We start from the raw sequence: 53,348 nt of genomic DNA, 5'->3' as shown, positions 1-53,348 counted from the left end.
GGAAGCACGATGAAGGTGAGACATACAAAGATGTCTGTTATCTTTTCATCTGTAAATACAAGATTGAATCAATTGATCCGGATAGCCTTGCAAAGAATTATTACCGGTGGAAAATCGCTATCCGGGAAAGCCGGAAGAAAAAAGCCTATATAACCCGCTAAAACAATATTAAATAAAGTTAAATTACTCCGCCCAACCTCATGTTCCTGTCCATTTTTTCGGAGATTTTCCGGAGATTTTTGGATATCACTGAATTTTAAATACTTAGACTATGAACAAAGTAATATGCAACCATATCAAAATCATCCACAGGGATAACGTCATATCCATCGACGACGACAATATAATCCTGCACCCCGGTAAAGAGTTTATATCCCTGCGACTCGAAAGCCCGGCTATATACACCGGACAATGCCTGGATACCGATGCGGGAGTCGTATTCAACGAAACCCTGTCTGCCAATATAAGGTATAATCAGGATGCCGGATTTCTGAATATCCCGCTTATTTATTATATCCTCCGTATTTATTCCGATTCCGGGTCCTTTATCATGGGATTGACTGACTACCCTGCCGTACTTACATACTCAACAGACAAAATATTCGCCGACCTCACATTCAAATCTTCAAGACCAATGTGATAATGTGCCAATGAAAAGTCATATTGTCGCTTCGCGCCATTGGCACATCGGCACATCAGATAATTGGCATATTATCACATTTGCTCATTAATTAAGTCCTTTACCACACATATATATAGTTCTAACATTGCATAAAATCATATGTAATGTTAGAACTTCTTTTACAGGAAATATTATCATCCAGGCTACTGATACATCCGGCGTCACTCAGTAGCCTGGAAATCCTCATTCAAAAATTAAGGAAAGGGGAAGAACCACAGCAAAAAGACATTAAAACTTTCTTCCATAGCCTGGGCATCGAAAGTAAGATCAAAAACTCCGCTTTTATTCTTCCTGAAGAAGATTACCCGGAAAATCCCTTCGATAGCTTCGAGGAAAATTCCATTGCCGTGATTCCCATCATCGGCACTATGATGAAGTACAGAACCTACTGGAGTTATGGCATGGACGATATGGCAAACATTATCCGTCTGGCCGATTCATCATCCAAAATCATCGGTACTATTCTTCTGGGCAATACCCCCGGAGGCTCTTCCCAGTCTGTCATCCAGTTGGAAGATGCGCTCCGGAACAGGACAAAACCAAGCGTAGGACTTATAGACGGCATGTGCATGTCCGGCGGAATATACGCCTTTTCATTCTGCGACCGTATCCTGGCGACTAACCCGATGTGCCAGGTCGGGAATATAGGCGTGTATGCCAAGATCCTTAACGATGATAAATATTATGAAGATAACGGCTTCAGGTTCATTACGGTAGTTCCCCCGGAATCCAAGTATAAAAACCTGGCTATTAAACAAGCGAAAGAAGGGGATGAGAAAATGCTGATAGAGGAAGACCTCACTCCTTATGCCATCCATTTCCAGAACCTGATCAAAGCGAACCGCCCAAATCTGGACCTTTCGGTTGAAGGAATTATCGAAGGGAAAGACTTCTATGCCATTGATGCTGAAAAAAACGGCCTGATCGACGGTATCACCAATTTTGAGGGCGCAGTACAGGTACTGCAATCCCTGCACAACGAAAAACAATCAATTTATTCATTCTTTAAATAATAATTTTATGAAGAAATGGCAAAAACAACTGATGAACCTTGCTATCAAGCTGGGTTTCGGTGATAAAATGAAAGCCGGTTCCCTGACAGCTGACGAACAAAAGCAGTTGTTCGCAGAATATGAATCGGAGTATGGAGTCGCGTTCCGGACAGACAGGGAGGCCGACGAAGACGATGACGAAGAAAGCGACGAAATAGAAATGCTTTCTTCCGAAGATCAGATAGCCCTGGCTTCTGTTTTCGGCGAAGACATGCCTAAAAAGAAAAAGGAAATTATCCCTGCTATGACAAAAAAAATAAAAAAGCAGGAAGAAACAATTGAAAAGCTTTCCAAAGAATCAGAAGGTGATAATCCTGCCGGAAAGACCAGGGTAGAACAATCCGCAGTCAAGGTAAGAGCTATAACACTGGGCATAGCTTCTCACACCGAGTCCCATCTGTTCGGTATTGAAGATACCGTCTTTGCACGTGGCCGCTGGGATACCGAGCTGATGATTACCCGCACGCCTGTAGTATCCAAACTCAAACTGTCTCAGAAAAAGGAGTTTAAAAACATATTGAACGACTATTCTGAGAGGTTGATGGAACGCGCCGGAGAGTTGGAGAAGGCTAACTTGCTGGGTTCCCTGAATTTCAACAAAATGGTTGCCGGCGAAACCGAGATCGATTATTCCGACCTGTTCGGCAAGGCCGGTGAATATGTTGTCAGGAGGACCGATATGATACTGGCGTACCTGCGTACCCTTCCTTCGGTTGATCATATCTTTCCTATGCGTTCCAACATCCAGAACAAGGAAGTTGCTCCCGGAGCTAACTTTGGGGAACTTTCCCAGGGTTACCGTGCCGGCAAGATATTCAAGGGAGGTGTTGCCTTCACTGCCGAAATATACAGTGTAGTGGACGTGATGTTTAAATTCCTGTTCAAAGACCTGATAAAGCTCGAAAAACAGTATATCGGGGAGATGAACCGGAATGACGGCTCCAATGTAATTAAATGGACGTTCATCGAATGGATCATGGTGCATTTCGGAACCATCCTGCGCAACGAGCAGAATATGCGCCGTGTTATCGGTGTGCGCGTACCGCAACAGGACGTCGTGTCAAACCCTGCCATGCTTGCCGCCGATGGGGTATATCGCGCGCTCGATCGCGTAGAGAAAGAACTGAAGGTTTATCCGAACCATGATTATAAGGTATACGCCGAAACCACTATCGTCGATTACTTCGAATCTATATGGGATTTCTATACCATGGTACTTCCATCGATGGACGGATATAAGATGTACGCAAACCTCAAACACCGCCCGTGGTATATTCGTAATTACCGCGAAAAATATGGTAAGGAAACTGATTTCAAAGGCGTAACTCCTCAATCGATCAACGATGTGGACGCCAATATTATCTGGGTGCCGAATATGCAGCCGAATAATTACAAAGTCATGATCACCATACCGGGCAATGGTGAAAACCACGAAGACAAGCCGTTCGAAATGCTGGCGTTCTATTTCGAGCGCGACTGGGAAGAGATAGGGGTTATGTCCCGCTGGAAAGAAGGTGCAGGCTTCCAACAGGCAGGCATACAGTATAAAACCTTAGCGGAACTTATCTCATCCGGATATGCGAACCAATGGATCTTCACCAATTTCCCTGCAACGGTATTAGCTGCAGGTGCAACAGTTGTTAACGCGAAACAGAATATTCTGTTCGAAACCGGGGCGAATGCTGCAGCAACAGTAATAACCGATATCCAGAATATGAATATCAATAATGTGATCCGTATAGTATGCGGAAACATGACGAATGCGACTACCATTGCTAAATCAGGCAAATTCGCGAATATAGAATCGGATTGGACTCCTGCGGCTGTAGGCGATTATATCGAACTGTACGCCGAACTGGAAGATTATGTTGTTGTCGTGGAAGGTGAAAACGTAACCATGACAAGGCCTACAGGTAACTATCTGGAACTGGAACGCACCGCCTGACATAATTAATTAATGAGATAATGTGCCAATATGCCAATTTAAAAAAGCTATTAGCTAAAAACATTGGCACATCGGCATATTATCTCATTAGTACATTAGAGTTTATTATTAATTCTTAATTTTTAAATTATGCTATTCGATTTACCAAAACAAAATAAGAATTCAAAGCTGGACGCGCTGAAGTACCGGCTTTGGCTGGCTAAGATGACGGATGTCGATATCGATAACTATCCGAAGTCTGTGATGGCCACGATATCGACTAACGTCTTGCTACCGGGTGCGGTCTATAAATATCTTGATGCCAGGGTAGATACCATCAATCCGAACGCAGTACCGGGCGCGGCTCCTCTGAACGGCGTGCTTACGTTATCCCCTATCATAGACGGTATGTCCGCGGCCACACTGGCATGGGTTTATGAAAATATCGGTGAAGATTTTGTCACCATCTGGGAAAGATGTTCCGACGGGCAGAAATTCATAGCCGGAAGCCCTTGCAACGGCGGAATGAAATTCGCCTATACATCGATAGGACGCCAGGAAGACGGTACAGCCGGTATTGCAACAACTTTCACGGGAGGACAATGTCCTGAACCTATTCTGCTCTATGACGGGCCTGTTCCTGTAGCGCCTCCGGTACAGGTTGCAGCCGATGCCACAACATTCGCCCTGACTCCGGCGCCTCAATACCAGCTGTCCGAAAATGCCGCTGATACGGTATTAACCGATATCACCAATGTAACAGTTACTGATGTTGGCCGGATCATAGAGATTATCGGTGGTGGATCCGCTCATCCGACGACAATCACATCTTCGGATAAATTCATCTTGAACCAGGGGCTGGACTTCGTCGCTTCTTCCGGCAGCCGGATCAGTTTCGAGATAACGAAGACAGGCACAGGATTTGCTTTCTTCGAAGTGTACAGGGTTTAAGTAATAATTATGAAAAAGCCGCGTAACTGTGGCTTTTTCTCTAATCCACAAAATTATGACAAAATTTACCACGCGAAACGACCAGATAGTAAGGCTGAAAAATCCTGCTTTCTTCGATAAGGATTTGGAACTGTTCAAAAAAACATTCCGGACACATCCTTTATTTAATCAGCTGGCCAATGTGAACCAGTTCAATAAGGCTAAGCTCGACTGCCTGATGGTAACGGTATTGCTGGATGAAGTGACGGAAGAAGAAATTCTGGAAAACAGGACTCAGGAAAAGCAACCCGAACCGGAACCAAAGACAATAGAATCAATCCGGGATCTTTTAATAGAAAAATTCGAACTGGATCAGGCAGATATAGAAGCATTGTCCGAAATCATCCCACTATGGCTCGATAAAACAGATGAAGAAATTATATCAGCTGTAAAAAAACTATTGGGATATAAAACCAACCAGGGAGAAAACACAGGTAGTGAAGATCCGGGAACTGATGATACCGATGCGACAGGCAAACAGCAGGATATTACCCGGACGGTAACCGGTACAGGTACAGCATCCGGAGATAATAATCAGGATGAAGGTTCAGGTATAGGCAACGGAGCTACAGGAAACCCTGCGCCGGCTGGAACAACTTCTACCCAACCGGTTGAACGTGATAATAGCAAAACATTTATACGGCGTATAAATGAAGCGGAAACCATTGAAGCCGTGGAAGCTATTCTAAAGGAAGACAGGGAAGGCGGTGAAAGGATTACCGTTCAGCAAGCCGGACAAAAACGCATCGAAATATTAAAACAGGCTTTTAAGGAACCTGACCCCGGCAAAAAAAAAGACTAAAGCACGAGGAATTTCCTGGAATAAACTGGATTAATAATATAAATCCGGATATACAGCTTTGCATTCTCCTGTACGACGAACGTGTAAGTATTTACCGTCGCCTGCAGGAGATTGATGCTGTATTGGACGACCATACGGAACTCGCATTCGAACTCGTTACATTGGATATCCGCGCACAGCAGGCACACAGGGAATTGCAATCATACAATGATACCGGTAAATTTCAATACGTGCACCGGCTGACGGTACAGAATAAATATAAAAGCGACCAGCTGGCCGAACTCCGGAAGCTCAAATCGGAGAACCCCGCTGACTTCATGAACGAAGTAACCAACGTAATACAGAATATAAGACGCATAGAAAGCCAGCTACACAAAAAAAAGTATAAGGACGAAGAAGAACGCCAGTCATGGGAAAACAATCTCGAAAAGGCCCGTATAAAGCAAAAAGCCATACAGGATATATTAAGCTAGTAAATACAATTTTCCAACCGGAATAATAAACCTCCGAAAGAGGTTTATTTTTTTTGCTAAATCCATTCTTTTTCATTCAAAAACTATCCGATTTTAGTTAAATCACATAGCAAAATCACATAACTACTACATATTCAACACTATAATATTTTTGATAAAAAGAATTGAAAATGTGAATGCTTTCTAACTTCGTGCCGCTGTGTCAAGGCCTTGTAATGCAAAAAAAGCGATTTTTCATGAAATATGACTCAATATGTTAAATATCACAATATTAAGTGTTAAAAAGAGGTGAAAATTTGCATATTTCATTCCCTCAATCCGGCCATGCCAAAAACCATCGGATTGAATTCATTAACCCCTCGTTTAGTTTGTCCTTTAATACCTCCCTATCCTCCCATAGCTTTGTGATATACCATAAGATGCAGACATATGGATCAATTAAAATGGAGAACAGAGCAGCGAAGGGTAAGAGATCTTATCCCTTCGGGCTATAATCCCAGAGAAAGGGATGAAAAGGGACAATCAGTCCTGGAAGAAAGCCTGGATAAGTTCGGACTGGTAGATACACCGGTGATCAACATGGACGGGCAATTGATATCGGGCCATCGACGGCTGGAGTATTACATCGCCCGTAGTTTGCTGGATGAAATGATAGACGTTCGTGTGCCTTCGCGTATGCTGACAATGGATGAAGTGAAGCAATACATGCTGCTGGCCAACTCCCATGCCGGCAAGTGGGACCTTATAAAACTTGAAGAAGAGTTCGGAGATATCTATAAGAACATACTGGTTAATGAACTGCCGTCGATAGAAGACATTGCCCTCCCATCGGCAGAACAGGTGACACAACGAAAGGATGCAGAGCGCCAGATTATAGAGGACGAATTCAATGACCTGCCCCCTGAGAATCCCGTTACACAAACAGATGACCTGTACGAGCTGGGAACACACAGGCTCATATGCGGGGATAGCAGAGATAAGAACGTAATAGGACGGTTAATGGCCGGGCTACTTGCACATATGGTATTCACCGATCCTCCATACAATCTACCCACAGAACAATTTTCAGGATTCGGTAAAAACAAGGCTCTGACATTCGAAATGGGTGTAGGTGAAATGTCGGAGGAAGAATTTATTGCCTTTCTCAAAAAAGCATTCCAGATACTGATCTATTATTCGGTAAAAGGCTCTATCCATTATATATGCATGGACTGGAAACATATACTGGAAATAAAGATCGCCGGAAAAGTTTATACCGAACAAAAGAACCTGATCGTCTGGAATAAGAACAACGGCGGGATGGGAACATTCTACCGTTCCAAACATGAGCTTATTTTCCAATACCAGAATAATGAAGACATCCCTGAAAAACTACTCGAACAAAGACTCGATATAATCGAACAGCACGGATATGAATCCGGACACGAACTGATCTTCGCCTTCAAAAGCGGACGTGAACGCAATATAAACAATTTTATGCTTGGCCAGACAGGAAGATACCGCACAAACGTATGGGATTATCCGGGAGCCAATTCATTCAATAAAGCCGCAGATGTAAGTACAAAAGACCATCCGACGCCAAAGCCTGTAAAACTCGTAGCTGATGCAATAATGGATTGCAGCCTGATAGGGCATATTATATTGGATACCTTCTCCGGATCCGGAACAACGATAATCGCCGCTGATCAAACCGAACGAATAGCTTATGTTGCGGATATCGCTCCCGGCTATTGCGACCTGAATGTCCGGAGATACATCCGCTATTGCCGGAATGCAGGAAAACCAATCCTAGTAAAGAAAAACGGCAAAGTATTAACCAAAGAACAACTGAAGGAATATGAACTACGATAGCGCATTAATAGAAAAAGTCCGGGCTTTCGGTGTTCTTGGTTATCCGGCGCATGAGATCGTGTACCTGGTGGAACCGGAAGATCCTGAGCAGTTCGTCCAGGACATACAGGATCCTGAGAGTGAAATATACAAGGCCTATCATAAAGGAAAGACCACGGGTCAATATACGATGGACAAAGCCCTCTTTGACGCAGGCAAGGCAAATGATACGGATGCGAATGAGAAACTGAATCAGCGCCAGCAGCGGAAAAAGGTTGAAACGGCTATACATGAAAGGTTTAATATATGAAAATCAATGTACTAATGAGCAGATATGCCAATGTGCCAATATTTTTTGTCGCTTCGCACCAATTGGCATATTTACACATTGGCATATTGGCTAATTGAATTAAAATTATGCTCGAGCACCTCCAGCGACTACCCGTAGACATATTAGAGCGGTTCCTCGAACTCCGCGATCATAAAAAGGTCGGGATATCCGAGGCTCTGGGGAATTTCATCCTGGAGCTGAACGCCGCGTCCAACCTGTTCAGGAAATACCGTAATGTAGGCGAATGCGCACGGCAGCTACAGAAGCAGTTTCCAAAGGTATCTATCCCTGAATGCCGCCAACGGGTATGCGATGCGATAAACTTCTTCAATACCGACTGCACCGTCACAGCTGCTGCCTGGGATAACTATTTCGCAGACTATATGATGAACCTTGCCGATGTGAACCTTGTAGCTCAGGACAGGAAAGAAGCCCGGCTTTGTGCTATCCAGGCCCACAAATACAGGCTGTCGGCGGCAGCTAATATCATCTCTCCGGAGCGTATCAGGTTCAGGCATCAAATCGTATCTGCGGATGTGAAGCTGGATCGGATGATGGATACTTCTCCCGTCGGGTTACTGGCCGCATGGAAAGATATTGAAGAAATGATCGATAAGGATTTTAAGGATATCTCCCAAAACGATAAAGACCGGTTAAAACTCGAAGCCGGACGGGAGCTGGATATCGACAAGTATACGGATTTTGAAGATATAGAAGATGAAGGTTAAAAAATACAGCCAGATCGTATTCCTGTCAGTTTACCTGTCGATCGTCCAGATAATGGTAAAACTGATAGATTCGACTTTCCTGTTCGGGGAGGTAGGCCGCGGTTCCGGTAAGACTACACATATGCTCGCTCCCCGGATCGACCGTGTCCAGAATGGCATGGCCGGCTCGCTGCTGGTACTCGCGGCAGCCACTTATAAAAGTATTATCGATAACATCCTGCCGGGAGTATTGGAGTATTTCCTCGAAAATTACGAGCGCGGTGTTTATTTCGAATACGCAAAGCAGCCTCCGGCCCATTTCGGCATACCCACCCTCGAAAATCCGCACTGGAGCCGGACGGAGATAGAAAAAATCACCGATTTTAAACATACCATCACCTTTGTCACCGGTACCGTGATAAAATTCGTATCCTGCGACCGCCCCGAGTCGATGCTTGGTCTTAATGCCGCCCATTTGTTCATCGATGAGATGATACGGATTCCGGAAGATAAATTCATTGAGCGTATTATCCCGGCATTACGCGCCGACAGGTCTAAATTCGGCCACTCCCATTACTTTATGGGAATAACAGGATTCAGTTCCACACCTAACTTTGAAACCGACGAAGACTGGTGGACGAAGTACGAAAGCGATATGAATCCGAAGCTGATGAAACGCATACTCGAAGTATCTTACCACGTGGATATGCGTATGGCCGCGCAAATCGAAGCCAATGCAAACGCCGATTTTGAAGAAGAAAAGAAACACCAGCGATTTCTGAACAGGTGGCTGCCGCGCCTGAATGCCGCCCGCCGCGGGCAAACGTTATATATGCGGGCTTCGTCATTCTCCAATATCAAGATCCTGGGCATAGACTATATCCGTAACCAGATAAAGTCGATAAAAGACACTGATAAACTGAATACTTCTATTTTAGCAGTGCGAAAGACCAAGGTAAAGGATATGTTTTTCGGGAGGTTCGGTAAGCAGCATCTGTTTGAAGACGGTTACGATTACCGGAGAACCGACAAGTTACGCATCGATAATGAAATAGAATGGCTCAGCTCCGACCTGAAATACTGCAACCCGAACATGCCGCTGATTGCCGGTTATGATCCGGGACCATTCTCCAGCATCATATTCGCCCAGGAAGAAAAATTGAAAAAGATTTTCCGGGTAATTAAAAATATGTGGGTATATCACCCGGATCAGCATGACGAGCTGGCCGAAAAGATCGATACCTATTTCCGGAACCACAAGAGGAAAGAAATATTCCTGTATTACGACCGGGCGGCCAACCAGAAGGATCCTGAGTACCGGAAGTATTATCCCGTATCCGGCGGCCTGAACGATACGGATGCTAACCTGCTGGCAGCTGCGCTCAAATCTCGCAGATGGACGGTGCACCTGATGAGCAAGGGACAGGAAACTATCTATTACGGACAACATTATACGCTGCTGAATATGCTCTTCGGGCCTCGCGAGGCTTCCGATTGGCAGGTACTTATAGACCGGAACGAATGCGAAGCCCTCGTCAGTTCTATCAATCATTCGCCACTTAAAAGGAATGAGAAGCGTGTAGAACTGGACAAAAGCAGCGAGCGCCTCGATTTCGAAGACCAGGCATATTACTCCACACAGCTGTCTTCCGCGTTTATGTATCTGCTATGGGGTAAATTCAACCATCTGCTCCCGGCTTCCGCCCGGAAAAAAGAGGTGTATATTGGGACGGGAACGTATACGAGCGACTGACCAGCTAATCATTAACCATTCATGATAAGTATCAGTTCAGTAATACGCTTGTCAATGGCTCTCAAAGTCGCCATTGCTTCGTCCGGAGTCTGGGATTTTACCATATCCCGTACTTTAGCTTTAAAGACATCCTCCTGTTCCTGATTGGTAACCTGGGCATATTCTTCTCTGAGCGCAGTTAAATTTATTTCAGCCATATTTTTAAGAAAAAAAATCCCCTGTACTGGCTCAGTACAGAGGATTGGTGTTAAATATTAAACAATCATAATGAAATGACAGTTGAGCCTAATTGTTTGCTTATATCCTGTAATGCATTATTGAGTGTCTCCACTTCTTCCGGCGTGAATTTTACAGGCTTGCCGTTCTTGGTATTCCCATTAATTTTCTGATACAGCCAGCCGCGTGTCTTTTTGAAATATTTTTTAGCGATGTATGATAATGATACAATTTCGGAAACCTCCATCAATTGCAACTTAACTGTAGTTTCTTTTATCAGGCTATCGGCATCTTGTGTCAATTTATCCAATCCGGAAGATATAAATTCATCTATTCTGTCAATATCTTCCTGCGAAGTAAAGTTATTACGGATGTATTCCGCCTGTTCATTTGCCTTATCATACTCTCCACTATTCATTAGCGTTCTGAGCTTTATTAATTCTTCCTGAAGTTTCATACTTTTTATTTTTAGCCCCTCCCGGAGGAAGGGCGCGTTTTACAATTTTTTTCTTAACTCTTTTTCCAATTTATCCAAATCATTCAATTTGTCCAATAATTCATTAATCTTACTTTCATTACTTTTTTTCTTTTCTGCACTTAAAAAATTATAGACATTCAATTCAGCTTTAATTTTCATTCTCGTCTGAACTATTAACGAGAGCATTTTTCTAATTTCTTCTTCCATTATCGCATCATTTAATATTTAACTATACAAATATAGTAATCTTTTGGTTACCGTGCAACTATTTATCCATTTATTTTCAATAAAATATCATTTTTTTATCATCACTATTTAACTAATAATCAGCTCGCATTTGCGGGCTTTTTGCATGATCCTCAAATAATATGTTATTTTTTAACATATTTTTCGGCACTATTTTATATTTTTTATATAAAAATTTTTTTCTTTGTAAGACAAATAACAACAAGCTTAAAAACAATGAGATGAGTGGAACTGTAAACGTGCATAGCGAATACGCTCAGGAAATTGCAAGAATGGCAAGAAATAAAGAAAACAAGGTATTTCTAAACTCTTCTGTATACCACGCTCTTATCATCCTTAAAGAATTGATCCGGAATGCAGAAAGTTCAGTAATGATTCTTTGTGGCAGCATGTGCGATCCTATTATATACCAAGATGAAGAATACTTATCTGTTGTAGAAGGTTTCTTAAATAAAATGAAAGATGTAGCATGTGTAGAAGAGCCTGTATTACGTGTCTTATTCGATAGTTATAATCCAGTATTTGAACAATCCAGAATTGCGCAAATACTAAAAAAGCCTGAATATAGCGGTCTCGTAGAAATAAGAAAACTAAAATCCGCTTATAAGCATATATATCTGGATAGTAAACCGGTACATTTGGCTGTTGCTGATAATACTGCCTATAGAATCGAGACTGATTTAGTAAATAGAATGGCATGGGGTAACTTTAACGATGTCGAAAAAGCCAGGAGATATGCATTTGGACTTCTTACATATTTTAATAATCACAAGTACACTGAAAGCGTAGCCTGATTGTAAATCTTAAACACAAACTATTCATTGAAAACAGAACTCATCGGATTTGTTAATCTCATTGCCGTTGGAATAACGCTGAATGCAGGTAGTGTCGGATTTATTTATCTGGATAAAACAAGGTCAGACGAAAGGGGATTCCTCGATTTTTTCGCTGAAAATACTGTAAATTACATTCATGAATGGACAAGGCGGTATTTAGTGCTTAGATATACAATATTATATATATTTCTGATTCTCCTAGAAAGGTTAAAGATAAAACAGATTAATAAAAAATATTGCATCGAATCTTCTTATCTAAGGAATACCCTTGAAACAGAACAGATCGCTTTAAGAAATAAAATAGATGAAAATATAAAAAATATTAGTCGGTATAAAACCAATTTAATTGAATCATGCCGATTCAGACATTTCTGGAAAATATCGTTATTAATCACGTTTTTTGGCGTTTATCTTCTTATGTTGGCAGGTATCGAGTATAATGATCCTGATTATTCTTATCATAAAGCCTTGATTTTTTGTGAAGTTTTTATTACATGTTCAATACTTACCAGCATGATTTCAGAATGCGATAAAAGTAAGTTTGGATATGCTACAGAGTGCAAAGGTAAACATCGTAAATGTTGGAATTTTTTTATTTCTGTTACTAAATTTTTTCTACATCCTGGGAAAATAAAATGGCTTGTGTGGTTAATAATATTCGTTATTACCTTAAACATTTTAAACAACCAATATATTTATACCTATTTTTTTGAGACTTATGACGAAGAAAAGGTTGAAACATGGATACTTCATTATTCAATATTCTTATTGTTTTTTGGACTTACAGCCTATATAGTATTAATCATTATGAAAGTCATCTATCATTCATATGTTAATATGTCAAAGGATCTTCATGATGTTTATTTATTTCGATCTAATATTAAAAAGACAATCAGAGAAAAAATAGAGAGATATGAGAAATTAGTACAAGAGGAACAAAAAAATGCAGCAAAAATAGTAGATGAGAAGATACTTAACAATAATAATCCTTTTGAGATAGAATAAAATCCTCTCTCTTTTTTGTCCTTTACCAGCTCGCATTTGCGGGCTTTTTTTGTACCTGTATGGAAAGGATAATAACAGGCCCTGAAGCTGTCGAGCGCATGCGCCGGCAGAAGCTGGTACTGGGAGCGACATTCGGCATTAGGTTCATCACCTGCGACCTGAACCGTCCGGAGAAAACAGGACAGGTGCGGGTTTATTCCTCCTGCCGGATACGTCCGGCACGACGGAGCGAAGGCCTGAGCGTCAACAGTGATCACTACCTGTACTTCACAGACGAAGATACGGATGAACCGCGCCAGTGCTTTAAGAAATTGATACGGGCTGTCTGTTTTTCTCCTTCCAACGAATGGTATACAGTAAAATGGTTCTTATGAGTAAAAAAGTTAGAGAGCGCAAATCAGCAACCAAGGTAGAAATATTCGGGGGCAACCGCGGATACGCCGTCGTCGAGGATGTCGGAGTAATGACATTCGAAGTGCAAGGACTTGCCGACCGGGAAGAAATGTTCTTTGAGCAAACGCGCACGATACACTCCCGCTACATCAGCGACCGGATGACGCTGAACCTAGCCGGCGGCTATATAGTTCCCGTCTGGGGCGAAGGGCATAACCTCTATCCGCAGGAAGTATTTGCCGGTATAAGTGAAAATAAATTGCTGCCGACGCTGATAAGCAAGCAGATCCGCTTCCTGTTCGGGCGCGGGCCAAGACTCTACCGGGAAGTAACCACCGGAGAGGGTGAGAACCTGAAGCGCATCCGCGTACCTGTCGATGACAGCCTGTCGAAAGCCATTACCGATTGGGTTGATAGCTGGGAAGAAAAAGGATATCCCCATGCCTGGGAGTACCTGAAAAATATCATGAACGACTATTACCATGTCAAAACATGCGTCTCGCAGTATTGCTTTGCCAAGTCCCGGCGCATTAACGGAAGTATGCCCGTCGATGCGCTAAAATATGTAGGTTCGGACGAAGCACGCCTTGCAGCTCAGAATATCCCGCTGAACAGACGAATCAAAAACGAAGACTGTCACCACATCATTGTCGGCGACTGGATGAACATCACCGGCACGGATTATGACATCTTCCACCGTTTCTCCGCGAAAGAACCCTTCAGGTATCCGACAGCCATAGCATTCAATTCGGATAAGACCTTCACTAAGTGGACCTACGCTTATAACGACTGGTTCGCCGGCATCAGGGAGTATTTGAAGGCATGTAAGCTGGCCCCGAAATACCGGAACAGCTACCTGCGAAATGCGCTCAATAACCATGTGCACGCTACCATACCAAGTGCCTGGTATGCACATCACAGGGAGATATTACAGGGTATCTGTGCGGAAAATATCGCGCCTTCCGATATTGACAACAATATTCTTCAGACCGAGTATAAAGGGGTGATACTGGTGGATAAGAAAGGGCGTCCGCTTGCATTCTATGAAGGTATGATGGACCAACTGATCAAGGCCGAACTAACCCACATCACGGAGGTAATGACCGGCGAGGGTAAAAACCAGGGTAAACTCTACGCTACGCTCAAATGGGACGAGGAAGAATGGGAGTTTAAGGAGTTTCCCGGAAAATTCAAGGAGTTTTTCGATACGGTGGACAAATACGACGAAAGCAGTATCAAAAGCATCCTGATGAGTCTTGGTATCTCCGGATCCATCACCAACGTCGATCACTCCGGGCTGACCAACCGTTCGGGTAATGAAGCCTGGTACAACTACCTGATGTATGTGCTGCAGCTGACGCTCGACGAATACTTTATCCTGAAGGAATACAACAGGGCGATGCATCTCAATTTCCCGCAAGCGAAAGCTCTAGGCATCAAATGGGGCTTCTGGATCGATATCCCGTCCAAGCTCCAAGAGACGACACAGAGCGAACGCCCGGCAGGGAACGCGACACCGGAAGCTAATTAGCCAATGTGAAAATATGCCAATGTGCCAATTGGCGCGAAGCGACAACATCATTTGCTAATATGCTAATTTTCAAATTTACAAATTAAAAACATGATCAAACTACCCTTCAATACATCCGATCAGCAGGCTTTCGCCGCTGAATTCAAGAAAGTGATATCCGGAGTAAATATATCTCTGGACCCACGCAATATCGAGAGCTCCATGTGCAAGGCGGCTGTGTCCCTGTACGGTATATTCACCCGTTCGTTTTTCGACGCGCTATGCGACGGCACGGCATCCGCCGATACGGATAAAGGCGCGGCGGCGCTCGATTACCTGCGGCGCGCTGTGGCTCACTTTACCATATACCAACACCTGATATTCCTGATCACCCGTATTGGGAATGATGGCGTGACTGTCAAGAAAAACGATGACGAAACCACTGTATTCAAATACCAGCAGGACCAACTGTCGGAGAACCTGATCACCACGGGCTGGTTCTGGATAAACCTGCTTATCGGATACCTGAACGAAAACAAGGATGACTTCCCCGGCTGGAACCAGGATACGGACAGCGATATCCCTATCGATGTTACAGACTTCGAGAAATGGGTGGGCGTATCCGATTTATATTTTGTTATCACCGTTCGCTCACTGATCCGCGAGGTATGGATGGAGTGTGTCGAATCACGGCAGCCGACACCCGTGGCAAAGGATAACCAGAACGCCCGCGCCCTGTGCTACGATGTGATGGCCCGCGCCTGCACACGGCTGGCTTATATGGAACTTCCGGAGCCTATCCGCAGGGATATCAGCAACGAGATGGGTAAGAACCATAACGCGCAGGCAGATACCTACATCCGTGAGAAGGTAGCCGGCATATATGCCCGAAAAGCAGCCTCCTACTGGACAGACTGGGACGTGAAGCTTAAGAAAGATGCCATCAAAAACAACCAGAAGGACGCTGCCGATGCTCCCCGCTTCACACAGCCGGATATTAGCGATAAGGATAAATTTTATTTTAGCTGATGAAAAAAATCGAATTAAACAAAGGAGCGCTCCAGCTTCCGGAATCGTGGGATGAACTGACATATAAGCAGCGTCTGTATGCATTCAGGCTGTTGCATGATGTTATCGGGCATCGCCTGTCACCGGAAACATTCAGAATACGGATGCTTATCTGCCTGACGGGGTATAAGCCTTCACATCACTTTTTTTCGTTATCGTTACGCTACATTTTGTTTTTTGCTGCTGTTCCGTTCGTTGCCCTGTGGTGCCTGGCCAATCATGGACGCATACGGTTCCCGGCATACTGGAGCGTATGGTATGGCCGCTACAAGCCGAAACGCTACGACCGTGATATTATCAACTACAACCTGTACAAGTTATCCGAACAGCTCGACTTTGCTTTCCGGATAGAAGACAGGACTATACAGATAAATACTTTTTTTCGTAGCAATCCGTTTCCCTATATCCGTATCGGCAGAAAAAAATATGCCGGCAAGAAGTTCATCCGTGATATCTCCCCTTTCACGAATATCACAGGCCACGAGTTCTCCGACTGCTTCGATATCTATTCACTTTATAGTTCCGATACCGATGCAACAGTAAAATGCAGGTGCGTGGATAAAATTATCTCCATCCTGTACCCTGCATCCGCGGATTACAACGAAAATATGGTAACCGAACGCCCCGGCATTCAAAAACTGCCTGCCGGAATAAAAACAGGCATTATGTGCTGGTTCGCCGGCATCGTGGAGTATTACGTTACGCACCCGTATTATTCCATCCTGTTCGGTTCATCCGACAGTAATGATAGCGATACCAAGAGTACTATTCGCATCGGCATGAATGAAACGGTACTTATGATCTCCAGCCAGGGATATAACGAAAACGATACGGTAAATAATTTCTTCGATGCCCAGCTGGTCATCCTGAAGAAAAACCTGTCATCCGCTCTGACCTCCGGCGTCAAAATAGAAGAGTTGGCCGGGAAAACAAATATGAGCATCCAGAATATAAATAAATTAATTGGAAAATGAAATCATGGAACTACAACTGACATTATTCAAATATTTTGCAAAATTCGTCCCGAAGGATGCCCTGCGGAAGATACTGTCCAACCCGGACTATTCGCAAAGGCCCGGATATGCAGAAGTCGCGGCCGATATACTGAATGCGCCGGATACCAGCATAATAGATAAGATATCCAGCTATATCTTCTCAATGAATGAAAAATTTGTATCCGATAAAATCCGGAATAATAAGGATATCATCCTGTTTGTCGAATACGGCGCTGCGTCGTATAATCCTGTCGTTCCGCTAGGCATCCGGCAAAAACTTGCCGTGTATGTCGTTTTTCCGCTCACAATTGCGAACAACGACAATCTGAACGAAACGCTCCTGATGACGGAAACATTCGATATCCTGACTTCCATACTCGATAAGATGGAGGCTGATCAGGAAGAACTCGACTTTTGCGGCAATACCCGGCTGATTAATTTCCCTGCAGAAATATTCCCTATCGAATCTGCCTTATTTTACGATCACTCCGGATGGATGGCTATTTTTGACTATTCGGAAACTAACCTTGACTGATATGAGCCGGCAGCAACAATTCATCGAAATGTTCAACGCAATGTGTTCCTGGCAGGAACGGTTCCAGTATCTGATCGATCTGGAATCCCGGATAGAGTTTCCTACATTGCCAGAACGTCTTAGGATCCCGGCTACACGGATTATGTCATGTGCCAGCAGGACCTACTTTTACCCGTTTGTCAGCGAGGGGAAGATCCGGGTTTACGGGTGGAGCAACGCTTCCATCCCGTCAGGACTTATCGCCGTATTCTTTCAACTATTCGATGGTATGGATATAGAAGAGTTCCGGAAGCAAGAAATCGTTTTTCATACGGCTACAGGATTGGTAGATAACCTGACCGGATCGCGTAGGGAAGGATTGATGGAAATGTTAAAGAAACTATCAGTTCTTAGTTCTTAATTTTTCATTCTTAATTCAGACGATCATGATTATAAGGAGTGATGGCATAGCTCAGGACGAATTTATCCGGCAGGTTCTGGAACGTGATGTCCGGAATATATTCAAGGCACAGCAGCTGATAGTTTCCCAGCGGATATATCTGTCGGGGAAAGACTTGAAAGCCTCCAGGCGAAAGAAAGGATTGCAGAGAAGAACCGGGCGGCTCGAAGACTCGCTGTCCAGCCCCGAATATTATCTGCAGTCTCAAGGCGAACAGTTCAATATGGCTGCCGTATATCCTATCTATATCCGATTTCTGGATATGAAACGCCTGGGTAATTGGAAACTCTATAACCGGCAGATCTGGGGTATACTCTATAATAATGCACTCCGGGATATACGATACGGTTATGGAAAAGAGATAGCCGACCTTATGGGAGATAAATTACGGGATGCATTCGGCGCAGGGTCAGGAAACTCAAGTGAGAAAAAAGAACCAGCATTTAAAGATTATGCAAGTAAAAAAGGGAGGGAATAATTCATGGCAAAATTAAAAGACGACGAAATAAGATGGATCCTGTCGCTGGACGCGAAAGGGGTACAGTCGGAACTGACAAGTATATCTTCGGTGATACAGCGGCTGACCGACGACAATAAGAAACTGGAAGCTGAACTAAAACTCGCAACCAGACAGATGTCCGAAGCTGAAAAGGAAATGAAAAAACTGGCCGCTGCCGGCAAGGAGGATAGCGACGCCTTCAGGGAGGCAAAAGCGACTTATGAATCGGCAGCCAATGAATCGGCTGACTATACAAAGCGTATCCGTGACAATAAGAAAGCCATTGAGGAGAACGATGCCAAGGCTAAAGAAATGGTCAAAACCCTCAAGCTGGAGGATATGACCATGAACCAGCTGAAATACCGGGCTTATGACCTTCAAAAGCAACTGGACAATACATCCAAGTCTACTCATCCGGAAGCGTATAAGGCTCTTGAAAAAGAATTGACACAGGTCAATAAACGTATGGGTGAACTAAAAAACGGAGCGGACGAGACATCGTCCGTATTCTCCGGCAAGCTGGCCAAAGGATCCGTAGCCGTTACGGCAGCTATTGCGGCAGCCAAAGAAGCGTTCAATCTGCTGGAAGATGTCATGATGTCGAACAGGGCGACCGGTATAGAATTCGCTGCTATGATGGATGGCGTAGCTAATTCCATAGGATATGTGAAAACAGCCTTGGCGAACTGGGATTTCACAAACTTTGTGGCAGGACTAAAAAGCGCTTATAAAGTTGGACATCAAGTCTCCATAATGCTGGAAGATGCATACGACCTGGAAAATTCTTTCAAGATGACTTCCGCCCGTGAAATAGCGGAACTGGAAGAATTGAAAACACAACTACGGGATGTGAACTTATCGAATAAAGAGAGGCTCAGAATCGGTGATGAAATCATTGTCAGGACTCGAAAAATGGCTGAAGATGAGAAAAAATTCACCGACATCAGACACCAGGCCGCTAAAGACGTGCTGGTAGATCAAACAAAGCTAACTGACGCAGAACTGGAATATATCACTGTTAACAGGATTAGGAATGATCAGCAGATCAAAGACATTAAAAAAATACAAGAACTTGAAGGGGATCTTTTTTCGCTCCAGGAAAAAGCGAATACTTATCAAATATATGCTACCGGCGGTCCTAAGGTGAATAACTATTACGCTCAACAGTTACATGAGACGAATAAGGAAATAGAAGATCATGTCAATCTGATCGATAAGCTCAAGGTTAAATATAAATTAACCGATCCAAAACAATATGAAATAGCTGTGAATGCCATTAAAAAATTCACTTTAGCAAGTACGGAGGCCATTGATGCTTATGTCAATTCGGGCCGGGCTATAGATCAAATAGATATAAAAACCACCCAGTCATTGAAAATGACACAAAGGACAATAGCCGGCATTCGGAAAAAGAATAGTGACACAACCAAAGAAGAGAATAAAATACTGGTAGCCGAGCGTAAATCGCTGAGTCAATTAATCCAGTCATTAGATACTACATATAATAATAAGCTAACAAAAATAAACCAGGATTACCTGGATGGTAAGATCAAAACCGAATCCGGATATAACCAACAGGTATATGCACTCGAACAGGCTTCCTATATTATCCGAGAACAGGCGCTAACTGAATTTAAAGACAAAGTGACCCGTCAAGAGGTCAAAGACGATGTCAGTAAAAGGATATCGGAAATACAGAAACAGCGCCTGCAGCAGGAAATTAATTTCCGGGCAAAGCTGGAGCAGATTATCCTAAATGCCAATCCGGAGGCAAAGGAGAAAAAAGAATATGAGGACCGTCTGCGCGATTTAGGTATTTTCGGTAAGTCACGCCAGGAACTCCAGATGCTCCTGATGTCGGCCGAAACAGAACAGGACAAAAAATTACTGCAGCAGAAACTCGATGCCCTGGAACTACTCGAGAAACAACATCAGGACAATCTCCTCAAAATCCGGAACGATGCCAAGGCAAAAGAAAAGGCACGGGGAGAAGAAAAATTCCAGGAGAGCTTCGGAAAAGACAAAGCCGTTAAGCAGAAAGAAATTGAAGATGAATCCAACAGCCTTTCCCTGCAAAAAGAAATCGGTGCGCTCACTCCTACGGAAGCCTTTGATGCGGAAGTCGAACTTCAGAAAAAACGTCTCGCCCTGATACAGGAGGAACTCGATGCAAGGAAAGCGTCAGGGAAAGAATATTCAAATGTTCTGAAAGAACAAGCCTCGGAAGAAGCCGCCCTCACAAAGTTGTACACCGGTGAGTTGAACAGGCGCAAGCAGGAATACCAGCAATACGGCACAGCCATCGGCACGGTACTTGGCAATGTGATCACTGGACAGGAAGATGCATTAGAAGACTTTGCCGATGTAATGCTCGACATCCTGTTCGATACCCTCACGCAGATGATCAACGCCGAAATCGTGAAAGTAGTCGCTACCGGTACCGGTGCTATATTCAGAGCGACAGCTAACGAAATCGGATCAAAAGGATTTGTCGGTATAGGAACAGCGGCCATACTTACAGGGATTCTCACAGTAGGAATGGCAACAGCTAAATCTGTATTAAAAGGCTTGATTAACGGGGGAAAGAAAAATGTATCTACAGAAAGTAAAACCGGACAACGTGTTGATAATCCAGGCTTAGCCGACGGTGGATACAATGATTCCGGAATTGATGGCGGTTATACTGGCGCCGGCGGACGCTATCAGGTAAAAGGCACTTTCCCCAACGGTGTAACGTATCATGCCGGGGAATATGTAATTGCGCAGCCTGAAATGAAAATACCGGTAGTTAGTAAGATGGTACATGCCATCGAGGGTATTCGCCGGCAACGTACCAATAGTAATCCAATGCCTGCAGGTCTGGCCGACGGTGGATTCAATGATCCGGATATGCCTTCCTCCCGTTCAGAATATTCCGGTGGCAGCCGTGACATATCCGCTTTAGATTCCACCCTGAACCGATTCATCGCGCTGATGGAAAAAATAGAAGAGAGCGGGCTTGGAGTCAATTATTACGCATTCGAAGAAGGAAAAAAAGTAGTGGACCGATCCAGAAATGGAGCATCAAAATACTAATATGAAAATAGAAAATGCCAAGGGAATATTCGATATGGATCCGGAATCCTATATAAATATAGAGCGGACAAATCCTTTGCTTAGCGAACAGGGAAGCATGTCGCTTCCTTTTAGTATTAAACGCACAATCAGGAATGATTTATTGCTGAATTTTCCTCAAAAATACGAACGTAAATTTCAATATGAGATTAAGCAAACAGTAAACTTACGCGCCGGTATCTTAAATGAAAATGCTACACTGGAATTGTTATCCGTCAATAAAGATACTGTAGAAAGTGTATTTTATCTCTATGAGTCATCATTTTATAATCAGATAAAAGAAATAAAGCTAACACAAGTATTCGAAGGTATCGAGAGATGGTTTCAGCCTGAAACTGTTTCCCAGGAAGAACGGGTAGGCCATATCCTGGATATGTTTGAAACTATGATTTTTTCAGAACCTGATTATTCGCAGGATTTTACAGTTTTTCCTGTAGCCGTAAATTGTGAACTTAGACCTAAGTTAGATAAAATATTTCAAGCAAATGCCGGGGCAAACAGCAAATATTGGGAAATGATTAATCAGGTGTATTATAGCGTCATGTATAATGAAAACAGGCTACAAGCCAAGTATCCATACCAATATACAGACGATGACGGTAATGAAATATCTATTCCTGCCGGATATGGTGCATCTCCCTTTCTAAGATTTGGTTATATTCTCCGGAAAATATTCGAATACTTCGGGCTAACCATTGAGCCTACGATCTTCGAAACAAATCCGTCTTACCAAAAATGGTGTGTGATAAATAATACAATGGATGCCATTATGCCCGGATATTTTATCGAAAGCCAACTGGTTCCCGACTGCACCGTAAATGACTTCCTGGAAATTGTCCGGAGTTTGTGTGGTGATTTCTTTATTGATGTTCCCGCGAAGACGGCAAAACTTGTATTCTTTAATGATGTTTTGGATGCCGAACCGGATATGGATCTGACCGGATATCTTACTTCCGGATTTTCGAAAATAGAACTTAGTAAGCCAAAACAAGTGAGGCTTACGGTTGACAGAAGTACACCTTTGGCCGATGTTGCCACGCCTACATTTGAAGAGTTTAAAAAGAAATATTCCGAGTATAATCCACTCCCCCATACGTTTGATTCTCCACAAGGGATATATCCGTATTATGAGCAAAATTCAATCTGGAAATGGTCGGAGCCAAAGGCAGAATTGTTATGGAATTCTTATAAGACAGACTGGTTAAGTTCCATGAATTTTGATTATGACAGCGCGGGCGAATTGGAAAGGGAAGAACATAAGTTTGCCGGAGGAGCCTTAGGAGCCTCTCTTGTAAAGGCCGGAAGTGATATTATTGGTCACATAATGCCTGTTATCGGCTCTATGCGGAATCTGAATTCTAATGTTATTGTCGATGGAACAACTATAACGGAAGACACTCCCAAATGCCCGATTATGCTAAGGATAGAAGAATTCCTGATGGATAGTAAAGCGTCCGACCCGGCATTTAACCGGACCGGACTCCATTCCAATGCAAGTGGGTTCCTTATCCCGGGCACGGTACTCCCTCCTGATTATCCATATAGTAGCTTGTTGCTCTGGGACGAGAAAGGCCTGTATAATACGTTTTGGAAAAGATATGATCAATTGCTGAGAACATCGTTTCATTCCATTACATATCATGCCAGAATACCGACATATATTCTTCAGAAATTCAGATTTGATCGCCTTAAGATAATCAATGGACAACCTTTGATTACCGAATCATTGAAGTATCGAATGAGCGATGAACATATGGTTGATGTGGAAATGAAATTTCGAACTGTAAAAGTTTATGAATAATTTATTTTAATTGAATCTGCTAATTATTTACGAAAATAATCCATCAAAAACTTGTATAGTACGAATATTCGTACTATATTTACAATGTAATCATAAAAGTACCGGATATGAAAGAAAAGAAAGTATTAACAGAAGAGGAATGGGAGCTGATAGAAGCTATCCGCAATTTCAGGAACTCAAAGCATAACCCGTCGGAACAATTGGAATGGTATGCGCTTAAGTTATTCGAAAATCTCCTGTACAGCGAAAAAGATTGACAAACCAAAGCCCTGCCGATGCAGGCAGGGCTTTATAAAAACGGATATGGTATGGAAACATGTATTAAAAAAGCAAGCGTAAAACAGCAGCTCTCCGATGTCCTGCTGGATATATCGTGGGCCAAGATATCGCAAAAATATTTCGGGAAATCCAGTTCGTGGATGTACCACAAGCTGGACGGTATAGACGGCAACGGCAAGCCCATAGAGTTTACACATGAAGAAAAGGAGCAGCTCAGGGGCGGTCTTCTCGATATGTCGGAAAGGATACGCCGTGCTGCCGAGAGTATTAAATAACAGGCTCCGGTTCTTTTATTATTGATTACAACTATTCCCCGCACCGGAGCCGTGCGGGGATTTTTTTATTTTTTCTTTGTAATCTCAAAAATTCTCTCCATCTTTGCCCTTGACTTCTACATACATCTTGGGCAAAAAATCAGATATTTTTTTTGACAAGATAAAAGGCAACGCCCCTATGGTGGTCGGAACGAAAGAACCGGCTGCAAACGCCCTGCGTATGTGGAAGTCACACCTACGGGGGCGTTGCTGTTTATCGCAATTCTTATAATATGACTTCCAATAAGAATTCCCTATGCAAACTCTCCGGGCATCCGGAGATAGAAGCCATGCTGGAACGCTGGCTGGAACCGTCTACACCGGTAACGCCGTCGATTCCCGAATCGTACATATCCTGGTTGTCCTTAATACAGGAATACCTTACCCAGCAGCTGGCCGATCTGAACTATAATGAAGTGGACGAGATAAATATGTTTAAGTCTATGCTTGGCCGTATTTTGTGTATTAAATCCGACTTGAAGGTATTTATAATCAAGGAAGGAGGCGAACAATGAAAAAATCAAAGAAACGCACCTGCCGTCTGAAAGCTGTTACCAAAGCAGTAACTTTGCCCTTGTCTTACCTCCTTGCCAGTGAAGAAGGATTGACCGATTACCAGTTGTTCACTCTGTTGCAGAAAGGAGGCGGGCGATGACAGCCGCTGAATCTGCTGAATCCATCCTGGAGGATTTCCGTCGGGCGGTACTGGCCGAGCTGGACAAGGATGAAGGCGAAGCAGCCGACCTGCACTTTATAGCCGACGGCTTTGAGCTGCATTTAATTATAAAATAAAAAACAAAATAATGACTAACGAAAACAATACCCCCGACACTCCTCAGAGGAAATCACTCCCGGATATGACTATACTGGAAGTAATTAATGAATGCGGACGCCTGAAGTATCCGCTAAGTAAAATATTAAGCATCCTGCAGGCGAAAGACCAGGATCTGGATATGGAGGATATAAAGTCCCGGCTGACTACTCCCGGAACTGAAGAATACCAGGCTTACCGGTCAGGTATCGACGCCGGTGATTTTGAAGTAGACGCAGCGCTCTATTCCGATGTAATATCCGGAACAAAGACCAGCGTAGATTCTCAGAAGGCGCTGCACGATATCCAACGGGAAAGAAACATAAACGATGCTATCCGGGATAAGTTCTTTCCGGAAGATGGTGACAGTTAACAGTTAGCAGTTAACAGTTAACAGTAAAATCCTGCTTGTGAAAGTGGGATTTTTTTTATTTACAAAGTATTTCATCGACACATTTACACATTGGCATATCAGTATATTTTTTGTCCTTTCCTTTTCCCCTCCAAATCCTGACTTTTGAAATAAAAAAGTCATGCAACAACTAAATCTTAATCATTCGGAAATAGCCGTCGGCCTGATTTGCCTGGCCTGTTTCCTGCTCTCCACATTTTTTGTCGGCAAGTGGTGGACTAAGTTCCGGAGCCGTCGATGGATCGTTACCGTATTCTGGGGCATACTGGCCGCCTGGTGTGTAATTGTCGACGGCGAACGGATAAGGGAGACGGCAACGATTATCGTTGTAGCCTGTGCAGCTGCGCAAAGTATAATCTTCCAGCTGATGAGTACCTATGAACGCCTGAAGATAAATATTGGCAACAATATATCATTAGAAGCAGATAATAAAACTGATAAGCCAATTAATCAATTAGTAAATTCGTAAATGACTAGTCGCTTGCACTCCATTTGCTAATATGCTAATTTACAAATATTCAAATTGAAAAAACATGGCAAAAATTGAATTACTGATCCCCATCATATTCCGCTGGGAAGGCGGCTGGGCCGATCACAAAAACGACAAGGGCGGCAAAACGAATATGGGCGTCACTCTGGCAACGTGGAAACAAGTCGGATATGATAAGGATGGTGACGGCGACATCGACGCCGATGACCTGAAGCTGATCACCCGTCAGGACGTGGTGGACGTGCTTCGGAAGTATTACTGGAACAGATGGAAAGCCGACCAGATCCGGAACCAGTCGATAGCGAATATCCTGGTGGATTGGGTGTGGGGTTCCGGCGCATGGGGAATCAAAATCCCACAACAGATATTAGGTGTAACAGCAGACGGGGTCGTCGGGCCTAAGACATTATCTGCATTGAACGGCTATCCCGATCAGGAACTATTGTTTGTAAAAATCTATGAAGCCCGGCTACAGTTTATCAAAGACCTGGTAAAGAAGGACCCGTCACAGATGGTATTTTACCAAGGTTGGATCAATAGGTTGAATGATTACAAATATCAATTAGCAAATTAGCAGATTTGAATATTAGCAAATGAAAAAAAATGAAAATATCTCATCGCTTTGCGCCATTTGCATATTGGCATATTTGCTCATTGGCACATTGGCATTCGCTTCCTGCCGGAGTAACCGGGACTTTAATAGCACTGCTGAAACGCATACAGAAGGCGCTTCAACAGCATCATCGGTACAAAAAGACAGTACGTCCGCACAGGCCCATCGCCGCGACAGTACGTCGGATATCTCCTCCGAGAAACAATATCTTCGAACAACCTGGTACCGACCTGACGGAACAATACGAAAAATACAGGAATCAGGGCGGGAAGCTGAGCGAGCTCGCGTGGCTGTTCATGATACAGGATCATCTGATGTACACGTAAGCGAGGCAAAGGTAGACAGTACCGCCGCCATCAGCACGCAGGCCAAAGAAATCATTCACGAGGATGTGAATAACGATTCCCGCCCCGTCCAGGGTTCCGAATGGGGCTGGTTCGCCGCGGCATTCGTGCTGGTTGTTATTGTTTTCGGATACTGGGAATACAGGAAAAGAATTAATAATTAAGAATTAAGAATGAAAAATGAAATACAAGTGTACTAGTTTCTAGTATACTAGAATTCTAAAAAACTTATCACTTATCACTTTTAGTTTTTCACTTATTACTGCTAACTGCTAACTGCTAACTATTTACTGATATGATCACCGTTACCAAAATACCGCGTCAAAACGTTTTCTCCGGAAATCCGGTAGTGTTCGGGCTGGAGACAGATACGGACGAAGCAGTCGTTGTGGAAGTCATCACCGGCGGACGCAGTTATTTTACGTCTTACTTCCCATTCCAGGATGATGGTGTCTACAGGGTGAAGATGGAACTCTCCGGATACCTGCAACCGCCGGACGTTCCTCTGGCTGTTCCTTCGGGAAACATTGTGGCGTCTCTCGACGGCTTTATCATTCCCTATACAGTTAAGATCGGCGACAGTTACGAGTTTACGGGCAACGCGTTCCGGGGCGGCATAAGCAACAAAGTATATACGCGCCTGGCAGATAATGGCTATGATATCTTCTCTTATCGCCTTACATCGTCTCGCCGCCAGTTCCTGTTTACCACACGCACTCACGACAGCGAGGTACGCCTCCGGGACACGGAACTATATCCCTTTGTCTTCCTGAACCGTAATATACCGCTTAGTTTTGTTTCTCCATCCGGCAATACTATAGATATCAATACGGCAGGCTTCGGCCCTGTCTGTGTGATGGATCTGGTGGCTTTGCGTTCAGCCTTTAATGAACAGTACGGTGAAATCCCGGACGTAATAAAGGTGTATGCCTCCGGAAACCTTGCCTTCAGCTTTATTATTTCGCCCGGAAAGTTGGCGGAAGAAAAGTACAGGTTGCGCTTCCTGAACTCGCTGGGAGCATACGAGTTGCTCGAGGTCACCGCCCGCGCCTCGCATACCTCCGAGTTCGGCGAGGAAGACCTGTACAACGTGATGAACGGCTATGACTTTTTCGAGGAACGCAAAACACGCACACCGGGCAGGGAGAAGATCGAGGTGGAGACAGGACGCAGGCTCCGGCACGAAATGCCGTTTATACTGGATATGATTAAGAGCGAGGAAGTGTATTTCATCTGGCCGTCCGGGCAGGAGTTCCGCTGCCGGGTAAGTACCGACGCATTTAAATACCGCGAGCGGATCACGGAACCGACCAGCATTCCGCTCACAATTACAGAGCTCACAGACGAACGCTTTGCCCTGCCGCCGATAGATTCATTCCCGGCATGGATACAGGTGATACCGGTAGCGTCGGCGTGGGACGCGGAAGGAAACCTGATCAGTTAACAGTTAGCAGTTAACAGTAAACAGTGGCGCGAAGCGACAAAATCATTTGCTAATATGCTAATTTACAAACAACGTTCGCCGAAGCGTAGGCGAGGCAAATATTCAAATTGAAAAATTATGATCTACCAGGTAAAAAAATCAGATATCATCCTCGAAATAGACGACAATATCTTTTTCGACAAACAGCCAAAGGAATTCAGGCAATTATATGATAACGCCCGGATTGTGGAAACTAAAGATGAAAAGGGCAATGTAACCGGTACAACTCAAACCAATAACGCCGAATTCGACAACTGCTATGTAGAAGTATATGAGAACGGACGGGTAATTATCACTTTAAAACAGGACGAAGATGAGATATATATTTAAGGATAAATACACGAACCAAAACGGGCAAATTTTGGAACAAAATTATACCACCCAGTTTTATTCCAATAGCTTTGCCGGCGGCAACGGCACAAGGACAGCGCCTTACAGGTCTAATGTCCTTACGGGATTAGCTGCTGCAGGTACAACAGCATTAGTGTTAAGTTCAGGCGTACATAGCGGCACAACTACCACTATGCAGGGAACAGCATCATATTCAAAATATGTAAATGGCCAGGGGATAAATAAAACCATATGGAAAAATTTCGTAATAAATATACCATCTGCGAGTACAGTTAATCCCAATTTGTACATTAAAGACCTGACATTGGATGGAGATATCGCCTTCAACTTAACAGCTCCCAATAATGCTTTCAGGCTAAATGTATATTTATATTTCTGCGTAATAAACAGTGCTATTGTACGGACTATTAGTGGTTATCCGGGTGCTCCTGTCACGATTAACCGCTGCCTTGTTAAAAAGTTAATAGCAGCAGCTACAAATAGTGCCACAACTTACGGTAATAACAATTCATTCGTTGGTATAACTTCCACCATTGGCTCCATACCCGGAAACCTGCATACTTTCGAAAAATGCAACTTAATAGTCAACCAGGCATCGCTCGATAGCTACAAGAACAATTACTACGCGTTCGACAATTGCAACTTCCGTATCGGTACGGAAACGGACTATACCCCGCTGACCGGCACGACTGCCGAAGAACTCCGGACAGACTTTGTCGCACGCTGTACGGCTGCCGGGCTTACCGTTCCCCCCGACATTACGGATTACGGCATAACATTAACTTTGGGACGATGGATTTTTACAAAGAACCAACTGTTCGAGGGCATTACCTGGACGGGTTCGGAAATTAACCTGTTCGAAGTACCAAGGTTTATATCGTTCGGTTATTCGGCCAGCCTGGAGCGCATCGGCGTCACCACACAGCCTAACGTGCCGGGCACGTTCTCCCCCGCTTTCCCCAATACCGGGAACATGGACTACCAGCCCCTGGGCATGTACCTGCCCAATACGGACGACGTTACAGACCTGCATAATTACAGCGCGGCAAGCAATATTATCTCCTTCGGCACAAAAAAACAGCTTAACCGCCTGATGCTGGTGGATAGCCTTGAATCTATCTACGGGGTGAAAGCAGACACTACGCCGGATCTTTTCTCCAATACGCCCATCCCTCCCGATAACGGAACCATCTCTGCCGGGGTACACTACATTGTACGCTCCACGGATAAGCAGCCGGCAACCATTAGTTACAACGGGGCTACATACAGCACATCACTAAATACACGAAATAATCTCGTGCGCGGAGTAACAGCCGCAAGCACTTACTCGGCTACCTCCGGCAATCCGGTACTGTATCAGGTAAACGACGAGCTACAATATAAGACTATACAGGTGCGTGTCGCAAACAAAATACCCGCCGATATCATCAAGGCCGGGGCATTGCTTACAGGCTATTGGTACTTTGTGGAGCATGATACTGATCAGGGTAATACTACCGATTATGTAACGTATAATGGTAATAATTACCCTGTGGGTTCCTCGTTCCTTGTGACCGGCGTAACAGCCTTCTCCATCACAGGTGATATCCACCTGCGCCGTTGCTGGAAGGATACCTTCGACTTTGCCTCGGAAACGGTGGACAAGGACTTCTGGACATACCAGCAAAAACCGAAGTGGTTCGATGTTGTCGACGATGATCCGCGCTGCCTGCTGAAGAACAACCACGACATGGCCCATGAGATGGAAACGGACGCCCTCGGCAATTACATCGCTTCCGGACATCCCGATTTTTACAAAATCATCACCGGAGAGGCCGGTATCCTGATGAAGCCCATGCCGATAAAAGGAGCGTTTATGCAGGTAAGGGTGGTAGTGAGTACTTTGAATATTATGTAGATCAATTAATAATGAAGAATTAATAATTAATAATGGCGCAAAGCGATAAAAATATCAGCACATTATATTTCATTCTTCATTCTTAATTATTAATTATTAATTATTATGGCTGATTACGACAACGGCCTCCCACCGGAGGGAACAGATATATCGGACGATCGCGTCGGGAGTGTGGCTTTCGGCTCTACCGCTGACAGTCCCGAAGATACATCCCACATCGGGAGTGTGGCCTTCGGCTCCGAGGAAGATAATCCCGAAGATACATCCCATATCGGGAGCGTAGCTTATGATGTGGAAGAAAGCGGCGATACACCCCTTACAATTCAGGTGATCTGCGACGACGCCTGGGAAGTGGCTTCATTCCCGGAATGGGTATGGCCGGACACACTCTCAGGTAACGGCAACGGCACGATAGATATTGCCGTATACAAGAATACCGGGCACGAGCGCACGGGAAAGATAGTCGTTCAAACCATCGACGGTCTGGCCAAGGCAGAACATACAGTCACCCAGGAGGCAGGAGGTACGGTGTACATTGCCGATATCAACACGACAATGCCTGCAAATCCGGCTTTCACCTCCGGACGGCTGCTGCTCGAAAATGTACGGGTAAACCGCCATGACAGTGAGCTTATAGACGAAATAGGGCCATTCAGCATCCCTTCAGGACAATCGGTAAGACAGCAGATCTCTTACTCGTCGCTGGAGCCAAAACCCGACGCGATTACCTGTACGGTATGGGTAGCAAATATAGTTCCTGTGCCGGCGAACCGGCAAGTAAATATATTGTCCGCAGGCGTGCCGGTAGGCGTTATCATCACCGATGTAAATGGCCTCGGCTCCATGGAGATGACCATCCCGGTTGTGAATACAGGTATGGATAATTATACATTGGAGCTGGAAGTTAGCAGCTAATAAAAACAGGGCACAAGCCTCACGGCTATGCCCTGCTACCTAACACACAAATTATTTTTTAGAACTACTTCTAAAAATTATCTATACGATGTAAAAGTAAAATAAATTAGTTTAAAATATGACTATAAACCGGATAATTCAGAGCAAAAAAATGAGACTATCATCACGACAGCCTCATAATTAACCTAAAAAACGTGGACTAAAAGCCCTACACTATACATATTGTATAAAAGAATAGAATGTTAATTGTCTAAAAGTAATTATTTTTTGCTTTTAATTATTCGTTTTTCATTTTTAATTCTTAATTCTTAAATTATATTATTATGCTACTAATCACAACAGACAACAACACGGTAAAGCTCGAAAGGAACGGCCAGGTCCTTTGCGTCTCGGCCAAGTCGACAATCTCCTATTCGTTCGACAATGTGCGGGTGTTCCTGAATCCTCCGGATATTGTGCGGATCAGCGCGGCATTCTCCGACGGGATAGAAATCGACGGCACGCCCATAACCCCGGATAATATAGAGACGGAGTTTAAGGAACTTTTTTTTTTAGGTAGCGGAGGAGGCGGGACAGACGATCATACGCAGCTAAGCAATAGGAATGTTGCCGATCAACACCCGATATCTGCGATAACCAACCTCGGGGATATGCTCGACACGATACAGGAAGACATCAACGGCCTTGCTACCATGCAAGGCAACTGGCTGGGGCAGAATTTTGCGGCATACGCGGACTTAGCGGCATATGACGCGGGATTAGCTGTTAAGCCGGCAGATAAGACCTGGACGCGCGTATTTGATGACGAAAATCATGATAACAACCTGACAGTTTACGCATGGTTTTCGGGAGCACTCGCTTATCAATATACAATGGTTATCGATCCGCGTAATTTCTATACAGATCCGATACAGACAGGAGAGATAACCGACGATGCTGTAACGGATACTAAGATAGGCTATCGCACTCTCGACGATAACAACGCAGATGCAACATTAGTTACTTATAAAGCCAAATTTCTAATAGACTGGCTTCAGGGGATAAGGGACAATTTAAAATATCTGTTTTCGCTTTTCACCAACGGAAAGGCAAACAGTGCTGCGCAGGCGGATGAACTTGCTACTGCGAGAACTATCTCTTTATCCGGAGACGCGACAGGTTCGGTAAGCTTCGACGGCTCGGCGGATGCAGATATTCCTGTAATACTTAACTCGCTGGGAATAGTAAAGAACGGCGTGGTGAGAATATCGGGCAACGGAGGTGATTACGCTTCTACAGTAGGTCCATACCAAGCCCGGAGATACTTTAAACTAGCCGATATTCAATATCAGACACAGGGCTGGGACAGTAAGTTGCTATTCGATATATTTTACACGCAGGCTTCTAATGGTGCAGGTTCCGGAGAGGTATCCGACAAGGTTGTATTGCAACTTGAGTTTGCGGATAACACTTTTAATATCATACAACGAACTAACGGGGTCAATGGCAACGGTATAGTAATAATACACGATTCGGCAAGGCAAATATTTGAGGTGTACGGCTGCGCTTCTCCGGGTGTAGTAGACAGTAACAGGCTGTATATAGACGTGCGGAATATGTTCTTTTACATCGTTAATAACGATGATAATAACGCTCCGGCCATTAACTTCTTCGCAAATCAGGGAAGCTATTCGAATAATACAGGTTTGACACAGCAGGAATTTAATGCCCTGTCAAAAACGAGCATGAAATGGCTTTGGGATAGCGCTTTTACCGAACTGAATCCGTCTCAGGTACAGGTAGGTGATAATGTATCTGCATTCGACTTTCTCACCGAACCTGACCCAACCGTCATTATAACAAGCGTATATACTATGTTTTCGCTAAACAGTAATGCGTTGAGACTAGCGGAGGTATCGCAGGATTGGCTGGAAGGAAATGGAAACTTAGCAGCAGGGGCACTTGGGATATTTGATTATAGCGGCACATTCACTCCAATATGGACGTATAACAATGGCTGGGAGCCTTCGTTTGAATTTGAATATCTTAATGATGGTAGTTCTCATACAGTAAGATGGAATACAGATATAAAACGAATAGGGTTAACTGTTCCGGAACCTGTCACTTCCAATAATACTGGTGATGGTTATGACGATGGTCTATTTATTGTTGAGATGGCATAAAAGAAGAAGCCTGTCTCTCGACAGGCCTGTTACTTAAAACAATCGTTACATTTCTAAACTTACACGAATTACATTGCAAATATAATTTAAAAATTTAATTCTTAATTAATTATGACTGATTTAAGTAAACAAAATTTGACCTTCGGGCAGGCGCTGGAGGAAGTAAAGAAAGGGAACGGTATGCGTTTGCCCGTATGGAAAGAAGATGTAGTAATACGATGCGCGAAAGCACCGGAGTATTCGGATAGTACGGGTTTATCCGGAATACTGTGTAATATCTGTACGGATGTAACCACAGTGATCGGGCGAGACCTGACAGATAATGAGGAAGATGATTTGAAAGCAATAGTAACCAAGAGGCTGCACGAGCAAATGACGGCGCCTTTTCTTTATGTAGAATCACGCTTCGGGCGCGTTCCATGGAAGGAGACAATGATTGAGTTGTTCGCTGAAAACTGGGAAGTGGTAGAGTGAAGGAATAAGGCTGCTTTACAGCAGCCTTGAAGCTTATCACAAACTATAAAACAAACTTATGGAGCGAGATTGTAAAGGTAGTGAAAAATAGGAATAGTTTATTCTTTTTTTTGCATAATATGCCCTCGATTAAATAAGCTTATCAAAATTTGATAAGGTAGAAAAATGAGAATAAAAAACTCCCGGCGGATGGGGCGAGAGTTTATGAAATTATGATGATTATTGATCTGTATTATTTTTTTCAAGTAATGGTTGCAAAGAGTATAATATAACATCGTTGTTTTCTGGATGTGACCAGAAATCAATCATACCTCTTTTCTTTAATCCATTTCTAGCTTTTTTTAAAGTATCATATGACATATGTAGGAAATCTTGTATCTCATCATTGCTTACGGTAATTTGATCATTCCAGTTTTCTCTGTTAAATTCTTTTAGTAAAAAGGTGTATAAGCATAATTCTTCAACCCTAAAACTCATATTAATATGAGTTTGATGCCAGAAATCTTCTAAAAGCTTTAAATAAAGTAAATCAAAATTACTTTTTTTATCTCCTGTTAGACCATAAATTGCATCTTTGCCATTTTGTTGTGGCTCGAAATATAGCATCCCTCTTTCCATAAGACTTCTGCGGGCTTCATTCATGGCATTATAACTTAACCCTGATTCGCTTTGTATATGTAGATTACTACGATTAATATTTTCCGGCCAGCCTGATTCGTTAAATGTCGCTAGAATCGAATAATATAAAACGATTTCATTTTTTGTAAAACCAGAATACTTTATGCTTCTATGAAAATCATTTAAAAGTTTTATATAAAGTAGGTTAAGATTATTTTGGTTATTCATAATTATTAAAATTGTATTTAAATAGTCCAAGGACCACTACATTTAGGATATTTAGACTTGTTATGTTTATCCATTATTTCTTTTGTTTCGTCTAAAATTTTTTCAGCTAATTCTACTGTTACTTCTTCATCCTTATACTTATTTATAAGGAGTTTGATGATAATTTCTTTTTCATTCATAATTGTTTAATTTTTATTTATTTAAAATTTCTAAATTATTTTCTCCAAAAACGAGCTTTAAGACTTGCTCCTTTTTTTCCTTTTTTAACTCAATTTGAAGTGTTACTTTTTCTTCAAATGATAGAGCATTCTCTAATATCGTGTCAGGATCAACATATTTTTTGGGATAGGTGATAATATCAATTACACGAACTCCTAATGCATCAGCAATCTGTGATAATCGATTGTAATATATATCACTGTTTCTTGTGATATAATTTGAATAGGCTGATTGTGATACTCCAAGTATAGAGCCTACAACTGCCTGTTTTAGACCTTTTTCCTTTCTAATTTCTTCGATATTTTTTAAAATATTTATCATAATTAAATGTATTTAATTGATCTGTAGCTAATTGTGATATTTTTTAAAAAATTATCACAATTTCATATCATGTATATCACAAATATGTGATATATTTGTATTATGTATCAATCAAAAATAAACATAATGGAACAAACAATAGAAAGAATAAATGTCAGAGGCAGCGTGCAAAAACTGGATGTAGATGAAAAAATAGAACTGCCGAGGAAAGATTATAAGCCTTCCAGTATACGCTCGAATGTAAATATTATAGCTACCGATACGGGCAAGAAATTCACCGTGTCGGTGATAGGCAGTAAAATAGTAATAACCAGAATCATTTAACAACTAAAAATATATCATTATGAATTATCTAACATTAATCAATATTTTTTGGCAAATGCATGCGGTAAACAAGTTCAGTAAAAATGAGATCGCTCTATATTTTTATCTTCTGCATGTTTTTAATGTAAGTAATTGGAATAATACTATAAGCAAGAAAAATGATTGGATACGAGGTGAATTATGTATATCTCAGGATTTATTAAAAAAGTCTCGAAAAACATTATCAGAGCGTGGTCTTATTCATTTCGAACAAAAAGGTATAGTGACATTTTATCAATTGGCTATTCCTAACAAAAATGTGAATAAGATATAACCGTGTAAGCTATGGAAGTCGATCTATTCAAATTAAAACAATTATACATAGAAGCCGGCGAGATTGCTGCCCTATCGGTAGTTAAGAGGCTTTTTCCTGCCCTGGATGAAATAAAATTCAAGGAAGCTGCAAAAATTGCGGGCAGTGAACGCTGGCTGGAGCATCACATTCAGGAAGGTAATCTCACCAGAATACGGCACGGGACGAAAAAAAATTCCCCATTTTATTATAGCCGCCAGGAAATAGTTGCCTTAAAACAGGCAGAAGCAAAAATGGCAAAACTGAAGTAATTACTCTAAAAAAAGCCTATGAGCTATATAAATCTTATAAATGATTTTTGGGATCAGAATGAGATACAAATATTCAAAGCCGGGGAACAGCGCCTATACTTCTACATCCTCAAAGTATTAAACAAAAGTGGGTGGAGAAAACAGGTGAACAGGACAAACGCATTCATCCAGGGGGAACTGGGTATGTCGTACAACTCGCTGAAAAGAGCCAGGGAAGGCCTGAGAGCAAGAGGCATGATCCACTTTAAGTCGAAAAACGGAGTAGCAAATGTTATCTACAGCCTGGAACCGTTCGCCGATGAGAATCCTGCATCCGGTACTCCTGCAGATTCCGATTCCGGCACAGATACCACACCTCCACCTTCCCCCGACAGACCTATAAAAAAAGCGCTTTCCACCCTTCTCTCCGATTCCCCACCGTCGGAAACCTACTCCCCCGACAAAGACAACCCACCTGATGACGGCATAGACCGGAACTGGCCAGACCTGAAGCGGAACCTGAACGAACTGAAAGTTCTGCCGGGCGACTATCAGAAGATCGTGCAGCTGTCGAATTACGGACGGATAAGCCATCCGGTATGGAAGGCATTCCACGAAATAAGCAGGAGGAAAGGGAGTAAAGATGCTGTAAAGAATCCGGGATCATGGATCCTGTGGTATATAAAAGAGAATCCGCCGGTTGCCGCTGCTCCGGCAGTACCTGCTCCATCAACGCCGCCTCCGGAACCACCCGCGCCTGATATCGATGATTTCATTCCGCCTGATGACGGCGCGGAACGCGACTGGGAGAAGCTCAAAAGTCGTCTGAAGGAACTGCAATGCCCTTGGCGCGGGATACAGATTATAGGCGAGTTATCCGGTTATGGAAAAACAGACAGCCCCGTGTGGGATGCTCTTGAAAAGTCCTGTAACAGGAGCAAACCGAATATTAAGAGTCTTCCACATGGCGCATGGATAATTGATTATATACGGAAAAATTCATCGTGAATTTTATGAATCCAAAAGAACTCCAACATGATAAGAAGTACCTGTATACCGGCGGCGCCGAACCTGTCGAGGTAACGTACCGGTATGAGACAATTAACAGGTATATGTTCCGGATGAATGACAATGATTTTTCGCTATCTGTGGTATCGGTAAGATTTAATATCGAGGAGTTACAATGTGCCGATTAGCAGATATGCCAATGTGCCAATGGCGCAAGCGACTAATAATTTGCTAATCTGCTAATATACTAATTTACTAATTGAGAAATCTATGACAGAAACAATTATCAAAACAGCATCCGTAAAAGTGATGCTTAGCTACGACTATTCGCACTTCGAGGCGTCGCTGTCGATCGAAAATGAGAACGGCCTGACAATGCAGGAAATCGACGAGGCCCGCAAAAAGTGCCAGCGCCTGGCAGATAAGGCAGTCGGCCAGTACAAGGTAGCCAAAGAAGTGGCGGCCAAACGGAAGAACCGGGAATACGATATTTGGAGATTTGAGGACACATGTCAGCGTATCCAGGCTAAAGATGAACAGGACCGCACGGTGGAAGAATCCGCTATGCTGAAACAGTATGAGGATGAGAACTGGCAGGCACAGTTCGATTACGACTATGATTATGACGATGACGACGAGTATGTCTTGTAATGTACCGGTAATAAATCACTCCGCAGATTTGCGAAGTGAAAATTAAACTTATGGAAACAAAATACAGAGTATTCAAAACAGATAAAGACGGAAATGTAACCCTTTACGGCTACGAACGTTTAACCGGAGTCTCCGGGACAGTATGGGAGCGTAAGTCCCATCCGAACGGGCTATGGGTAAAAGGTGTGTTCGGGAAAGGATTGAGAAGCCGGTTCTCCGGACATTTTGACAAAAGCAGGAATGAGATATACGAGGGGGATATACTGGAACTTATTAATGAGGTTTCTATAAAGATACAGGTTACATGCCGTTTTGGTCATGCACACCGGGAAGTTTATGGAACAAATGTAGATATAATTGGATTCTACTTTGAACTACCCAACGGAAAGAAATCTTTTCCAGTCATAGATAATTATGTAGGAAAACATGATTGCCAGATAATGGAAATCGTTGGGAATATTTATGAAAATAAGGAATACCTGAAAGAATAATAACCCACTCCGCAAAATTGCGATATGAAAAAAAGGAAATTACAAATAGATGTTATGGGTCTTGAACCCGATTTTGAACATATCCGTCAGGATGAATTGATAAGATGCAAAATTTATATCGATGGACGCGCCTGTATGTTCTGGACTACTAAAGCGAATTATGAAAGCCTGACATATGATAAGTTCTTTGTCCGTGACGGTAAAACTCAGGATTGCGCCGGAGTTATTAATACCACCAATATGTTTATTGAAGAAGAATAACCCACATCGCAGATTTGCGATGTGCCAAAAAAGGAGGAAAAAACAAATGCTAAAAGAATTACAAAAGAAATACCCGGATGCTGTAAAATCAAAAATAACAGTAGAAAAACGGGTTTATAAAACTGTTAACCTGTACAAGGATACAGAGCTCAGGAAATACCTGCAGCCGTTCTTTCCCGAAAGCAGTATTCTGCAGTGCGATTGCTCCGGCAGGGTTGTCACGGCGATAACATCAGAGCAGGCATACCCTGAAGAGCAACGGCAGTTATCGATGGTTCCCGGAACCAAAGTTATCATGACAGGTGCGGAAGCGGAAATAGAGAACCTTAAGGACAAAGTTTTCGAAATTAAAGCAGGACCGCAAATGATGTGTGGCGAATTGGTCGTATGGCTGGACGGATACTCGGGAGCATATTGTTGTGAATATTTAAAAATTGTAGAATCCAGCCATGAAGATTAACCGTCTTAAATCCTTCCGCGGCATATCATTTTGCCCGTTCGCTCTGAACCTGAATATATTTAACGGCTTCAGCATTACCATCCTGGAATTCGGCTGGAATTACATGGGTAAGGTTTGCCTGATTGGCAACAGTTGGAGCCTGTTCCATATCGGCTTTCACAACAGCATCGATGACTCCTTTATCTTTTGCATAAATATATTCGGCTGCCGTTGGAAAGTATTCCTGAAGCCCAGAATTGTATATCTGTGCCCGAATTGCAAATCTAAAATGAACAGATCTACTCCTGTCGATGGAGAAGTGATCTGTGATGAATGTAGCGCATGGATTCCCCTGGAGGAAATTACAGTAACTAAACTTTATAAAGAATAAATCAATTAAACTTATGGAAACAAACGAAGAAGAAATTATCATTCCGGCACACATCACAGACCCGGAAGAGCGGGAAGTATATGTACTGCTCAGAAAAGCCCAAATTTTAATGAGTAAAAAACACATGGGTTATGCACTCATAACCTTATCCGGTGACTCGGCCGTAGCCTTATTATTTCTTGGAGGTTGCCAGAACTGTTTAGAATTAGCATTGAGAAAAGTCTTTGAATCGGATAATAAATTTTTACCTATCGTTACTAAAGCCCTTGCCATGCATTTTTTTGATAAAGGCCGTAACTCTACAGATAATACCGATTCAGACGACGCTAAAGAATAAGAACTGATCCGCCATGCCCAAAAGAACGCTCCAGGAGGTAATTGACGCTGCCAAATCCGGGGAAGCAGTCTCTCCGGACGAATGCCTTAAATCCATGCTGGCCCTGCACTCGATGCTATCCTATTCACGGATGCAGCTGGAGGTAATTTCCGATAAGGCTGGCAATGCTGAAAAGCTGTATTATACGGTAAATGCTCTCATCAGCGCCGACCAGGTACGCCGTGAGCGCGAACGATGGATGAATACTGTACCGGCGGAATACTTGGAATATATTGAAACTACGCAGAAAAAGCTGGAAGAATTAAAATCGAACAAACCGACATGAAAAAGCCCGACTTATCCTATAACAACTATTTTCCCTTCTATACCCGGAATATCACCGGGGAGAAGAAATATTATTATTGCGTTGAAACGGTCATGCATATCTCCCGCGAACGGGGTATCATTATCTCCCTGAAATACGAGCGAAAGGAAATAAAAGAGATTTGTATCGAAAGGCTGAATGATAGTAGTAAGCTATATAATGCTGCAACGAATCATATCCATATTTCATACATTGATTTTGCGAAAGAAGTATCGACCGCCTACCGGTATATTTCGGCTGCCGTCAAAAAGTTGTCACCGGAGCCTGCTTACCACGTGACATTGGTTTTCTCCACTTATTTTAAATTCAATACCGCCATTGAGCTGACAGTCGATCCCTGGAGACGGAGAATAAAATTGTCATACGGTAAATTCGATTACAGGATAGTGGATGGCAAAAAGGTAGATAATAAAGAACCGCGCGCCTACACTGATTCGGAAGAAGATGCCATTATTAAAAGGATAGATGCCACCCTACGCGCCTACGATGATGCGACAACCTACCAGGAGATCGCCGGAAGCGATTTCGAAAAAAGATTCGATGACGAATGGGATTATTTTATTCAATATTTCACGGCGCCTAAGTGTATACGGAAAAACGAGTATAGAATATGATTAAAGTAGAATTAGATAAAGAAGATTTGATATGCCTTGTTAACGGAGTCGATTTTGACTATATAATACCGGATTTAGCAAGGAAATACGGGACATGGACCGGCGGATTTGTCGATAAATGGGACTGGGACAAACAGAAGCTCAGGAAACTTACTGAAGAACAACTATTGGAAGTATATGATGAATGTAAAAAGGTAATTAGGAAATGATAAGAAAAGCTGTACAGAAGATACCAGGAGCAACAGAAGATACTCTGGTATATGTTCATGAAATAGGAAATCCTTTTTGTTTGTGTGAGATGCAGGATGGTAGCCTTGTGTTATTGCCGGCAGTGTCTCTCCGGTTTATTGAACCTCCAAAACCGGAGATGGATGTACGTACAACAATAGCAGCTATGGCAATGCAGGGATATTTATCTTCCGGATATCAGTCAAAGAATATAGTTTCATCAGATGCTGTTAAACTGGCTGATTATTTGATAGAGACTATAAAAAATAAAACATAATACCGGCATGCAAAAAATAACAACCTATGGACCCTCAGACCTCACGCACGGCAAATGCAAATGCTGCGGGGAAATCTCCTCCGAGATCGTGATCGGCGAGGATATGTGCGCCGATTGCGTGCAGGATATCGAATTTGAAGAAATGTGTATGAAAATGATGGAAGGAGGCAAATATGAACAGGATAAAAGCAGATACTAGTACGTTGCAGGTAATCGTCCAAATGTGCGATGGCAATCCCGGTGCAATGAATGTAGTGATAGAACTGCTGCAACCGGCGATAAAGGATATCGATCCGGAGATACAGAATCCTGAATGGTTCTATGTATTGCTACTGGATACATATGGTATTTACGGAACAGATATATATGTCCTATACAGCGATATCTGTGGTAAGGACCTGGCTAAAATGGTAGCAGTATTAAAAGCGAGCTGCCATGGCATAATCGGTATGGATGTTATAAAAGACGCGTGTTCCCGTCAGGATTATTCCGGACGGAAACTAATCCCTGTAGATGAATTATACAAGAAAGTACGGGATTTATGCCCGAAATTTAATTCTAAATACGATAAGCCATGAAATACGAAAAACCAAAATACCTGGCAGGTAGTACAAATGTCACACCGCAAAATTGCGGAATGAGTACAGAAAAGCTAAAATCCAATCAGGCGACGCCTGTAACCTTTACCAAGGTGGCCGCCAGACAAGAGAAGCCTTGCGTGTACAATCCGAAACGCCGTACATTAGAAGAGATCGAGAACGATATCGCTGCAGTAGAAGCACGCATTGCCAAGGGCATAGATATCGGTCCCGAATGGAACCAGTTAATAAACCGGTACAATTGCCTGCAGGTAGAATATGATAGGGTGTCGGCGGCCAATAATGAGGTTTCGGATAAGAAGAAGTACCTGGCCGCACAGTGCGAAAAGACCAGAAGGAAATAATTAGCCAATTATCTAATATGCCAATGTGCCAATGTTTTCAGCTAATAGCTGTTAGCTAATGGCCAATAGCTTTTTTTAATTGGCACATTAAAAAATTGATTTTATGAAAAAATTCAATACAGAAATAATAATCGATGCCACGGCAGACGAACTGCAGGAGACCGGCATCACCATACCCGATTATTGCGGACAGGCCATGATAGGCTGGGACTTCAATACGATCACGTCCTCCGGGCCTTGCGCCAAGGTATATCCTTACTACAGCGAGGACGATTACTATGAGATACCGATGCGTTATATCCATTTTGTGGATCTTACGATCGAAGAAGCAAACTTTATTTATCCCGACGCCTGGGAAGCGAATATCACCATGATGCTGGGCCTTTCAGTCGATCAGCATATCTACTATGCCGAGCAAAAATATATGCTGAACATGATTGCCAAGGTAGTTTATTACGAAGTGGACGGCTTAAAGCTTCACGCGATCCTCTCCGGAACAGCGCATAAATACCGGCTGATGGAAAACCTCCTGCAGGAACTCCGGGCTATGGGCCTGAATCCCGTTTGCTGTGATGAATATATCAGCCTGGTATACTACATGCCTGCAGTGGATCAAAAGTGGGTAATACAGATACTGAACAGGTACGTCGGTTTCTGGCGCAGCATTGCTATAAAAACGGACCATGACCGGAACAACCGCATGGCCCGGTACTACATAAACTACAACCTGATCACCGGCAATGACCTGACGTATGAGCAGCTGATGGAGGCTATAGAGTATGTGCAAAAGAAGATATAATAAGTCATATCGTAAATTTGCGGAGTGAAAACAAACAAACGAAATAACTATGGAATTTGAAGAATTTGTACGGAAAATGACAAAGTCGGCCAAAGACAGCGGTGTCCACATAATGGCCTTTATATCGGATGGGGAAAGGGTTATTTTGACGTATCAGGGAAACCCTAAAGTCATCACATCGACTGTCGCTGTTGCCATGGCTGATTGTCCGTCCGCCTGGAATACAATTAAGGATGCTGTAGACTTAATTGATTCGCAGGACATGAAAGTCACAGAGATCAATAATGAGGACCAGATGAACGATTACCTGATCGATCTGCATTTAAATAATAAGGACCTAAATAACGGTGAGGAGGGCTTATGAAAAATTTTGAAGTAAAAATGCTTTTTGTGATGACCATATTCGCCGGCATAGCTATAGCCTTGAAATGGTGCACGGCGGAATTCGGAATATTGGTTGTTATAATGCAACTATTAGTTTCAATCGTAACAATATTATCAAGGATATACCGGTTATTAGTATTAATGGCGGCGATGTTGCCTGAAATGCATGACATAATTAGTCACATCGCAAATTTGCGGAATGTAAAAAGCAAAGAATTATGAAAAAGATAAAGGATTTAACTGTACAAGTAACTTATAGAATGGGTTTGGTAGACTTAGAAGTTTCGGATGATATCTACAATGGATTGATAAAAATAGCTCATAAGGTAACTATATCAGACGATGAAGCGAATATGACCAAGGATAAGGATATACAGGCTGCATTTGAGTGGCTTACCGACAATATCAATGAAGATGATGCTATGAGTTGGGAATATGAAATTGAAGATTTAACCGAAGAATAATCCATATCGCAAATTTGCGAAGTGAGGAAAACAGATATAGTAAAAATGAGTAAAAATATACTGATACGCGATTTGACGGAGGAGCAGAACAAACGTTTGCTCCAGCTTCAGGAAAAATTCGGCGTCAAAACTAATTCACAAGCATTGCTGTTGCTCCTTCAATTCTGCGTCATTACCGATGACGAGATAACCTCCCTGATAGAGATGTATGAGTCGTTCGGTATTACGGCGTTCGAGGGGTTCAAGATACTGGAACAGGTTCCTGGAACGAAAGACCAGGTTGATAGGTTAAAGACCCTGACGGAAATGTCAATAAATATAACCCGTAAGTTAAAATACCTGATGAATCTCCGTAAAAAATGATAACATTTTTAGAAAAGTATTGAAATGATAACAAAAATAATCACTCCTCAAATTTGCGAAGTGAAGAATGAACAAAATATGGCATTACGAGAAACTCAAAAGAAAAGGGGTACTGCAATAAGGAGCTTGCAAAAGGAGCTATGGAAAATACGAAGGAAAGAAACAAAAGTACCCAGGAAGTTGAAGAAAAAGCTCAAAAGGATATATGGACAGAATGATTATCTACGGATGAAACGACTTGGTTGTTTTTGCAAACCATATATTCAATATAATGGATACCGAATACATCCGTTACTACATTTCGGAGGCGGCCGACGGAATTACTTATGTGATTTGCTTCAAAATAGCAATGCGGTTCTTGTACCTGAAGGAGGACAATGGGAGGTGAAGCCGATCAAGCATACTCCGGAAAAATGGGACTTCAAGGAATTTCCCGATAAGTTTAAAAAGTATTTTGAGTCAACGATGAAATTAGATCCAGGCCTGGAAAAGAATTATCTCAAGTATATTTATGATACAGGAATGCCTACAAAAAATCCAAATTGGTTACATCATCTATGGATAGAGAACAATACAATAAGAGAAAGAATTAGGCAGAATCCAGAAAGCCCCTCTATAAGGGAGAATTGGCAGACAGTAGACGAAAAAGATAAAAATGATTTATTTGTAGAACTTATTTGTCCCAAATGTTCATACAAAAATGAATTTTTAAAGAAAGATGTACAGTATATAACCCGGTTATACTGCGACAATTGCAACCTTATCTTAAACAACTAGAATTATGAATGACCAGAACAAAATAATAGTAACAAGGATATACAATATTATCAGTCACTCCGCAAATTTGCGAAGTGAGGAAAATAAGAGTAAGAAAGATGAATAAATACGAATATAAAATAGTTGAAACAGTGCATCTGCTTTATGAAACAGAACTGAATAAGTATGGTTCGCAAGGCTGGGAGTTAACAGCTGTTGCTATCTCATTCAAATATAACTACTATTATTTTAAGCGAATCAAACTTTGAACTGGAATAAATTCACATCGCAAATTTGCGATATGAAAAACTCACTGCTTATTACTTAAAACTTATAACTTAAAAAAATGAAACAAACAAATAGCATTTCACTGCTTCCCGGAGCGGGAACAAATGAAACCCTCTTCCATACCAATGGAGACGGGTTGTTCAACGCTTCGTCGTTAGCCCGGGAGTACGGAAAAGATGTATACGGCTATACACGCAGCCAGAAGGTCCGGGATTTTATAATGGGCGTCTGTCTGGAGTATGGGCTGGATCCGGATCAGGAATTCACCGAAAAGGGCAACCTCGTGCGTGTGATCAGCGGGGGAACCTCTCCCGGAACATGGATGCACCTGGACATATTCATCAAGTTCCTGGACTGGCTGGACCCAAAGCTCGGGCGGGAATTCCTGAAAAGCGCTTTCGCCGCCAGGGGCAAGCAGGATGACCCCTTGCAGCAGCAACTGGCGCAGCTGGAAGCTGAAATAACATCGCTAAAAAAGAAACTCTCCCGTAACCCTCTCTACCGGGATTTGTTGAAAAAGGAGAAGGAGGCGGTCCAGCTGCAGAAGGAAATAGACAAAGGGAATAAGTGTCTGCGCAAAAGAATAGCCGGGGAAATAAAGAAGCAGCCGAAAGCCTTATTAAATGCCAAAGCGTAAATTTGCGATATGAAAAAAATATTAGACGCCTGTTGTGGAAGCCGGATGTTTTGGTTTGACAAGCAAAATCCAGATGTCTTATTTGCCGACAAACGAACAGAAAGCCATGTTCTCTGTGATGGCCGGTATTTGGAAATAAAACCCGATATCGAAATGGATTTCACTGATATGCCTATCAAAGATAATACATTTGCTTTGGTCGTATTTGATCCGCCACATTTAGTGCATCTGGGAAAAAGCTCCTGGATGGCAAAAAAATATGGCGTGCTCCCTGATGATTGGCCAAGAGTAATACGTGATGGATTTAAGGAATGCATGAGAGTACTGAAACCTGATGGTGTATTAGTATTCAAATGGAATGAAACTCAGGTGTCAGTGAAGGAAATACTGTCAATTATAGATAAACAACCTTTATTTGGTCATCCTACAGGTAGATATAATAAGACTATCTGGATGGCTTTTATGAAATAGTGATTAAACATACCCGTACTCACGTCGTGATGACGGTATTTTTCCAATATTATTTTCTAATAATTAAACTTGTGTGTTAAGACTGAAAGGGCCTGTCGGGATGACAGGCTCTTTTTATATCACTTTTATACCTTATCAAATTTTGACGAGGCTATTTAATCGAGATTATATTATGTAAAAAAATAATAGAATTTACGAGTCAATGAAAAAAGTAATGAGCGAGGTTTTGCTCGAGGTTTACGAAAATATCGTAGATTATTTTTACCTAGTCAAAAAATGATTAGCTTAGAATTCTCTATTTAAAAATGTCCAGTCAAACAATCCCAGAACCTTTTTATTAGCCTCCCAAATCACTGTCCAGTCCTTATCAATGTAGATATCAGTCACTTTCATATCCTTGTTAGAAGCATGGTTTAGACCCTCGTGTACCGTATATTTATCTATACCTACAGCTGATGAACGGGCAATGGTAGCCCAGGAGTGCCGGGCGGCATAAAACTCCAGATCTTCCGCACCGATCTGCTTCCCAATCCTTTTCAACCCTTTATTAATAGCAGCATTAAAGATTGCATGATTTGAGTAATGCCTGTGAAACCGGAATAGTTTCTTATCATCCCTATACTTATCTATCAGCTTTATAATATAACTTTCGATCCTCACACGCATCTCAGCTCCATCATCCCGTCGGCCTTCTGTTTTCTCACGGTTATAGATTATTATATTTTTTTTAGGTAATCCGGAATAAAACATATCAGCGCTGTTCATCCCGACCAAGGCAAAAGAAAGTATAAAACAATCCTTCGCCAAATTAAATCGATTGGTTCTGCCGCCTATTATTTCTTTTTCATACGGAAGATTAATTATCTGTTGTATTAATGCGAGCGGTAAAGCCCTTTTACGCGTTTTTGGTTGTGGTTTAAGTTTATATTTTTTGAATGGAGAGAAAGGAATATTTATTATTCCCCGATCTTCATCGTTAAATTCTTCTTTAGCCATATTATGCATGGCACGAACGCATGCTAAATATTTCGATACAGCACGGCCCCCCTTGGCTTCCGGTTCTTTCTTGGCTTTCTTTCTGTTATTTCCACGCTGTGAAGGTTCTGTTGCAATAAACTGTTCGAATTCCCGAAGGAAGTTTGTATTTATTTCGGATATATCAAGTTTTTCCCGTTTTACAAAACGTTTTAAAGCACTTAACATATTCAGGTATGTGTCTCCGGTTCCTTTTTTCATATTGGAAGCCTTATTTTTTGTATATTGGACAAAGTCCAGATAGAACTTATCTTTGCCCTGAAGATGCTTTTTTATTTTTGCAACAAGTTCATCTATAGGTATATCAAATAATTCAAAGCCCAGATCATTACAAACTTTACGACACTTCTTTATAAGTTCGTCGCACTTTTCTGTTATATTTACATTTTTAATTTTTAAACTCCGGGTAAGATCTTCTCCGGTAACATATAAATTGGTAGACATCCGTCGTATTTCCCTATTATGTGTAACCCTGATTCTTACATTATAAGTACCATCCGCACGCTTATTTTGAACTTCCGCTTTAAATGTGGCCATAATCATATAAATTATATGTCAACAATAAGCAATAAATGTACTTACTTTTAAGTACAAGTAAAATAAAAACGAATAAAATTAACACTTAATAAAAAGATATAAAAATAAAAAAACGTCTAAAACAGTGTATTTTAGACGTTTTTTTATTTGTGGTGCCACCAGGAATCGAACCGGGGACACAAGGATTTTCAGTCCTTTGCTCTACCAACTGAGCTATGGCACCAATGTTTGTAGTTTTGTAGTCTTGCGTTTGCGTGTGCAAAGATAGGATATATTTTACATTTACCAAAAATATCGTATAAAATATTTCAATATAAAGAATCAGAACAGACAAAGCAAAACATAACAATTTTATTATAAGATATTTATGTAAAGACAATTAGTTCATATCATGTTATCCTCTCCCCGATTTATTGTTTCCTTAACTAATATTATCCCTCAATTTCTTAAGAAAAAGTAACAAAAGTAACAGTTTCTACTATACTCATGGAAGTATTATTTCTACTTCCCTATCGAGTCCCAACCTTGAGCCTTTAGTTCAATTTCGGTTCCGTCACGGGTTTCCATTACAAGGCCTAAACCCTTTTTTGTTATATGTCCGATGATATGGACACCTTTTATCTTCGATACCTTATCATGCAAATACAAAGGTACCGTAAAGAGTAATTCATAATCCTCCCCCCCATTCAGAGCCACTGTCGTTACATTCATATTAAATTGCTCCGCCATCATGGCCGTTTGATAATCTATCGGAACACGTTCTTCATAAATATGGCACCCTACCTTACTTTGTTTACATATATGCTTCAGTTCGGAAGACAAGCCATCCGATATATCAATCATCGATGTCGGCACGATACCTTCTTCTGCCAGAAACTTTACAATATCTTTACGGGCTTCCGGTTTCAACTGGCGCTCAAGTAAATACTCTTTCCCTGTAAAATCAGGCTGAAAGTCTTTTTCTCCACCACCATACACAGCCTTTTCCCGCTCTAATAACTGAAGCCCCATAAAAGCAGCGCCTAAATCACCGGAAACACAGATCAAATCTGTCTCTTTCGCACCATTGCGATAGGATATTCTACTCTCTTCCCCTTCACCAATGCAAGTAATACTGATCGCCAGACCGGTAAGTGATGCGGATGTATCCCCTCCTACTAAGTCTACGCCATACTCTTCACAAGCTAAACTAAGTCCTTCGTAGAATGTTTCCATATCTTCTACCGAAAAACGTTTTGATAAACCTAACGAAACTGTCATCTGTTTTGGCTGACCGTTCATAGCATAAATATCAGAAAAATTGACAACAGCCGACTTGTATCCAAGATGTTTCAATGGCACATACATCAGGTCAAAATGAATACCTTCAAGTAAGAGATCAGTAGTTACCAATGTCTTTTTATTGCCATAAGACAAAACAGCGGCGTCATCCCCTACCCCTTTCTCAGAAGTGGTATTCTTAAGTTCAATATTCTTTGTCAGGTGATCGATAAGACCGAATTCACCCAAGCTTGCTATTTCTGTTCGTTTCATTTCTTCAGATTTTGAATAATATACAAAGGTAGATATATAAAAGGTAACAAAGGTAACAACATTTTCGTTTTTTATATTCTGTTACTTTTGAGTCTTCAATCTATTATCTGAAAGACAAGATATCTTCATATATCCAATGCTCAGATCCACCTAAGATATTTCTAAAAAAGTAACAAAAGTAACACTTTTTACATGTTTGCTTCATTGCAATTTTTTATAACTCCTGACATTAACCTTTAAAATTAAAAAAGTAATTAATCAGACATTATATTATATAGATAAAATATCTTACTCATTATCAATATTTTTTTGAATTATATATAAAAAAATAATAGCATTATAAGCAAATGATATTGTTTATAATACTATCTTTGTATAAAATATACAGTAACCGAAGAATGCCTTAAGATGCCTAAAAGTCTGTCTCTATTTATTATTTTTACCTGCTTACTTGCAGGATTTTCGTCATGCAGCGATAACGAAAACACCGAAGAACTTAAAGTTAGCCTGACCTCAGCCAAACTGAAGCTCGCCGAAAACCAGGTTATTGAAATTATCAGTGGGAATGGTGAATACACGATTGTATCTGATAATAAAGATATTGTTGATGCTACAATCGAAACTAGCACTATATACTTATCTCCTAAAAAACTAGGTTCTGCAAAGCTAACCTTAAAAGATAAGCTCAATAAGGAAATAGTAATTGATATCACAGTCATAGACCGTTATCTTATCCTTTTAACAAATCTGCGGGAAGCTATTGTTGTCGCTAACAGTGACAGAAAAGAAGAGATAGCAGACGATATATTGAAAAATGCTTTCCTGCCTAAAGCTTATGCGTACAAATTGATTGCTAATGAGAAGAAGGAGTTTTCCGTCCACCAAAATAGCATCACTTCAACTGTAACAAAAGGGACCTATTCGTTCAATACCGATAATGGCATCTATTATATGAAACTCTATTATGATAATAATGAGTTTATATATGAGATATCTTCTGAGGGCGATGCAGCAATGTTCTATCAATATTTCAATAGAGGAATAGGATACAACAAAACATCTGTTCCTGTGCAAAAACACATAAAACTGACTGAAGACCTGACTCAAAAATATAAAGAAAAATACCCTGATGCCGGAATAGAGTCTGCTAAAATAGAAATAATAACAACAATACACGAAAGGATATCTGCACTGGAGTAATAACTTCATTTTTTCCACATACTTCTTCAAGGGTTGTCATAGTTTTTATGGCAGCCCTCTTTTTTGATAAAAAACATCTATATTTACCATCGCAAAATAGTATTCACACATGGAAAGGGATAAAAAAGAAAGGAGATCGCGACGCACCAACATCGTTTTGGAGAAAGATATTATGGAGGCTGCAAAGTCAGTAATAGAAGAAGAAGGTTTTGCAAAAACTACACTTTCGGCTATAATACAGAAAGCAAATATAGAGCCGAATGTCTTTTACAAGCGGTTCGAAAACCTGGAAGACCTGTTCGAACAGTTCACCCGGAAATATGACTACTGGATAAGTGATATTATGGATATGCAGTCCGAAAAAGACGATTATATGGAGTATTCATATAACCTCATGGCCGGAGTTGTAGAATCGCTATACGACAACAAGAGCATGCAGCAAATACTTATCTGGGATATCTCGGCTGATAACCCCATCACACGGGAGTCTGCTATGGCCAGAGAAACAGCCTCGCAGAAACTCATAGACAAATACAACGATATATTTAAAAACTCGGGCTTCAACTTTGATGTATTCAGTGCACTTGTTATCGGAGGTATTTATTACCTTGTTCTCCGGCGTCACCGGGGTTCCTTTTGCGGAGTGGATTTTTCTACCGTGGAAGGACGGGAGAAGCTGCTGAATACAATAAAAAGCCTTATTACAAAAATATACAACTCCCTGGAAGAAGATATGAAGGTAGCTAAGATAGTCTTCAATATGAAGAAGGAAGGACTAGACAATCAGACAATTGCGAAATATACAGGCTTAACTGCTGATGAAATATCAAGAATCGCTAAGTAACTCCTAAATATTAATCTTACCTTTGGCGACTTAATTCAATTCGGTTTATAATGAAAACAACTACCCAGACCGGAACGGCCTTCACCATCCTTTCGCTTTTGGCAGTATGTCACATGCTCAACGATATGCTCCAGTCTATCATTTCAGCGGTATACCCTTTACTGAAAGATTCACTGTTGCTGAATTTTACACAGATAGGACTGATAACATTAGTATTTCAGCTATCATCATCTTTGTTTCAGCCCGTTGTTGGCCTCATCACTGATAAGAAACCACAGCCCTATTCCCTGCCCATCGGTATGACATTTACCATGATAGGAATACTGTCCCTGTCGCTTGCCAACGATTTCATACATGTACTGATTGCCGTATTCCTCACCGGATTGGGCTCTTCTATATTCCATCCTGAAGCTTCCCGGCTCGCCTATATGGCTTCGGGTGGAAAACACGGGCTGGCACAATCCCTGTTTCAGGTAGGGGGAAATTTCGGTTCGTCTGTAGGCCCTTTACTGGCATTGTGGATAATAACTCCATACGGACAACGGAATATCGGGTGGCTATCGATCATCGCTCTTGTTTCTATCGGGGTAATGCTTGTTATCAGCAAATGGTACAAAGCCAACCTGTACAGGCTGAAACCCGCACCTAAAACAGATGGAAGCACTCCGGAAAAAACTTCGGGCTATTCTACCCGGAAAGTAGCTTTTGCCATCTCTATACTGCTCATACTTATCTTCTCCAAATATGTATATATGGCAAGCCTCAGCAGCTATTATATGTTTTACCTGATAGACAAATTCAGTGTATCGGTTCACGATGCGCAGCTATACCTGTTCGCATTCCTGTTTGCCGTGGCACTGGGTACTATCATAGGAGGGCCTGTAGGCGACCGCATCGGACGTAAATATGTAATCTGGGCGTCTATCCTCGGCACTGCGCCGTTCGCCCTTATTATGCCGCATGTAGGCCTTATGTGGACATGTATATTAAGTATCTTTATCGGATTGATATTATCCTCGGCCTTCTCGGCTATTCTGGTCTATGCACAGGAACTTGTTCCGGGTAAAGTGGGCCTGATAGGCGGCCTGTTCTTTGGGCTGGCATTCGGTATTGCGGGAGTAGCGTCTGCCATACTGGGCAAGGTAGCTGACGAAACAAGCATACAGCATGTGTACGATATCTGCGCTTACCTGCCACTAATAGGATTGGTAGCAGCTTTTTTGCCAAATACAAAAAAGACGGAAAAAGCCTAGAGCGAGTTTAAATTTTATAGCTTATACAAGCAGACCTCTTAATACTTGAGATTCTTGAACAGAGTCCGCGCTTCCCTTGCTTTATTCAGATAAGCAAGCAACATATCACGGTCGAAATAAGCCGACGACTGAGGAGTATAAATAAGCTCAAATAATGAAAGTAGTTCCTTGTCCGTAAACTGATCTAATATAACATTGAATTCTACCTCATCTCCCAGTTCGAAATAAAGCAGAGCCAAACGCTGCTTCACCGCCAGATTGGTA

At 42.1% G+C, this 53,348-nt stretch carries 75 protein-coding genes and 1 tRNA gene (2 of these 76 running past the window's edge); 66 read left to right on the top strand and 10 right to left on the bottom strand.

The annotated features are described in order from the left end of the window. From IR083_RS10255 to IR083_RS10205, 11 genes are all read left to right on the top strand, one after another. Window positions 1–161, top strand: the 3' portion of a protein-coding gene (locus IR083_RS10255) for a hypothetical protein (RefSeq protein ID WP_194224239.1). 328 nt of this gene lie to the left of the window's left edge; only the last 161 of its 489 coding nucleotides appear in the window; its start codon lies beyond the left edge, outside the window; it ends in the stop codon at window positions 159–161. Between the two features lie 110 nt (window positions 162–271). Then, on the top strand, window positions 272–640 hold the full coding sequence (locus IR083_RS10250) for a hypothetical protein (RefSeq protein ID WP_194224238.1): 369 nt from the start codon (window positions 272–274) through the stop codon (window positions 638–640). 146 nt (window positions 641–786) lie between these two features. Next, complete coding sequence (locus IR083_RS10245) at window positions 787–1,695, top strand: S49 family peptidase (protein ID WP_194224237.1); 909 nt, start codon at window positions 787–789, stop codon at window positions 1,693–1,695. A 7-nt stretch (window positions 1,696–1,702) separates the two neighbouring features. Next, window positions 1,703–3,679, top strand: a complete 1,977-nt coding sequence (locus IR083_RS10240; RefSeq protein WP_194224236.1) for a hypothetical protein — start codon at window positions 1,703–1,705, stop codon at window positions 3,677–3,679. A gap of 129 nt (window positions 3,680–3,808) precedes the next feature. After that, a complete protein-coding gene (locus IR083_RS10235; RefSeq protein ID WP_194224235.1) occupies window positions 3,809–4,609 on the top strand; it encodes a hypothetical protein in 801 nt (266 codons plus the stop codon). A gap of 55 nt (window positions 4,610–4,664) precedes the next feature. Next, window positions 4,665–5,450, top strand: coding sequence for a hypothetical protein (locus tag IR083_RS10230; protein ID WP_194224234.1), 786 nt, complete (start codon window positions 4,665–4,667; stop codon window positions 5,448–5,450). Window positions 5,451–5,572: 122 nt separating this feature from the next. After that, window positions 5,573–5,923: a hypothetical protein gene (locus IR083_RS10225; RefSeq protein WP_194224233.1), complete on the top strand. Its 351-nt coding sequence runs from the start codon at window positions 5,573–5,575 to the stop codon at window positions 5,921–5,923. 429 nt (window positions 5,924–6,352) lie between these two features. Continuing rightward, complete coding sequence (locus IR083_RS10220; protein ID WP_194224232.1) at window positions 6,353–7,774, top strand: DNA modification methylase; 1,422 nt, start codon at window positions 6,353–6,355, stop codon at window positions 7,772–7,774. Further along, window positions 7,761–8,063, top strand: a complete 303-nt coding sequence (locus IR083_RS10215; RefSeq protein ID WP_194224231.1) for a hypothetical protein — start codon at window positions 7,761–7,763, stop codon at window positions 8,061–8,063. The genes IR083_RS10220 and IR083_RS10215 overlap by 14 nt, the downstream gene beginning before the upstream one ends. A 107-nt stretch (window positions 8,064–8,170) precedes the next feature. Next, window positions 8,171–8,812 (top strand): hypothetical protein, encoded by a 642-nt coding sequence (locus IR083_RS10210; RefSeq protein ID WP_194224230.1) that lies wholly within the window; start codon window positions 8,171–8,173, stop codon window positions 8,810–8,812. After that, window positions 8,802–10,544 (top strand): hypothetical protein, encoded by a 1,743-nt coding sequence (locus IR083_RS10205; RefSeq protein ID WP_194224229.1) that lies wholly within the window; start codon window positions 8,802–8,804, stop codon window positions 10,542–10,544. The genes IR083_RS10210 and IR083_RS10205 overlap by 11 nt, the downstream gene beginning before the upstream one ends. Window positions 10,545–10,555: 11 nt before the next feature. On the opposite strand, the gene IR083_RS10200 is transcribed toward IR083_RS10205, so the two are convergent. From IR083_RS10200 to IR083_RS10190, 3 genes are all read right to left on the bottom strand, one after another. Next, on the bottom strand, window positions 10,556–10,741 hold the full coding sequence (locus tag IR083_RS10200) for a hypothetical protein (protein WP_194224228.1): 186 nt from the start codon (window positions 10,739–10,741) through the stop codon (window positions 10,556–10,558). A 65-nt stretch (window positions 10,742–10,806) separates the two neighbouring features. Next, entirely contained in the window at window positions 10,807–11,217 is a 411-nt protein-coding gene (locus IR083_RS10195; RefSeq protein WP_194224227.1) for a DUF5053 domain-containing protein, read from the bottom strand. A 39-nt stretch (window positions 11,218–11,256) separates the two neighbouring features. Continuing rightward, window positions 11,257–11,445 carry a hypothetical protein gene (locus IR083_RS10190; protein ID WP_194224226.1) on the bottom strand — a complete coding sequence of 63 codons (189 nt, stop codon included), beginning with the start codon at window positions 11,443–11,445 and terminating at the stop codon, window positions 11,257–11,259. A 260-nt stretch (window positions 11,446–11,705) separates the two neighbouring features. Between IR083_RS10190 and IR083_RS10185 the strand changes: the two genes are divergently transcribed. The 26 genes from IR083_RS10185 (at window position 11,706) to IR083_RS10060 (ending at window position 34,224) form a co-directional block, all read left to right on the top strand. Beyond that, window positions 11,706–12,278, top strand: a complete 573-nt coding sequence (locus IR083_RS10185; protein ID WP_194224225.1) for a hypothetical protein — start codon at window positions 11,706–11,708, stop codon at window positions 12,276–12,278. Window positions 12,279–12,305: 27 nt separating this feature from the next. Next, entirely contained in the window at window positions 12,306–13,325 is a 1,020-nt protein-coding gene (locus IR083_RS10180) for a hypothetical protein (protein ID WP_194224224.1), read from the top strand. A 59-nt stretch (window positions 13,326–13,384) separates the two neighbouring features. Next, on the top strand, window positions 13,385–13,699 hold the full coding sequence (locus IR083_RS10175; RefSeq protein WP_194224223.1) for a hypothetical protein: 315 nt from the start codon (window positions 13,385–13,387) through the stop codon (window positions 13,697–13,699). Continuing rightward, on the top strand, window positions 13,696–15,249 hold the full coding sequence (locus IR083_RS10170) for a hypothetical protein (RefSeq protein ID WP_194224222.1): 1,554 nt from the start codon (window positions 13,696–13,698) through the stop codon (window positions 15,247–15,249). Before IR083_RS10175 ends, IR083_RS10170 begins: the two co-directional genes overlap by 4 nt. A gap of 90 nt (window positions 15,250–15,339) precedes the next feature. Continuing rightward, on the top strand, window positions 15,340–16,257 hold the full coding sequence (locus tag IR083_RS10165; protein WP_194224221.1) for a hypothetical protein: 918 nt from the start codon (window positions 15,340–15,342) through the stop codon (window positions 16,255–16,257). Next, window positions 16,257–17,270, top strand: coding sequence for a hypothetical protein (locus IR083_RS10160; RefSeq protein WP_194224220.1), 1,014 nt, complete (start codon window positions 16,257–16,259; stop codon window positions 17,268–17,270). The genes IR083_RS10165 and IR083_RS10160 overlap by 1 nt, the downstream gene beginning before the upstream one ends. 4 nt (window positions 17,271–17,274) lie before the next feature. Continuing rightward, entirely contained in the window at window positions 17,275–17,826 is a 552-nt protein-coding gene (locus tag IR083_RS10155; protein WP_194224219.1) for a hypothetical protein, read from the top strand. Window position 17,827: 1 nt separating this feature from the next. After that, window positions 17,828–18,226 (top strand): SufE family protein, encoded by a 399-nt coding sequence (locus IR083_RS10150; RefSeq protein WP_194224218.1) that lies wholly within the window; start codon window positions 17,828–17,830, stop codon window positions 18,224–18,226. 25 nt (window positions 18,227–18,251) lie between these two features. After that, window positions 18,252–18,743: a hypothetical protein gene (locus IR083_RS10145; RefSeq protein WP_194224217.1), complete on the top strand. Its 492-nt coding sequence runs from the start codon at window positions 18,252–18,254 to the stop codon at window positions 18,741–18,743. 3 nt (window positions 18,744–18,746) lie between these two features. Beyond that, a complete protein-coding gene (locus IR083_RS10140; RefSeq protein WP_194224216.1) occupies window positions 18,747–21,839 on the top strand; it encodes a hypothetical protein in 3,093 nt (1,030 codons plus the stop codon). 1 nt (window position 21,840) lies between these two features. Next, the gene (locus IR083_RS10135; protein WP_194224215.1) at window positions 21,841–23,679 is read left to right on the top strand and encodes a hypothetical protein; all 1,839 of its coding nucleotides are present in this window, start codon (window positions 21,841–21,843) and stop codon (window positions 23,677–23,679) included. Window positions 23,680–23,786: 107 nt separating this feature from the next. Then, window positions 23,787–23,936 carry a hypothetical protein gene (locus IR083_RS10130; protein WP_194224214.1) on the top strand — a complete coding sequence of 50 codons (150 nt, stop codon included), beginning with the start codon at window positions 23,787–23,789 and terminating at the stop codon, window positions 23,934–23,936. A gap of 51 nt (window positions 23,937–23,987) precedes the next feature. Further along, window positions 23,988–24,233: a DUF5053 domain-containing protein gene (locus IR083_RS10125; protein ID WP_194224213.1), complete on the top strand. Its 246-nt coding sequence runs from the start codon at window positions 23,988–23,990 to the stop codon at window positions 24,231–24,233. Window positions 24,234–24,505: 272 nt separating this feature from the next. Continuing rightward, entirely contained in the window at window positions 24,506–24,787 is a 282-nt protein-coding gene (locus IR083_RS10120; RefSeq protein WP_194224212.1) for a hypothetical protein, read from the top strand. After that, window positions 24,784–24,927 (top strand): hypothetical protein, encoded by a 144-nt coding sequence (locus IR083_RS10115; RefSeq protein WP_194224211.1) that lies wholly within the window; start codon window positions 24,784–24,786, stop codon window positions 24,925–24,927. Before IR083_RS10120 ends, IR083_RS10115 begins: the two co-directional genes overlap by 4 nt. Next, window positions 24,924–25,064, top strand: coding sequence for a hypothetical protein (locus IR083_RS10110; RefSeq protein ID WP_194224210.1), 141 nt, complete (start codon window positions 24,924–24,926; stop codon window positions 25,062–25,064). The genes IR083_RS10115 and IR083_RS10110 overlap by 4 nt, the downstream gene beginning before the upstream one ends. An 11-nt stretch (window positions 25,065–25,075) precedes the next feature. Continuing rightward, on the top strand, window positions 25,076–25,456 hold the full coding sequence (locus IR083_RS10105; RefSeq protein ID WP_194224209.1) for a hypothetical protein: 381 nt from the start codon (window positions 25,076–25,078) through the stop codon (window positions 25,454–25,456). Between the two features lie 160 nt (window positions 25,457–25,616). Then, window positions 25,617–25,964 carry a hypothetical protein gene (locus IR083_RS10100; protein WP_194224208.1) on the top strand — a complete coding sequence of 116 codons (348 nt, stop codon included), beginning with the start codon at window positions 25,617–25,619 and terminating at the stop codon, window positions 25,962–25,964. A 64-nt stretch (window positions 25,965–26,028) separates the two neighbouring features. After that, on the top strand, window positions 26,029–26,559 hold the full coding sequence (locus IR083_RS10095; RefSeq protein ID WP_194224207.1) for a glycoside hydrolase family 108 protein: 531 nt from the start codon (window positions 26,029–26,031) through the stop codon (window positions 26,557–26,559). 64 nt (window positions 26,560–26,623) lie between these two features. Further along, entirely contained in the window at window positions 26,624–27,106 is a 483-nt protein-coding gene (locus IR083_RS10090) for a hypothetical protein (protein ID WP_194224206.1), read from the top strand. A 131-nt stretch (window positions 27,107–27,237) separates the two neighbouring features. Continuing rightward, window positions 27,238–28,386 (top strand): hypothetical protein, encoded by a 1,149-nt coding sequence (locus tag IR083_RS10085; RefSeq protein ID WP_194224205.1) that lies wholly within the window; start codon window positions 27,238–27,240, stop codon window positions 28,384–28,386. A gap of 117 nt (window positions 28,387–28,503) precedes the next feature. Next, window positions 28,504–28,755, top strand: coding sequence for a hypothetical protein (locus IR083_RS10080; RefSeq protein WP_194224204.1), 252 nt, complete (start codon window positions 28,504–28,506; stop codon window positions 28,753–28,755). Continuing rightward, window positions 28,739–30,673 (top strand): hypothetical protein, encoded by a 1,935-nt coding sequence (locus IR083_RS10075; protein ID WP_194224203.1) that lies wholly within the window; start codon window positions 28,739–28,741, stop codon window positions 30,671–30,673. Before IR083_RS10080 ends, IR083_RS10075 begins: the two co-directional genes overlap by 17 nt. Before the next feature lie 105 nt (window positions 30,674–30,778). Then, window positions 30,779–31,588 carry a BACON domain-containing protein gene (locus IR083_RS10070; RefSeq protein ID WP_194224202.1) on the top strand — a complete coding sequence of 270 codons (810 nt, stop codon included), beginning with the start codon at window positions 30,779–30,781 and terminating at the stop codon, window positions 31,586–31,588. 323 nt (window positions 31,589–31,911) lie between these two features. Beyond that, complete coding sequence (locus IR083_RS10065; protein WP_194224201.1) at window positions 31,912–33,750, top strand: hypothetical protein; 1,839 nt, start codon at window positions 31,912–31,914, stop codon at window positions 33,748–33,750. Between the two features lie 111 nt (window positions 33,751–33,861). Further along, complete coding sequence (locus IR083_RS10060; RefSeq protein WP_194224256.1) at window positions 33,862–34,224, top strand: hypothetical protein; 363 nt, start codon at window positions 33,862–33,864, stop codon at window positions 34,222–34,224. Window positions 34,225–34,443: 219 nt separating this feature from the next. Here the strand turns inward: IR083_RS10060 and IR083_RS10055 are convergent, their stop codons facing one another. From IR083_RS10055 to IR083_RS10045, 3 genes are read right to left on the bottom strand one after another with little or no spacing between them, the layout of a single operon-like run. Further along, on the bottom strand, window positions 34,444–35,070 hold the full coding sequence (locus IR083_RS10055; RefSeq protein ID WP_194224200.1) for a hypothetical protein: 627 nt from the start codon (window positions 35,068–35,070) through the stop codon (window positions 34,444–34,446). A 17-nt stretch (window positions 35,071–35,087) separates the two neighbouring features. Continuing rightward, entirely contained in the window at window positions 35,088–35,249 is a 162-nt protein-coding gene (locus tag IR083_RS10050; protein WP_194224199.1) for a hypothetical protein, read from the bottom strand. A gap of 13 nt (window positions 35,250–35,262) precedes the next feature. Beyond that, window positions 35,263–35,610, bottom strand: a complete 348-nt coding sequence (locus IR083_RS10045) for a helix-turn-helix domain-containing protein (RefSeq protein ID WP_194224198.1) — start codon at window positions 35,608–35,610, stop codon at window positions 35,263–35,265. Window positions 35,611–35,736: 126 nt separating this feature from the next. Between IR083_RS10045 and IR083_RS10040 the strand changes: the two genes are divergently transcribed. From IR083_RS10040 to IR083_RS09915, 26 genes are all read left to right on the top strand, one after another. Further along, the gene (locus IR083_RS10040) at window positions 35,737–35,934 is read left to right on the top strand and encodes a hypothetical protein (RefSeq protein ID WP_194224197.1); all 198 of its coding nucleotides are present in this window, start codon (window positions 35,737–35,739) and stop codon (window positions 35,932–35,934) included. A 19-nt stretch (window positions 35,935–35,953) separates the two neighbouring features. Further along, entirely contained in the window at window positions 35,954–36,247 is a 294-nt protein-coding gene (locus tag IR083_RS10035) for a hypothetical protein (protein ID WP_194224196.1), read from the top strand. A gap of 11 nt (window positions 36,248–36,258) precedes the next feature. Beyond that, window positions 36,259–36,537 carry a hypothetical protein gene (locus tag IR083_RS10030; protein WP_194224195.1) on the top strand — a complete coding sequence of 93 codons (279 nt, stop codon included), beginning with the start codon at window positions 36,259–36,261 and terminating at the stop codon, window positions 36,535–36,537. 18 nt (window positions 36,538–36,555) lie between these two features. After that, a complete protein-coding gene (locus tag IR083_RS10025; RefSeq protein WP_194224194.1) occupies window positions 36,556–37,524 on the top strand; it encodes a hypothetical protein in 969 nt (322 codons plus the stop codon). 5 nt (window positions 37,525–37,529) lie between these two features. Then, a complete protein-coding gene (locus tag IR083_RS10020; protein ID WP_194224193.1) occupies window positions 37,530–37,712 on the top strand; it encodes a hypothetical protein in 183 nt (60 codons plus the stop codon). A gap of 82 nt (window positions 37,713–37,794) precedes the next feature. Continuing rightward, on the top strand, window positions 37,795–38,175 hold the full coding sequence (locus IR083_RS10015; RefSeq protein ID WP_194224192.1) for a hypothetical protein: 381 nt from the start codon (window positions 37,795–37,797) through the stop codon (window positions 38,173–38,175). Window positions 38,176–38,225: 50 nt separating this feature from the next. Beyond that, window positions 38,226–38,666, top strand: a complete 441-nt coding sequence (locus IR083_RS10010; RefSeq protein WP_194224191.1) for a YopX family protein — start codon at window positions 38,226–38,228, stop codon at window positions 38,664–38,666. A 24-nt stretch (window positions 38,667–38,690) separates the two neighbouring features. Then, complete coding sequence (locus IR083_RS10005) at window positions 38,691–38,927, top strand: hypothetical protein (protein ID WP_194224190.1); 237 nt, start codon at window positions 38,691–38,693, stop codon at window positions 38,925–38,927. 46 nt (window positions 38,928–38,973) lie between these two features. Further along, complete coding sequence (locus tag IR083_RS10000; RefSeq protein WP_194224189.1) at window positions 38,974–39,387, top strand: hypothetical protein; 414 nt, start codon at window positions 38,974–38,976, stop codon at window positions 39,385–39,387. Next, window positions 39,377–39,757, top strand: coding sequence for a hypothetical protein (locus IR083_RS09995; protein WP_194224188.1), 381 nt, complete (start codon window positions 39,377–39,379; stop codon window positions 39,755–39,757). The genes IR083_RS10000 and IR083_RS09995 overlap by 11 nt, the downstream gene beginning before the upstream one ends. Before the next feature lie 13 nt (window positions 39,758–39,770). Then, the gene (locus tag IR083_RS09990) at window positions 39,771–40,094 is read left to right on the top strand and encodes a hypothetical protein (RefSeq protein WP_194224187.1); all 324 of its coding nucleotides are present in this window, start codon (window positions 39,771–39,773) and stop codon (window positions 40,092–40,094) included. 13 nt (window positions 40,095–40,107) lie between these two features. Next, a complete protein-coding gene (locus tag IR083_RS09985; protein WP_194224186.1) occupies window positions 40,108–40,419 on the top strand; it encodes a hypothetical protein in 312 nt (103 codons plus the stop codon). Beyond that, the gene (locus IR083_RS09980; protein WP_194224185.1) at window positions 40,416–41,072 is read left to right on the top strand and encodes a hypothetical protein; all 657 of its coding nucleotides are present in this window, start codon (window positions 40,416–40,418) and stop codon (window positions 41,070–41,072) included. Before IR083_RS09985 ends, IR083_RS09980 begins: the two co-directional genes overlap by 4 nt. After that, window positions 41,069–41,281 carry a hypothetical protein gene (locus IR083_RS09975; RefSeq protein WP_194224184.1) on the top strand — a complete coding sequence of 71 codons (213 nt, stop codon included), beginning with the start codon at window positions 41,069–41,071 and terminating at the stop codon, window positions 41,279–41,281. The genes IR083_RS09980 and IR083_RS09975 overlap by 4 nt, the downstream gene beginning before the upstream one ends. Continuing rightward, complete coding sequence (locus tag IR083_RS09970) at window positions 41,278–41,577, top strand: hypothetical protein (RefSeq protein ID WP_194224183.1); 300 nt, start codon at window positions 41,278–41,280, stop codon at window positions 41,575–41,577. The genes IR083_RS09975 and IR083_RS09970 overlap by 4 nt, the downstream gene beginning before the upstream one ends. Before the next feature lie 7 nt (window positions 41,578–41,584). Further along, window positions 41,585–41,776 (top strand): hypothetical protein, encoded by a 192-nt coding sequence (locus tag IR083_RS09965; protein WP_194224182.1) that lies wholly within the window; start codon window positions 41,585–41,587, stop codon window positions 41,774–41,776. Continuing rightward, entirely contained in the window at window positions 41,751–42,155 is a 405-nt protein-coding gene (locus IR083_RS09960) for a hypothetical protein (RefSeq protein ID WP_194224181.1), read from the top strand. The genes IR083_RS09965 and IR083_RS09960 overlap by 26 nt, the downstream gene beginning before the upstream one ends. After that, window positions 42,152–42,520, top strand: a complete 369-nt coding sequence (locus tag IR083_RS09955) for a hypothetical protein (RefSeq protein ID WP_194224180.1) — start codon at window positions 42,152–42,154, stop codon at window positions 42,518–42,520. Before IR083_RS09960 ends, IR083_RS09955 begins: the two co-directional genes overlap by 4 nt. Before the next feature lie 103 nt (window positions 42,521–42,623). Continuing rightward, window positions 42,624–43,319 carry a hypothetical protein gene (locus tag IR083_RS09950; RefSeq protein ID WP_194224179.1) on the top strand — a complete coding sequence of 232 codons (696 nt, stop codon included), beginning with the start codon at window positions 42,624–42,626 and terminating at the stop codon, window positions 43,317–43,319. A 49-nt stretch (window positions 43,320–43,368) separates the two neighbouring features. Continuing rightward, window positions 43,369–43,683 carry a hypothetical protein gene (locus IR083_RS09945; protein WP_194224178.1) on the top strand — a complete coding sequence of 105 codons (315 nt, stop codon included), beginning with the start codon at window positions 43,369–43,371 and terminating at the stop codon, window positions 43,681–43,683. A 238-nt stretch (window positions 43,684–43,921) separates the two neighbouring features. After that, a complete protein-coding gene (locus IR083_RS09940; RefSeq protein ID WP_194224177.1) occupies window positions 43,922–44,167 on the top strand; it encodes a hypothetical protein in 246 nt (81 codons plus the stop codon). Between the two features lie 45 nt (window positions 44,168–44,212). Next, window positions 44,213–44,530, top strand: a complete 318-nt coding sequence (locus IR083_RS09935) for a hypothetical protein (protein ID WP_194224176.1) — start codon at window positions 44,213–44,215, stop codon at window positions 44,528–44,530. A gap of 24 nt (window positions 44,531–44,554) precedes the next feature. Then, the gene (locus IR083_RS09930; RefSeq protein WP_194224175.1) at window positions 44,555–45,307 is read left to right on the top strand and encodes a hypothetical protein; all 753 of its coding nucleotides are present in this window, start codon (window positions 44,555–44,557) and stop codon (window positions 45,305–45,307) included. Between the two features lie 98 nt (window positions 45,308–45,405). Next, window positions 45,406–45,555 (top strand): DUF4177 domain-containing protein, encoded by a 150-nt coding sequence (locus tag IR083_RS09925; protein ID WP_194224174.1) that lies wholly within the window; start codon window positions 45,406–45,408, stop codon window positions 45,553–45,555. 77 nt (window positions 45,556–45,632) lie between these two features. After that, entirely contained in the window at window positions 45,633–46,211 is a 579-nt protein-coding gene (locus tag IR083_RS09920; protein WP_194224173.1) for a KilA-N domain-containing protein, read from the top strand. 9 nt (window positions 46,212–46,220) lie between these two features. Then, window positions 46,221–46,682, top strand: coding sequence for a class I SAM-dependent methyltransferase (locus IR083_RS09915; protein WP_194224172.1), 462 nt, complete (start codon window positions 46,221–46,223; stop codon window positions 46,680–46,682). A gap of 285 nt (window positions 46,683–46,967) precedes the next feature. Here IR083_RS09915 and IR083_RS09910 read toward each other — a convergent pair whose 3' ends face one another. The 3 genes from IR083_RS09910 to thiL form a co-directional block, all read right to left on the bottom strand. After that, window positions 46,968–48,254 carry a tyrosine-type recombinase/integrase gene (locus tag IR083_RS09910; protein WP_194224171.1) on the bottom strand — a complete coding sequence of 429 codons (1,287 nt, stop codon included), beginning with the start codon at window positions 48,252–48,254 and terminating at the stop codon, window positions 46,968–46,970. A 150-nt stretch (window positions 48,255–48,404) separates the two neighbouring features. Next, window positions 48,405–48,477: transfer RNA gene (locus tag IR083_RS09905), tRNA-Phe, on the bottom strand. Between the two features lie 278 nt (window positions 48,478–48,755). After that, complete coding sequence (thiL, locus tag IR083_RS09900; protein ID WP_194224170.1) at window positions 48,756–49,787, bottom strand: thiamine-phosphate kinase; 1,032 nt, start codon at window positions 49,785–49,787, stop codon at window positions 48,756–48,758. Between the two features lie 408 nt (window positions 49,788–50,195). Here thiL and IR083_RS09895 point away from each other — a divergent pair, with 408 nt between their 5' ends. The 3 genes from IR083_RS09895 (at window position 50,196) to IR083_RS09885 (ending at window position 53,084) form a co-directional block, all read left to right on the top strand. Beyond that, window positions 50,196–50,987 (top strand): hypothetical protein, encoded by a 792-nt coding sequence (locus IR083_RS09895; protein ID WP_194224169.1) that lies wholly within the window; start codon window positions 50,196–50,198, stop codon window positions 50,985–50,987. A 109-nt stretch (window positions 50,988–51,096) separates the two neighbouring features. After that, the gene (locus IR083_RS09890) at window positions 51,097–51,831 is read left to right on the top strand and encodes a TetR/AcrR family transcriptional regulator (RefSeq protein ID WP_194224168.1); all 735 of its coding nucleotides are present in this window, start codon (window positions 51,097–51,099) and stop codon (window positions 51,829–51,831) included. Between the two features lie 50 nt (window positions 51,832–51,881). Then, window positions 51,882–53,084, top strand: coding sequence for an MFS transporter (locus IR083_RS09885; protein ID WP_194224167.1), 1,203 nt, complete (start codon window positions 51,882–51,884; stop codon window positions 53,082–53,084). 38 nt (window positions 53,085–53,122) lie between these two features. On the opposite strand, the gene IR083_RS09880 is transcribed toward IR083_RS09885, so the two are convergent. After that, window positions 53,123–53,348, bottom strand: partial view of a tetratricopeptide repeat protein gene (locus IR083_RS09880; protein ID WP_194224166.1) — the 3' end only. 1,190 nt of this gene lie beyond the right edge of the window; only the last 226 of its 1,416 coding nucleotides appear in the window; its start codon lies beyond the right edge, outside the window; it ends in the stop codon at window positions 53,123–53,125.

Origin of the sequence: Dysgonomonas sp. GY75, from assembly GCF_015234155.1 — a bacterium.
Lineage (GTDB): Bacteria > Bacteroidota > Bacteroidia > Bacteroidales > Dysgonomonadaceae > Dysgonomonas > Dysgonomonas gadei.
This window is presented reverse-complemented; position numbering and strand designations above follow the sequence as displayed.

What these genes read in the sequence shown, in the direction of transcription:
- IR083_RS09955 (WP_194224180.1), top strand. Translation starts at nt 42,152, where the DNA reads ATGAAATACGAAAAACCAAAATACCTGGCAGGTAGTACAAATGTCACA.
- IR083_RS09885 (WP_194224167.1), top strand. Translation starts at nt 51,882, where the DNA reads ATGAAAACAACTACCCAGACCGGAACGGCCTTCACCATCCTTTCGCTT.
- IR083_RS09925 (WP_194224174.1), top strand. Translation starts at nt 45,406, where the DNA reads ATGAATAAATACGAATATAAAATAGTTGAAACAGTGCATCTGCTTTAT.
- IR083_RS09950 (WP_194224179.1), top strand. Translation starts at nt 42,624, where the DNA reads ATGAAAAAATTCAATACAGAAATAATAATCGATGCCACGGCAGACGAA.
- IR083_RS10000 (WP_194224189.1), top strand. Translation starts at nt 38,974, where the DNA reads ATGCTAAAAGAATTACAAAAGAAATACCCGGATGCTGTAAAATCAAAA.
- IR083_RS10140 (WP_194224216.1), top strand. Translation starts at nt 18,747, where the DNA reads ATGGCAAAATTAAAAGACGACGAAATAAGATGGATCCTGTCGCTGGAC.
- IR083_RS10015 (WP_194224192.1), top strand. Translation starts at nt 37,795, where the DNA reads ATGACAGAAACAATTATCAAAACAGCATCCGTAAAAGTGATGCTTAGC.
- IR083_RS10145 (WP_194224217.1), top strand. Translation starts at nt 18,252, where the DNA reads ATGATTATAAGGAGTGATGGCATAGCTCAGGACGAATTTATCCGGCAG.
- IR083_RS10010 (WP_194224191.1), top strand. Translation starts at nt 38,226, where the DNA reads ATGGAAACAAAATACAGAGTATTCAAAACAGATAAAGACGGAAATGTA.
- IR083_RS10200 (WP_194224228.1), bottom strand. Translation starts at nt 10,741, where the DNA reads ATGGCTGAAATAAATTTAACTGCGCTCAGAGAAGAATATGCCCAGGTT.
- IR083_RS10230 (WP_194224234.1), top strand. Translation starts at nt 4,665, where the DNA reads ATGACAAAATTTACCACGCGAAACGACCAGATAGTAAGGCTGAAAAAT.
- IR083_RS09960 (WP_194224181.1), top strand. Translation starts at nt 41,751, where the DNA reads ATGAACAGGATAAAAGCAGATACTAGTACGTTGCAGGTAATCGTCCAA.
- IR083_RS10195 (WP_194224227.1), bottom strand. Translation starts at nt 11,217, where the DNA reads ATGAAACTTCAGGAAGAATTAATAAAGCTCAGAACGCTAATGAATAGT.
- IR083_RS10210 (WP_194224230.1), top strand. Translation starts at nt 8,171, where the DNA reads ATGCTCGAGCACCTCCAGCGACTACCCGTAGACATATTAGAGCGGTTC.
- IR083_RS10070 (WP_194224202.1), top strand. Translation starts at nt 30,779, where the DNA reads ATGGCTGATTACGACAACGGCCTCCCACCGGAGGGAACAGATATATCG.
- IR083_RS10060 (WP_194224256.1), top strand. Translation starts at nt 33,862, where the DNA reads ATGACTGATTTAAGTAAACAAAATTTGACCTTCGGGCAGGCGCTGGAG.
- IR083_RS09945 (WP_194224178.1), top strand. Translation starts at nt 43,369, where the DNA reads ATGGAATTTGAAGAATTTGTACGGAAAATGACAAAGTCGGCCAAAGAC.
- IR083_RS10150 (WP_194224218.1), top strand. Translation starts at nt 17,828, where the DNA reads ATGAGCCGGCAGCAACAATTCATCGAAATGTTCAACGCAATGTGTTCC.
- IR083_RS10235 (WP_194224235.1), top strand. Translation starts at nt 3,809, where the DNA reads ATGCTATTCGATTTACCAAAACAAAATAAGAATTCAAAGCTGGACGCG.
- IR083_RS10245 (WP_194224237.1), top strand. Translation starts at nt 787, where the DNA reads ATGTTAGAACTTCTTTTACAGGAAATATTATCATCCAGGCTACTGATA.
- IR083_RS09890 (WP_194224168.1), top strand. Translation starts at nt 51,097, where the DNA reads ATGGAAAGGGATAAAAAAGAAAGGAGATCGCGACGCACCAACATCGTT.
- IR083_RS10120 (WP_194224212.1), top strand. Translation starts at nt 24,506, where the DNA reads ATGACTTCCAATAAGAATTCCCTATGCAAACTCTCCGGGCATCCGGAG.
- IR083_RS10080 (WP_194224204.1), top strand. Translation starts at nt 28,504, where the DNA reads ATGATCTACCAGGTAAAAAAATCAGATATCATCCTCGAAATAGACGAC.
- IR083_RS10095 (WP_194224207.1), top strand. Translation starts at nt 26,029, where the DNA reads ATGGCAAAAATTGAATTACTGATCCCCATCATATTCCGCTGGGAAGGC.
- IR083_RS09920 (WP_194224173.1), top strand. Translation starts at nt 45,633, where the DNA reads ATGAAACAAACAAATAGCATTTCACTGCTTCCCGGAGCGGGAACAAAT.
- IR083_RS10020 (WP_194224193.1), top strand. Translation starts at nt 37,530, where the DNA reads ATGAATCCAAAAGAACTCCAACATGATAAGAAGTACCTGTATACCGGC.
- IR083_RS10065 (WP_194224201.1), top strand. Translation starts at nt 31,912, where the DNA reads ATGCTACTAATCACAACAGACAACAACACGGTAAAGCTCGAAAGGAAC.
- IR083_RS10130 (WP_194224214.1), top strand. Translation starts at nt 23,787, where the DNA reads ATGAAAGAAAAGAAAGTATTAACAGAAGAGGAATGGGAGCTGATAGAA.
- IR083_RS09970 (WP_194224183.1), top strand. Translation starts at nt 41,278, where the DNA reads ATGATAAGAAAAGCTGTACAGAAGATACCAGGAGCAACAGAAGATACT.
- IR083_RS10115 (WP_194224211.1), top strand. Translation starts at nt 24,784, where the DNA reads ATGAAAAAATCAAAGAAACGCACCTGCCGTCTGAAAGCTGTTACCAAA.
- IR083_RS09935 (WP_194224176.1), top strand. Translation starts at nt 44,213, where the DNA reads ATGAGTAAAAATATACTGATACGCGATTTGACGGAGGAGCAGAACAAA.
- IR083_RS10025 (WP_194224194.1), top strand. Translation starts at nt 36,556, where the DNA reads ATGAGCTATATAAATCTTATAAATGATTTTTGGGATCAGAATGAGATA.
- IR083_RS10215 (WP_194224231.1), top strand. Translation starts at nt 7,761, where the DNA reads ATGAACTACGATAGCGCATTAATAGAAAAAGTCCGGGCTTTCGGTGTT.
- IR083_RS10040 (WP_194224197.1), top strand. Translation starts at nt 35,737, where the DNA reads ATGGAACAAACAATAGAAAGAATAAATGTCAGAGGCAGCGTGCAAAAA.
- IR083_RS10030 (WP_194224195.1), top strand. Translation starts at nt 36,259, where the DNA reads ATGGAAGTCGATCTATTCAAATTAAAACAATTATACATAGAAGCCGGC.
- IR083_RS10105 (WP_194224209.1), top strand. Translation starts at nt 25,076, where the DNA reads ATGACTAACGAAAACAATACCCCCGACACTCCTCAGAGGAAATCACTC.
- thiL (WP_194224170.1), bottom strand. Translation starts at nt 49,787, where the DNA reads ATGAAACGAACAGAAATAGCAAGCTTGGGTGAATTCGGTCTTATCGAT.
- IR083_RS10085 (WP_194224205.1), top strand. Translation starts at nt 27,238, where the DNA reads ATGATCACCGTTACCAAAATACCGCGTCAAAACGTTTTCTCCGGAAAT.
- IR083_RS10035 (WP_194224196.1), top strand. Translation starts at nt 35,954, where the DNA reads ATGAATTATCTAACATTAATCAATATTTTTTGGCAAATGCATGCGGTA.
- IR083_RS10135 (WP_194224215.1), top strand. Translation starts at nt 21,841, where the DNA reads ATGAAAATAGAAAATGCCAAGGGAATATTCGATATGGATCCGGAATCC.
- IR083_RS09995 (WP_194224188.1), top strand. Translation starts at nt 39,377, where the DNA reads ATGAAGATTAACCGTCTTAAATCCTTCCGCGGCATATCATTTTGCCCG.
- IR083_RS10220 (WP_194224232.1), top strand. Translation starts at nt 6,353, where the DNA reads ATGGATCAATTAAAATGGAGAACAGAGCAGCGAAGGGTAAGAGATCTT.
- IR083_RS09975 (WP_194224184.1), top strand. Translation starts at nt 41,069, where the DNA reads ATGATTAAAGTAGAATTAGATAAAGAAGATTTGATATGCCTTGTTAAC.
- IR083_RS10110 (WP_194224210.1), top strand. Translation starts at nt 24,924, where the DNA reads ATGACAGCCGCTGAATCTGCTGAATCCATCCTGGAGGATTTCCGTCGG.
- IR083_RS10165 (WP_194224221.1), top strand. Translation starts at nt 15,340, where the DNA reads ATGATCAAACTACCCTTCAATACATCCGATCAGCAGGCTTTCGCCGCT.
- IR083_RS09985 (WP_194224186.1), top strand. Translation starts at nt 40,108, where the DNA reads ATGCCCAAAAGAACGCTCCAGGAGGTAATTGACGCTGCCAAATCCGGG.
- IR083_RS09930 (WP_194224175.1), top strand. Translation starts at nt 44,555, where the DNA reads ATGATAACAAAAATAATCACTCCTCAAATTTGCGAAGTGAAGAATGAA.
- IR083_RS10155 (WP_194224219.1), top strand. Translation starts at nt 17,275, where the DNA reads ATGGAACTACAACTGACATTATTCAAATATTTTGCAAAATTCGTCCCG.
- IR083_RS10240 (WP_194224236.1), top strand. Translation starts at nt 1,703, where the DNA reads ATGAAGAAATGGCAAAAACAACTGATGAACCTTGCTATCAAGCTGGGT.
- IR083_RS09940 (WP_194224177.1), top strand. Translation starts at nt 43,922, where the DNA reads ATGAAAAAGATAAAGGATTTAACTGTACAAGTAACTTATAGAATGGGT.
- IR083_RS09895 (WP_194224169.1), top strand. Translation starts at nt 50,196, where the DNA reads ATGCCTAAAAGTCTGTCTCTATTTATTATTTTTACCTGCTTACTTGCA.
- IR083_RS10100 (WP_194224208.1), top strand. Translation starts at nt 25,617, where the DNA reads ATGCAACAACTAAATCTTAATCATTCGGAAATAGCCGTCGGCCTGATT.
- IR083_RS10170 (WP_194224222.1), top strand. Translation starts at nt 13,696, where the DNA reads ATGAGTAAAAAAGTTAGAGAGCGCAAATCAGCAACCAAGGTAGAAATA.
- IR083_RS10050 (WP_194224199.1), bottom strand. Translation starts at nt 35,249, where the DNA reads ATGAATGAAAAAGAAATTATCATCAAACTCCTTATAAATAAGTATAAG.
- IR083_RS10125 (WP_194224213.1), top strand. Translation starts at nt 23,988, where the DNA reads ATGGAAACATGTATTAAAAAAGCAAGCGTAAAACAGCAGCTCTCCGAT.
- IR083_RS10250 (WP_194224238.1), top strand. Translation starts at nt 272, where the DNA reads ATGAACAAAGTAATATGCAACCATATCAAAATCATCCACAGGGATAAC.
- IR083_RS10175 (WP_194224223.1), top strand. Translation starts at nt 13,385, where the DNA reads ATGGAAAGGATAATAACAGGCCCTGAAGCTGTCGAGCGCATGCGCCGG.
- IR083_RS10190 (WP_194224226.1), bottom strand. Translation starts at nt 11,445, where the DNA reads ATGGAAGAAGAAATTAGAAAAATGCTCTCGTTAATAGTTCAGACGAGA.
- IR083_RS09915 (WP_194224172.1), top strand. Translation starts at nt 46,221, where the DNA reads ATGAAAAAAATATTAGACGCCTGTTGTGGAAGCCGGATGTTTTGGTTT.
- IR083_RS10055 (WP_194224200.1), bottom strand. Translation starts at nt 35,070, where the DNA reads ATGAATAACCAAAATAATCTTAACCTACTTTATATAAAACTTTTAAAT.
- IR083_RS09965 (WP_194224182.1), top strand. Translation starts at nt 41,585, where the DNA reads ATGCAAAAAATAACAACCTATGGACCCTCAGACCTCACGCACGGCAAA.
- IR083_RS10185 (WP_194224225.1), top strand. Translation starts at nt 11,706, where the DNA reads ATGAGTGGAACTGTAAACGTGCATAGCGAATACGCTCAGGAAATTGCA.
- IR083_RS10005 (WP_194224190.1), top strand. Translation starts at nt 38,691, where the DNA reads ATGAAAAAAAGGAAATTACAAATAGATGTTATGGGTCTTGAACCCGAT.
- IR083_RS09980 (WP_194224185.1), top strand. Translation starts at nt 40,416, where the DNA reads ATGAAAAAGCCCGACTTATCCTATAACAACTATTTTCCCTTCTATACC.
- IR083_RS09910 (WP_194224171.1), bottom strand. Translation starts at nt 48,254, where the DNA reads ATGGCCACATTTAAAGCGGAAGTTCAAAATAAGCGTGCGGATGGTACT.
- IR083_RS10075 (WP_194224203.1), top strand. Translation starts at nt 28,739, where the DNA reads ATGAGATATATATTTAAGGATAAATACACGAACCAAAACGGGCAAATT.
- IR083_RS10205 (WP_194224229.1), top strand. Translation starts at nt 8,802, where the DNA reads ATGAAGGTTAAAAAATACAGCCAGATCGTATTCCTGTCAGTTTACCTG.
- IR083_RS10045 (WP_194224198.1), bottom strand. Translation starts at nt 35,610, where the DNA reads ATGATAAATATTTTAAAAAATATCGAAGAAATTAGAAAGGAAAAAGGT.
- IR083_RS09990 (WP_194224187.1), top strand. Translation starts at nt 39,771, where the DNA reads ATGGAAACAAACGAAGAAGAAATTATCATTCCGGCACACATCACAGAC.
- IR083_RS10160 (WP_194224220.1), top strand. Translation starts at nt 16,257, where the DNA reads ATGAAAAAAATCGAATTAAACAAAGGAGCGCTCCAGCTTCCGGAATCG.